The 42,117-nt window shown below is 61.7% G+C and carries 42 protein-coding genes, 1 tRNA gene and 2 pseudogenes; 22 read left to right on the top strand and 23 right to left on the bottom strand.

Annotated features, from left to right (window positions below):
- The 3 genes from cobT to CN311_RS13680 form a co-directional block, all read right to left on the bottom strand.
- The coding region (gene cobT, locus CN311_RS13690; protein WP_097574239.1) for a cobaltochelatase subunit CobT at positions 1-1,330 on the bottom strand (1,330 nt) is incomplete at its 3' end.
- 11 nt (positions 1,331-1,341) lie between these two features.
- Positions 1,342-2,328 (bottom strand): cobaltochelatase subunit CobS, encoded by a 987-nt coding sequence (gene cobS / locus CN311_RS13685; RefSeq protein ID WP_097574237.1) that lies wholly within the window; start codon positions 2,326-2,328, stop codon positions 1,342-1,344.
- Positions 2,329-2,451: 123 nt separating this feature from the next.
- Positions 2,452-3,081 (bottom strand): J domain-containing protein, encoded by a 630-nt coding sequence (locus CN311_RS13680; protein WP_097574236.1) that lies wholly within the window; start codon positions 3,079-3,081, stop codon positions 2,452-2,454.
- 192 nt (positions 3,082-3,273) lie between these two features.
- Here CN311_RS13680 and CN311_RS13675 point away from each other — a divergent pair, with 192 nt between their 5' ends.
- A complete protein-coding gene (locus CN311_RS13675; protein WP_097574235.1) occupies positions 3,274-3,576 on the top strand; it encodes a BolA family protein in 303 nt (100 codons plus the stop codon).
- 3 nt (positions 3,577-3,579) lie between these two features.
- On the opposite strand, the gene CN311_RS13670 is transcribed toward CN311_RS13675, so the two are convergent.
- On the bottom strand, positions 3,580-4,386 hold the full coding sequence (locus CN311_RS13670) for an alpha/beta hydrolase (RefSeq protein ID WP_097574248.1): 807 nt from the start codon (positions 4,384-4,386) through the stop codon (positions 3,580-3,582).
- 349 nt (positions 4,387-4,735) lie between these two features.
- Here CN311_RS13670 and CN311_RS13665 point away from each other — a divergent pair, with 349 nt between their 5' ends.
- From CN311_RS13665 to CN311_RS13655, 3 genes are read left to right on the top strand one after another with little or no spacing between them, the layout of a single operon-like run.
- Complete coding sequence (locus tag CN311_RS13665; protein ID WP_097574234.1) at positions 4,736-6,685, top strand: PrkA family serine protein kinase; 1,950 nt, start codon at positions 4,736-4,738, stop codon at positions 6,683-6,685.
- Between the two features lie 18 nt (positions 6,686-6,703).
- A complete protein-coding gene (locus CN311_RS13660; protein ID WP_097574233.1) occupies positions 6,704-8,011 on the top strand; it encodes a YeaH/YhbH family protein in 1,308 nt (435 codons plus the stop codon).
- A gap of 11 nt (positions 8,012-8,022) precedes the next feature.
- Positions 8,023-9,573, top strand: a complete 1,551-nt coding sequence (locus CN311_RS13655) for a SpoVR family protein (RefSeq protein ID WP_097574232.1) — start codon at positions 8,023-8,025, stop codon at positions 9,571-9,573.
- Between the two features lie 35 nt (positions 9,574-9,608).
- Here CN311_RS13655 and CN311_RS13650 read toward each other — a convergent pair whose 3' ends face one another.
- The 3 genes from CN311_RS13650 to CN311_RS13640 are packed head-to-tail and all read right to left on the bottom strand — an operon-like array spanning position 9,609 to position 12,219.
- Complete coding sequence (locus tag CN311_RS13650) at positions 9,609-10,505, bottom strand: HlyC/CorC family transporter (protein WP_097574231.1); 897 nt, start codon at positions 10,503-10,505, stop codon at positions 9,609-9,611.
- Positions 10,502-11,617 (bottom strand): 3-dehydroquinate synthase, encoded by a 1,116-nt coding sequence (aroB, locus tag CN311_RS13645; RefSeq protein WP_097574230.1) that lies wholly within the window; start codon positions 11,615-11,617, stop codon positions 10,502-10,504. Before aroB ends, CN311_RS13650 begins: the two co-directional genes overlap by 4 nt.
- Positions 11,614-12,219, bottom strand: a complete 606-nt coding sequence (locus CN311_RS13640; protein ID WP_097574229.1) for a shikimate kinase — start codon at positions 12,217-12,219, stop codon at positions 11,614-11,616. The genes aroB and CN311_RS13640 overlap by 4 nt, the downstream gene beginning before the upstream one ends.
- Before the next feature lie 172 nt (positions 12,220-12,391).
- On the opposite strand from CN311_RS13640, the gene CN311_RS13635 reads away from it, so the two are divergent.
- The 5 genes from CN311_RS13635 to CN311_RS13615 all read left to right on the top strand — a co-directional run bounded on the left by CN311_RS13635 (position 12,392) and on the right by CN311_RS13615 (position 16,325).
- Positions 12,392-12,544, top strand: a complete 153-nt coding sequence (locus CN311_RS13635; RefSeq protein WP_008874014.1) for a hypothetical protein — start codon at positions 12,392-12,394, stop codon at positions 12,542-12,544.
- Positions 12,545-12,553: 9 nt separating this feature from the next.
- Entirely contained in the window at positions 12,554-13,471 is a 918-nt protein-coding gene (locus tag CN311_RS13630) for a site-specific tyrosine recombinase XerD (protein WP_097574228.1), read from the top strand.
- 99 nt (positions 13,472-13,570) lie between these two features.
- Positions 13,571-14,521: an acetyl-CoA carboxylase carboxyltransferase subunit alpha gene (locus CN311_RS13625; RefSeq protein WP_097574227.1), complete on the top strand. Its 951-nt coding sequence runs from the start codon at positions 13,571-13,573 to the stop codon at positions 14,519-14,521.
- 221 nt (positions 14,522-14,742) lie between these two features.
- A complete protein-coding gene (locus tag CN311_RS13620; RefSeq protein WP_097574246.1) occupies positions 14,743-16,071 on the top strand; it encodes a L,D-transpeptidase family protein in 1,329 nt (442 codons plus the stop codon).
- An 11-nt stretch (positions 16,072-16,082) separates the two neighbouring features.
- The gene (locus tag CN311_RS13615) at positions 16,083-16,325 is read left to right on the top strand and encodes a sulfurtransferase TusA family protein (RefSeq protein WP_165779696.1); all 243 of its coding nucleotides are present in this window, start codon (positions 16,083-16,085) and stop codon (positions 16,323-16,325) included.
- Between the two features lie 3 nt (positions 16,326-16,328).
- On the opposite strand, the gene CN311_RS13610 is transcribed toward CN311_RS13615, so the two are convergent.
- Together CN311_RS13610 and CN311_RS13605 are read right to left on the bottom strand one after the other, a co-directional pair.
- Entirely contained in the window at positions 16,329-17,423 is a 1,095-nt protein-coding gene (locus CN311_RS13610) for a CobW family GTP-binding protein (RefSeq protein ID WP_097574225.1), read from the bottom strand.
- A 4-nt stretch (positions 17,424-17,427) separates the two neighbouring features.
- A complete protein-coding gene (locus CN311_RS13605) occupies positions 17,428-18,600 on the bottom strand; it encodes a D-alanyl-D-alanine carboxypeptidase family protein (protein ID WP_097574224.1) in 1,173 nt (390 codons plus the stop codon).
- 234 nt (positions 18,601-18,834) lie between these two features.
- Between CN311_RS13605 and CN311_RS13600 the strand changes: the two genes are divergently transcribed.
- From CN311_RS13600 to CN311_RS13585, 4 genes are all read left to right on the top strand, one after another.
- Entirely contained in the window at positions 18,835-19,998 is a 1,164-nt protein-coding gene (locus CN311_RS13600) for a M20 aminoacylase family protein (protein ID WP_097574223.1), read from the top strand.
- Between the two features lie 84 nt (positions 19,999-20,082).
- Positions 20,083-20,159, top strand: a tRNA-Arg gene (locus CN311_RS13595).
- Between the two features lie 222 nt (positions 20,160-20,381).
- The gene (locus CN311_RS13590) at positions 20,382-20,591 is read left to right on the top strand and encodes a ChaB family protein (protein WP_097574222.1); all 210 of its coding nucleotides are present in this window, start codon (positions 20,382-20,384) and stop codon (positions 20,589-20,591) included.
- Positions 20,592-20,680: 89 nt separating this feature from the next.
- Complete coding sequence (locus tag CN311_RS13585) at positions 20,681-20,896, top strand: hypothetical protein (RefSeq protein WP_097574221.1); 216 nt, start codon at positions 20,681-20,683, stop codon at positions 20,894-20,896.
- A gap of 275 nt (positions 20,897-21,171) precedes the next feature.
- Here CN311_RS13585 and CN311_RS13580 read toward each other — a convergent pair whose 3' ends face one another.
- The 4 genes from CN311_RS13580 to CN311_RS32565 all read right to left on the bottom strand — a co-directional run bounded on the left by CN311_RS13580 (position 21,172) and on the right by CN311_RS32565 (position 23,688).
- A complete protein-coding gene (locus tag CN311_RS13580) occupies positions 21,172-21,576 on the bottom strand; it encodes a baeRF12 domain-containing protein (protein WP_097574220.1) in 405 nt (134 codons plus the stop codon).
- A 105-nt stretch (positions 21,577-21,681) separates the two neighbouring features.
- Entirely contained in the window at positions 21,682-22,329 is a 648-nt protein-coding gene (locus tag CN311_RS13575; RefSeq protein ID WP_097574219.1) for a BON domain-containing protein, read from the bottom strand.
- 131 nt (positions 22,330-22,460) lie between these two features.
- Complete coding sequence (locus CN311_RS32955) at positions 22,461-22,733, bottom strand: hypothetical protein (RefSeq protein WP_208866489.1); 273 nt, start codon at positions 22,731-22,733, stop codon at positions 22,461-22,463.
- 787 nt (positions 22,734-23,520) lie between these two features.
- A complete protein-coding gene (locus CN311_RS32565) occupies positions 23,521-23,688 on the bottom strand; it encodes a hypothetical protein (protein ID WP_165779695.1) in 168 nt (55 codons plus the stop codon).
- Between the two features lie 339 nt (positions 23,689-24,027).
- Here CN311_RS32565 and CN311_RS13560 point away from each other — a divergent pair, with 339 nt between their 5' ends.
- Together CN311_RS13560 and CN311_RS13555 are read left to right on the top strand one after the other, a co-directional pair.
- Positions 24,028-24,579 (top strand): Spy/CpxP family protein refolding chaperone, encoded by a 552-nt coding sequence (locus CN311_RS13560; RefSeq protein ID WP_245440826.1) that lies wholly within the window; start codon positions 24,028-24,030, stop codon positions 24,577-24,579.
- A gap of 38 nt (positions 24,580-24,617) precedes the next feature.
- Positions 24,618-25,313 carry a phosphoribosyltransferase gene (locus CN311_RS13555; RefSeq protein WP_097574217.1) on the top strand — a complete coding sequence of 232 codons (696 nt, stop codon included), beginning with the start codon at positions 24,618-24,620 and terminating at the stop codon, positions 25,311-25,313.
- Positions 25,314-25,445: 132 nt separating this feature from the next.
- Here the strand turns inward: CN311_RS13555 and CN311_RS13550 are convergent, their stop codons facing one another.
- Positions 25,446-26,792, bottom strand: a complete 1,347-nt coding sequence (locus CN311_RS13550; RefSeq protein WP_245440825.1) for a ferredoxin reductase family protein — start codon at positions 26,790-26,792, stop codon at positions 25,446-25,448.
- Positions 26,793-27,172: 380 nt separating this feature from the next.
- Between CN311_RS13550 and CN311_RS13545 the strand changes: the two are divergent.
- The 3 genes and pseudogenes from CN311_RS13545 to CN311_RS13535 form a co-directional block, all read left to right on the top strand.
- Positions 27,173-27,741: pseudogene (locus CN311_RS13545) on the top strand (ABC transporter ATP-binding protein); the annotation flags it as partial.
- A 340-nt stretch (positions 27,742-28,081) separates the two neighbouring features.
- Positions 28,082-28,486, top strand: coding sequence for an OsmC family protein (locus tag CN311_RS13540; RefSeq protein ID WP_097574216.1), 405 nt, complete (start codon positions 28,082-28,084; stop codon positions 28,484-28,486).
- Positions 28,483-29,178, top strand: a pseudogene (locus CN311_RS13535) (VIT1/CCC1 transporter family protein). The gene CN311_RS13540 and the pseudogene CN311_RS13535 overlap by 4 nt, the downstream one beginning before the upstream one ends.
- A gap of 78 nt (positions 29,179-29,256) precedes the next feature.
- Here the strand turns inward: CN311_RS13535 and CN311_RS13530 are convergent.
- The 6 genes from CN311_RS13530 to CN311_RS13510 all read right to left on the bottom strand — a co-directional run bounded on the left by CN311_RS13530 (position 29,257) and on the right by CN311_RS13510 (position 36,551).
- Complete coding sequence (locus CN311_RS13530; protein WP_097574215.1) at positions 29,257-30,318, bottom strand: AI-2E family transporter; 1,062 nt, start codon at positions 30,316-30,318, stop codon at positions 29,257-29,259.
- Between the two features lie 147 nt (positions 30,319-30,465).
- Positions 30,466-30,618, bottom strand: a complete 153-nt coding sequence (locus CN311_RS32560) for a hypothetical protein (RefSeq protein WP_165779694.1) — start codon at positions 30,616-30,618, stop codon at positions 30,466-30,468.
- 44 nt (positions 30,619-30,662) lie between these two features.
- A complete protein-coding gene (locus CN311_RS13525; protein ID WP_097574214.1) occupies positions 30,663-33,929 on the bottom strand; it encodes an efflux RND transporter permease subunit in 3,267 nt (1,088 codons plus the stop codon).
- Positions 33,926-34,936 carry an efflux RND transporter periplasmic adaptor subunit gene (locus CN311_RS13520; protein ID WP_097574213.1) on the bottom strand — a complete coding sequence of 337 codons (1,011 nt, stop codon included), beginning with the start codon at positions 34,934-34,936 and terminating at the stop codon, positions 33,926-33,928. Before CN311_RS13520 ends, CN311_RS13525 begins: the two co-directional genes overlap by 4 nt.
- A gap of 89 nt (positions 34,937-35,025) precedes the next feature.
- Positions 35,026-35,229 (bottom strand): YgaP family membrane protein, encoded by a 204-nt coding sequence (locus tag CN311_RS13515; protein WP_097574212.1) that lies wholly within the window; start codon positions 35,227-35,229, stop codon positions 35,026-35,028.
- Between the two features lie 29 nt (positions 35,230-35,258).
- Positions 35,259-36,551, bottom strand: a complete 1,293-nt coding sequence (locus CN311_RS13510) for an NAD(P)/FAD-dependent oxidoreductase (protein WP_097574211.1) — start codon at positions 36,549-36,551, stop codon at positions 35,259-35,261.
- 58 nt (positions 36,552-36,609) lie between these two features.
- Between CN311_RS13510 and CN311_RS13505 the strand changes: the two genes are divergently transcribed.
- A complete protein-coding gene (locus tag CN311_RS13505; RefSeq protein WP_245440824.1) occupies positions 36,610-37,011 on the top strand; it encodes an ArsR/SmtB family transcription factor in 402 nt (133 codons plus the stop codon).
- 74 nt (positions 37,012-37,085) lie between these two features.
- On the top strand, positions 37,086-37,415 hold the full coding sequence (locus CN311_RS13500) for a rhodanese-like domain-containing protein (protein ID WP_097574210.1): 330 nt from the start codon (positions 37,086-37,088) through the stop codon (positions 37,413-37,415).
- A gap of 41 nt (positions 37,416-37,456) precedes the next feature.
- Here the strand turns inward: CN311_RS13500 and cydX are convergent, their stop codons facing one another.
- Positions 37,457-37,579, bottom strand: a complete 123-nt coding sequence (gene cydX / locus CN311_RS13495; RefSeq protein ID WP_115504250.1) for a cytochrome bd-I oxidase subunit CydX — start codon at positions 37,577-37,579, stop codon at positions 37,457-37,459.
- A gap of 92 nt (positions 37,580-37,671) precedes the next feature.
- Here cydX and CN311_RS13490 point away from each other — a divergent pair, with 92 nt between their 5' ends.
- Together CN311_RS13490 and CN311_RS13485 are read left to right on the top strand one after the other, a co-directional pair.
- The gene (locus CN311_RS13490) at positions 37,672-38,667 is read left to right on the top strand and encodes a glycosyltransferase family 10 domain-containing protein (RefSeq protein ID WP_097574208.1); all 996 of its coding nucleotides are present in this window, start codon (positions 37,672-37,674) and stop codon (positions 38,665-38,667) included.
- 174 nt (positions 38,668-38,841) lie between these two features.
- Complete coding sequence (locus tag CN311_RS13485; RefSeq protein WP_097574207.1) at positions 38,842-39,864, top strand: LacI family DNA-binding transcriptional regulator; 1,023 nt, start codon at positions 38,842-38,844, stop codon at positions 39,862-39,864.
- Here the strand turns inward: CN311_RS13485 and CN311_RS13480 are convergent.
- Together CN311_RS13480 and CN311_RS13475 are read right to left on the bottom strand one after the other, a co-directional pair.
- Positions 39,852-40,832, bottom strand: a complete 981-nt coding sequence (locus CN311_RS13480; RefSeq protein WP_097574206.1) for an alpha/beta hydrolase — start codon at positions 40,830-40,832, stop codon at positions 39,852-39,854. The genes CN311_RS13485 and CN311_RS13480 overlap by 13 nt on opposite strands.
- A 10-nt stretch (positions 40,833-40,842) precedes the next feature.
- The gene (locus tag CN311_RS13475; protein ID WP_097574205.1) at positions 40,843-41,991 is read right to left on the bottom strand and encodes a Gfo/Idh/MocA family protein; all 1,149 of its coding nucleotides are present in this window, start codon (positions 41,989-41,991) and stop codon (positions 40,843-40,845) included.
- Positions 41,992-42,117: the final 126 nt, after the last annotated feature.

Below are 42,117 nucleotides of genomic sequence, written 5' to 3'. Positions count from 1 at the left end.
GTTCCAGCGTGCGCGCCAATATGTCGGCGCAGGTGGCCGCGACCGTGATCGGCCGGCCGCGCATCGAGCCCGAATTGTCGAGCACCAGCGTCACCACGGTGTCGCGGAACTTGGTGTCGCGCTCCTGCTTGAAGGACAGCGGCTGCATCGGGTCGATGACGATACGCACCAGCCGCGCCGGATCGAGATAGCCCTCTTCGAGGTCGAAATCCCAGGAACGGTTCTGCTGCGCCATCAGCCGGCGCTGCAGCCGGTTTGCCAGCCGGCCGACGACACCGGAGAGATTGGCGAGCTGCTTGTCGAGGAAGGCGCGCAGGCGATCCAGCTCTTCTTCCTCGCACAGTTCCTCCGCGCCGACGGTCTCGTCGAAGGTCGTGGTGAAGATCTTGTAGTCGATCTCCTTCGACAGATTGGTGAAGGGATTGTCGTTGCGGCGGGCCTCGCCGGGCGTCTCGGCGTCCGCATCGTCCTCGTCGGACAAATCGTCGGATGTGGCGTCCGAGGCTTCCGTCTCCGCCGACTGCTCGTCGTCCGCGGATGCCTCGGTATCGTCGGACTGCGACTGCTCGGAGCCGGAATCGTCCTCGCCGCCCTCCTCGCTCTGCTCCTCGCCTTGCGGCTGGTTGTCGTCATTGTCTTCCGAGTCTTCGGTCTCCTGGTCGTCGCCGAGTTCCTCGGCCATTTCCATGGAGGCGAGCATCTCGCGCACGACACGGGCGAAAGCCTGCTGATCGTCGAGCTTCGCCGAGAGACCGTCGAGATCGGCGCTGGCCTTCTCCTCGACCCAGGGACGCCAGAGGTCGACCAGCCGCTCGCCGCTCTTCGGGACAGTGCGGCCGGTCAGCTTTTCGCGCACCATCAGCGCCAGTGCCTCCTCGATCGGCGCGTCGGCCTTGTCCTTGACGTCGACGAGGTTGGCCCTGGCGTATTTGTCCTCGAGCATCGAGCCGATATTGTCGCCCACGCCCTGCATGGCGCGGCTGCCGATCGCCTCGACGCGGGCCTGCTCGACCGCATCGTAGATGGCGCGGGCCTGTTTACCCTCGGGCGCCAGCTTGTTGTGGATGCGCGCATCATGGCAGGCGCGCTTCAGCGCCATGGAATCGCCGAGACCGCGGGTGATGGCGATGTCGGCCTTCGACGCCTTCTTCGGCAGTTCGGGCAGACGGGCGCGGCTGCCGGCCAGCGCCGGCCGGTCCTTGGCGAAACCGACTTCGAGGTCCTTGTCGCCGGCAATCGCACGCATGCAGACGGTGACGGCGCGCTTGAAGCTGTCGGCTTCAGCCCCCGTCTTCGACTTGTTGCGCGTATTGTCGCCCGGACCCGCCATCGAGACCCTGCTTAGCCCAGCACCACATTGGCTGCTGATTCCGGCAGATCCTCTCCAAACGCGCGCTGGTAGAACTCGGCGACCACCGAGCGTTCCAGTTCGTCGCATTTGTTGAGGAAGGTCAGCCGGAACGCCATACCGATGTCGCCGAAGATCTCGGCATTCTCGGCCCAGGTGATGACCGTGCGCGGGCTCATGACGGTCGACAGGTCGCCATTGATGAAGGCCGAGCGCGTCATGTCGGCGACGCGCACCATCTTGTTGACGATCTCCCTGCCCTTGCCGTCGCGGTAGTGCTTGGCCTTGGCCAGCACGATGTTCACCTCATTGTCGTGCGGCAGATAGTTCAACGTGGTGACGATCGACCAGCGGTCCATCTGCGCCTGGTTGATCTGCTGGGTGCCGTGATAGAGGCCGGTGGTGTCGCCAAGCCCGACCGTGTTGGCGGTCGAAAACAGCCGGAACGCCGGATGCGGACGGATGACCCGGCTCTGGTCGAGCAACGTCAGCCGGCCCGACGATTCCAGCACGCGCTGAATGACGAACATCACATCCGGGCGGCCGGCATCGTATTCGTCGAAGCACAGCGCGACATTGTGCTGGTAGGCCCAGGGCAGGATGCCGTCGCGGAATTCGGTGATCTGCAGCCCGTCCTTGACGACGATCGCATCCTTGCCGACGAGATCGATGCGGCTGACATGGCTGTCGAGATTGACGCGCACGCAGGGCCAGTTGAGGCGGGCGGCGACCTGCTCGATATGGGTCGACTTGCCGGTGCCGTGATAGCCCGACACCATGACGCGGCGATTGTAGGCGAAACCGGCGAGGATAGCCATCGTCGTGTTCTTGTCGAACAGATAGTCCGGATCGATGTCGGGCACATGCTCTGATGTCACCGAATAGGCCGGCACCACCATCTTGGACTCGAAGCCGAATTTCTCCTTCACCGACACCGTTGTGTCGGGCAGGTTGGCGATGTCGCGATCGACCTTGTTCATCTCTATCAACGTCTCCACGGGCGAAACGCCTGATTTCGCCGGCAATCTATTTTGTCCGGGGGCGGTCTTAGAGCCTTTTCCAACCTTATGAAAGTTGGAAAACGACACAAACCGTAAGGCTGCTCAGCACAATCCTGCCTGCTTGAGCACGCGATAGGCCTGGAGCACATCGCGGAACCGGTCTTCCGAACCTCTGTCGCCGCCATTCGCATCCGGATGGTGACGCTTCACCAGTTCCTTATAGCGCGCCTTGATATCCTTGCCAGTCGCCTTTGTATCAAGGCCAAGCGTTTCCAGCGCCTTGGCCTCAAGCGGCTTGGCCTTGCGCTCGCGCGCCTCGCGTGGATCCCTCGGGCCTTTGAACAGGTCGAACGGATCGCGCATGCGGTTGTAGTAGCCGGCGCGGCCGGAACGTTGCTGGGCAAAGTCGGGCGAAGAGCGCGTCGAGGCGCCGGCGACGCCCATCTTCCAGGTCGGCCGATGGCCGGTCATCGCTTCCTTCTGAAAACGGGCGACCTCGCTGTCCGGCACACCGGAGAAATAATTGAAGCCCTTGTTGTACTCGCGCACATGATCGAAGCAGAACTGGAAATACTCGCCCTCCTTCATGCGTCCGACCGGCGCGCGATGGGTGCCTGCCTCCTTGCAGCCATCCCACTGGCAGATCGGCGAGCGCGACTTCAGCTCCGCGTCCTTCTCCGGCCGGATGCGAAGCTTCTCGAAATATTTGGGGTACGGTTTCATCTCACCCATTTATGGGCTGTTCGCTAGTGCGAAACAAGAATTGACATTTTCGCGTTGATCGCCCTAACCGCTGAATCGCGGCATAAAGCGGGCGATTGGTGTATTTTGTCGCGGCGACAGCATTGGCGCGTCTTCAAACGCGAAAAAAGGCACCGATTTCCGGGAGCAACTGCCCGCTACATGTGGTGAAGGAAAGTGCGAATGTCCATACAGGCAACAATGGAAGACAAGCTGAAAAAGGCATTCTCGCCGGAGCGGCTCGTCATCATAAACGAAAGCCATCTCCATGCCGGTCATCACCAGCATGGCTCCGACCATCATGGCGCCTATGACGGCACCGGCGAGACGCATTTCCGCGTTCGCATCGTCTCCCCGGTCTTTGCCGGCATGAGCCGCATCAACCGCCACCGCGCAGTCAACGAATTGCTGGCGGAAGAATTGAAAGCTGGCGTGCACGCGCTGGCGATCGAACCGGCAGCACCCGATGAAAAGACCAGGTGGTAAGCCTCAGGCGACCATCGCCTTCAGGAAAATCATCACCGCTGCGGTCAAGGCGTCGCCCTCCTCGCCGAAATCGCGATTGATCGACATGTGCGAATAGGCGCTGCCGTCGAACAGCGTGACCTCGGTCCCGGAGGCGCGCAAACGCGCGGCAAAGGCCTTGGAATCCTGCTCCCGCCCCGTTGCACGCGAATAGGCGACAAAGGTCGGCGGATGTTTACGGCCCTCGATATGCGCCGCCGGCGACAGCGCGCGCCACTGCGCCGGATCGGGAAAGGCCCGGGCGTAGGTCCGCGTCATGCCGCCGCTCCTGGCCAGCGCCTCAAGATCATAGGCCCTGGTATCGTCGAGTACGAGCGCCGCGACGCCGGGCAGGCCGCCACGCAAGCCGGTCAGCGCGGCAAGATGGCAGCCGGCGGAATGGCCCATCACGGCGATGCGCTCGGGGTCGCCGCCATATTTGGCGATGTTGGCACGCACGTAGGCATAGGCTTTCTCGACATCGCCGGCCTGGGTGGCGACATCGGCCTCAGGCAGCATGCGGTAGTCGATCGAGACGAACACGAAACCGTTGGCGAGCAGGAAGCCCGGCTTGGCGTTGACGTTATTGCGGTTGCCGATCCGCCAGGCGCCGCCATGGATGAAGAGCACGACGGGCCTGCTCTTGAAGCCATCGCGCGCATAGATGTCGAGCCTGGCCGGTCCGTAGTCGAAGGTCTGCGGCTCCGGCTGGCGCGGACGCCACGCAGCGGACGCCCCTGCCGGCAGCAGCGCCGCCATCGATGCCAGGATGAGACTGCGTCGATCGATCATCACCACCTCCGACTGCTTCGAGGCAGAGTGCACATGCGCGCCACGGGCGTCCAGTCAAGGATCGGCAATGGCCCGGCCGGATAAGATCGATCGAGGCGACGTCCGGGCATTCGTCCTGCCTCCGTGTTCCCGACAACGAGATGCGGATTGCGATCCGCCCTTGAAGCTCCGCTTGCAATCACCACGTAATCTCTAAGGTGGGCATTGCGGCCACGTCGGGTGCCTTCCCTGAGGTCGATGCCGAATTGCATGCGTTCTCCTCGATGTGAAAGGGAACCACAATGCTTTTCCGGCAGTTGGATGTATCATGAGCCGACTCACCCAGAAGGGGCGCTGAGGGCGAAATATCATGCGCGAGAACCAGTCTGACGTTTTCGACCTGTTTTCAGAAATTTACACGAGCGCAGCGCAGGAAGAGATCAGCATCCAGCAATATCTGCTTGCCTGCCGCGAAGACAGGTCGATGTATGCCTCGGCACCTGAACGCATGGTGCAGGCAATCGGCGAGCCGAATCTGGTCGACACCAGCAAGGACGAGCGGCTCGGTCGAATTTTCTCGAACAGGACCATCAAGGTGTATCCCTCCTTCGCCGACTTCTACGGCATGGAGGACACGATCGAGCGCATCGCCGGCTATTTCCGCTATGCCTCGCAGGGGCTCGAGGAGCGCAAGCAGATCCTTTATCTCCTCGGCCCAGTCGGCGGCGGCAAATCCTCGCTCGCCGAGCGGCTGAAGAAACTGATGGAACAGCGCCCGATCTACACGCTGAAGGTCGGCAACCAGATCAGCCCGGTTTTCGAATCGCCGCTGGGCCTCTTTCATCCCGATCGCATGGGCGATCTGCTGGAGGACAAATACGGCATAGCGCGGCGGCACCTCAACGGGCTCATCTCGCCCTGGGCGTCCAAGCGCCTCGACGAACTGTCCGGCGACATTTCCAAATTCAGCGTGGTCAAGCTGATGCCGTCTCGGCTGCGCCAGATCGGCATCGCCAAGACCGAACCTGGCGATGAGAACAATCAGGATGTCTCGGCCCTGGTTGGCAAGGTCGACATCCGGCAATTGGAGAACTTCAGCCAGTCAGACCCGGATGCCTATTCCTTTAGCGGCGGACTGAACCGGACCACGCAGGGCCTGCTCGAATTCGTCGAGATGTTCAAGGCGCCCATCAAGGTCCTGCATCCGTTGCTGACCGCGACCCAGGAAGGCAGCTACAACGGCACCGAGAATTTCGGCGCTTTTCCTTACCAAGGGGTCATCGTCGCCCATTCCAACGAATCGGAATGGCAGCAGTTCAAGAACAACAAGAACAATGAGGCCTTCCTCGATCGCATCCTGGTGGTCAAGGTGCCGTACTGCCTGCGGATCACCGAAGAGAGGCAGATCTATGAAAAGCTGCTGCGCGAGAGCGATCTGGCCTCCAGCCCCTGTGCCCCTGAAGTGTTGGACATTCTCAGCCGCTTCACCGTCTCGACCCGCCTTGCCGAGCATGACAATTCCCCACTCTACACCAAGATGCGCGTCTATGACGGCGAGAGCGTCAGGGAAATCGACCCCAAGGCGAAGTCGGTCCAGGAATATCGCGATGCCGCCGGCGTCGATGAAGGCATGACGGGCGTCAGCACGCGCTTTGCCTTCAAGATCCTGTCGCAGACATTCAACTACGACACCAAGGAAGTGGCCGCCGATCCCGTGCATCTGATGTACATCCTGGAGGAAGCGATCAAGCGCGAGCAGTTCCCGAAGGAGACGGAAGCGGCCTATCTCGAATTCATCAAGTCGGAGCTCGCCGCGCGCTACGCCGAGTTCATTGGCCACGAAATCCAGAAGGCCTATCTCGAATCCTATAGCGAATATGGCCAGAACCTTTTCGACCGCTACATCGCCTATGCCGACGCCTGGATCGAGGATCAGGATTACAAGGACCCGGACACCGGCCAGATCCTCAACCGGGAGGTCCTGGACAACGAGTTGTCCCAGGTCGAAAAGCCGGCAGGCATCGCCAATCCCAAGGACTTCCGCAACGAGGTGGTGAAGTTCACGCTGCGCGCAAGGGCAAAGAACCACGACCGCAACCCGTCATGGACCAGTTATGAAAAACTGCGCGAGGTCATCGAGAAGCGGATGTTCGGACAGGTCGAGGACCTCCTGCCGGTGATCAGCTTCGGCTCCAAGCAGGACAGCGTTACGGAAAAGCGCCACAACGAATTCGTCCAGCGCATGGTTGAACACGGCTACACCGAACGTCAGGTGCGCCGGCTGGTGGACTGGTACATGCGAGTGAACAAGGCGGGTTGATAGAGCCCGGATGGTTCCATGCCGATCTTCATCGACCGTCGCCTCAACCCGAAAGACAAGAGCCTCGGCAATCGACAGCGCTTCCTCAGGCGTGCGCGCGAGGAATTGAAGCGAAGCATCCGCGATCAGATACGCAGCGGCAGGATCGCCGACGTGGATGCCGAGCACGCCGTGCCCATGCCCGAAAGGGGAACGACCGAGCCGAGCTTCAACGATAACAAGGCCAGCGGCAACCGGCAGCACATCCTTCCCGGCAACAGGCATTTCGCCCCTGGAGACCTGATCCCCAAGCCCGGTCAGGGCAGCGGCGCAAGGGGTCCGGGAAACAAGGTGTCGGAAGACGATTTTCGTTTCGTGCTGTCGCGCGAGGAGGTGCTCGAGCTTTTTTTCGAGGATCTGGAGCTGCCTGACCTGGTCAAGCTCAATCTCAAGGAGATCCATGCCTTCAAGCCGCGCAGGGCCGGCTTCGCGGCGACCGGTTCACCGACCAACATCAGTGTCGGGCGCACCATGCGCAACAGCCACGGCCGGCGCATCGCGCTGAGGCGCCCGAAGCAGCAGGAACTGGATGCGATCATCCAAGAAATCGCCACGCTTGAGTCGGAGCCAGCCGGCGCGGCGACGCGGCAGCGCATTGCAACACTGCGCGAGGAGCTTGAGCGGCTGGAGCGTCGGCGCAGACGAATTGCCTTCGTCGATCCGGTCGATATCCGGTTCAACCGTTTCGACGCTCGGCCCATACCAAATGCCAATGCCGTCATGTTCTGCCTGATGGACGTTTCCGGATCGATGGGCGAGCGCGAGAAGGACCTGGCCAAACGCTTTTTCGTGCTGCTGCACCTGTTCTTGAAGCGGCGCTACGAACGCACCGAGATCGTCTTCATCCGCCATACCCACGAGGCGCACGAAGTGGATGAGGACACGTTCTTCTACAATACGCAGAGCGGCGGAACGATCGTCTCCACCGCGCTCGACGAAATGCACCGCATCATCGGAGAGCGCTATCCCGCCGCCGAATGGAACATCTACGCAGCGCAGGCATCGGACGGCGACAATTTCGCCACCGATTCCGAGCGATGCATAAAGTTCCTGGACGGCAAGCTCATGCGCCTGTGCCAGTATTTCGCCTATGTCGAGATCATCGACGAACGCGAAGCCCATATATTCCGAGCTACCGAAAACGGGACGTCGCTTTGGCGCGCTTACAGTACGGTCGAGGCGAAATGGCCTAACTTCCAGATGAGCCGCATTGCCGCTCCGGCGGATATATACCCGGTTTTTCGCCGGCTCTTCGCCAGGCAGCCGGCTGTCCGCAAGAGCGCTTGAGGAGAGGGTCGATGGCCAGGCAAGCCAACAAACCGGGTTTGCTCTTTTCGGGGTCTGACTGGGACTTCGGGAAGTTGTCGCGGGCTTATGAAGCGATCGAGGCTCTCGCGATAGAAGAGCTGCACCTCGATATATATCCGGTGCAGATGGAGATCATATCCTCTCAGCAGATGCTCGACGCCTATTCGTCAGTCGGCATGCCGCTGATGTATCGTCACTGGTCGTTCGGCAAACATTTCCTCTACCAGGACCTGCTATATCGCAAGGGCGGACGCGGCCTGGCCTATGAACTGGTTATCAACTCCAACCCCTGCATCGTTTACCTGATGGAGGAAAACACCATGGCGTTGCAGGCCCTGGTGACGGCGCACGCGGCGCTCGGACATAACCATTTCTTCAAGAACAATCATTTGTTCAGGCAATGGACGGATGCCGGGGCGATCCTGAGCTATCTGGACTTCGCCAAGAGCTACATAACCCGCTGCGAGGAGCGGCATGGCCTTGCCGCGGTGGAGGCGGTTCTGGACGCGGCGCATGCACTCATGGAACAGGGCGTATTTCGCTATCGTCGCCCGCCGAAATTGTCCTCGGAACGGCAGCGCGAGGGATTGCGTGAGCGCCTGGAATACGAAGAGCGTTCCTACAATGATTTATGGCGCACGCTGCCATCTGCGCAGGAAAGCAAGAAGGCTGACGGGGTGGATGCACGCATGGCGGAGCGCAAGAAATCGCTCAACCTGCCAGAGGAAAACCTGCTCTACTTCCTGGAGAAAAACAGCCTCATCCTTGAGCCTTGGCAGCGTGAGATCGTCAGGATCGTGCGTATCATTGCGCAGTATTTCTATCCTCAGCGCCAAACCCAGGTGATGAACGAAGGCTGCGCCACTTTTGTTCACTACACGCTCATGAACATGCTGTTCGATCGTGACCGGATCAGCGAAGGCGCCATGCTCGAAATCCTGCGCAACCATTCGAACGTGATCTTCCAGCCGGCCTACGACGACCCACGGTTTTCAGGCATCAATCCCTATGCCCTCGGCCTCGACATGATGCAGGACATACAGCGCATGTCGATCGAGCCGACCGCGGAAGACCGCGACTGGTTCCCGGACATTGCCGGACATGGCAACTGGCGCGAAGTCCTGCTTGAAGCCTGGGCCAACCACCGCGACGAATCCTTCATCCGCCAGTATCTCAGCCCAAGCCTGATCCGGAAATGGCGGCTATTCGTGCTCGCCGACGGAGCCGACGAACCGCATTTCGAAGTCGCCTCGATCCACAACGAGCGTGGTTATGACAAGATTCGTGCTGCGCTGGCCAACAGTTACGACATTGGAGCGAACCGGCCGGACATCCAGGTGATTGATGTCGACCTGCTCGGCGATCGGCAGTTGCGACTGCAACACCGGGTGAAGGACGGCATTGTCCTCGATGAAGGCAGCCGCGACCAGACGCTGCGCCATGTCCGCAACCTCTGGGGCTACGAGGTCAGCCTGGTGGCGGTCGACGCTCAGACCGGGACGGTGATCCACGAACGCTCCACGAGCCAGATCGCGGAATGAGGCTCGGCAAGGAGCGCCCTTACCCTGCCGGCTGATCAGTTCTCGCCAGCCGGCCGTATCCTCAGCCTGGCGATGCGGTTCTTGTCGCGCTTCATCACGACGAAGCGCTTGCCGTGGAAGGTAAACGCCTGTTTCTCCTCCGGAATCGACTGCGTCTCGTGGATGACGAGACCGGCAATGGTGGTGGCTTCCTCGTCCGGCAGGTTCCAGTCGAGCGCCCGGTTCAGGTCGCGGATCGGCACCGTGCCGTCGACGACGACCGAACCGTCCGCTTCCTGCTTGACACCCTGGATTTCGATATCATGCTCGTCGGCGATTTCGCCGACGATCTCCTCGATGATGTCCTCCAGCGTCACCAGCCCCTCGACCTCGCCATATTCGTCGACGACGACCGCGAAATGCGCCTTGCGGCGCAGGAAGGCGTTGAGCTGTTCTTGCAGCGTCGTGGTGTCGGGCACGAACCACGGCTTGGACGCGATCTTCATCACGTCGATCCTGGAAAAGTCGTTGCCGACATCGTTCAGCGCGCGCAGCAGGTCCTTGGCGTGCAGCACGCCCACGATATTGTCGAGCGAGCCTTTCCACAACGGCATGCGGGTATGCGGACTCTGCAGGATCTCGCGCACCACCGCTTCCGGCGGATTGTCGGCATTGACCGAGCGCATGTTGGTGCGGTGGACCATGACATCGGACACTTCGAGTTCGGCAAGGTCGAACAGGCCGCCGATACGGTCGCGATCCTCGCGCACCACCTGTCCGTCGCGACGAAAATCGTCGATGGCGCCACGCAATTCATCATGGCTCGAACGCTGCGGCTCGATGCGCTGCAGTTCATAGCCAAAGGCCGCGAGCAGCCGCTCACGAAGGACAAAGGCCAGCAGAACAAGCCCGGCAAGCGCGGCGGCAACGATCCAGCCGGTCTCCGCCTTCAAGCCCGGTTCTCCCTTAGGAAAGACAGCACTTCCGACGCCGGAACATCCTTGGCGATGAAGGCCTGGCCGATGCCGTGCGTCAGGATGAAGGTCAGCGCGCCACGCGACACCTTCTTGTCCTGGGTGATGAAGGCGAGCAGCGCCTCGGCATCCGGCAATTCGCCAGATATGTCGCCCATGCGCCAAGGCAGGCCGACGGCGCGAAGATGCGCCTCGACGCGCGCCGCATCGTCGGGGCTGGCCAGATTGAGGCGTGACGAAAAACGGTGCGCCAGCGCCATGCCGATGGCGACGCCCTCGCCATGCACGAGCCGGGCGCCGTCATAGTGCGTGGCGGCTTCGAGCGCATGGCCGAAAGTGTGGCCGAGATTGAGCAACGCGCGGTCGCCGGTCTCGAATTCGTCGCGAGCGACGACATCGGCCTTGGCACGGCAGGCCTCGGCGATGGCCTTGGCCCGCGCCGGGCCACCGGCAAACACCTCGCGCCAGTTCTCCTCCAGCCAGGCGAAGAAATCCGGGCGGTCGATAAGCCCGTATTTGGCGAGCTCGGCATAACCGGCACGGAATTCGCGGATCGGCAGCGTGTCGAGCACCTCGGTGTCGGCCAGCACCAGCTTCGGCTGGTGGAAAACGCCGACGAGGTTCTTGCCGCGCGTGCTGTTGATGCCGGTCTTGCCGCCGACCGAGGAATCGACCTGGGCGAGCAGCGAGGTCGGGACCTGCACGAAATTCATGCCGCGCCGCACGATGCCGGCCGCAAAGCCGGCAAGGTCGCCGATGACGCCGCCGCCGAGCGCGATGACGACATCGCCGCGCTCAAGTCTGGCGGCCAGCACTCCATCCACCACGTCCTCGAGATGCGCAAAGCTCTTGGTCTTCTCGCCCGCCGGCAGCGTGATGACGGCGTTCTGGATGCCGCCCTTTTCGAGGCCGGCCTTCAGCGTTTCGAGATGTGCCGCGGCGACATTGTCGTCGGTGACCACCGCGGCGCGCGTGCCCGGCAAACGCCGTGCAATCTCCATGCCGGAGCGCTCAAGCAGGCCCGGTCCGATCAATATGTCGTAGGCGCGCTCGCCAAGCCCGACCTCGACAGTGACCGTATCCGCGCTCACGACCGCACCTCGCCTGTCGCGGCTGCAATGCCGAAATGGCCGCAGAGCGCGTCCACCACCTCGGCCGCGATGATCTCCTTGCGGTCGTCGCGGGTCGGCACCGTGACATTGGCCGCGGCGTAGACCGGATAGCGCTCGGCCATCAACCGTTCGAGCACGGCGCGCGGATCGGCGCTTTTCAGGAGCGGCCGGTTCTGCTTCTTGGAAACGCGCTCCATCAACAGGTCGATCTCCGCCTTCAGCCATACCGATACGCCATGGCCGGCAATGGCCTCCCGCGTCTGCGCATTCATGAAGGCGCCGCCGCCGGTCGACAGCACCTGCGGGCCATGTTCCAGCACGCGCAGGATGACGCGCTGCTCCAGCGCCCGGAACTCGGTTTCGCCATAGCGCTCGAACAGTTCGGGCACGGTCATGCGCGACACGCTTTCGATCTCCTGGTCGCTGTCGATGAAAGGCAATCCCAGCATCGCCGCCACCTTGCGGCCGATCGCGGTCTTGCCGGCGCCCATCAGGCCGACAAAGACGATGGAACGGTTGCCCAACAGGCCAAGCAGCGCGGCATGGCTCTCATCGGGAGGATTTGCTGGCAGCGCGTTCATGACACAGCGATATTTCCAAGCCTCTTTGCCGGGTATCGACATCAAAAGCCTGTTTGCGTCAAGCGCGGCGGTCGTCCGGCGTCGTGCAAGTTCCGTCCTTGAATTGGCCGGATTGGCGTCTCATAAGGGCACAGGGTTTGGAAACACAGAACAAAAAGACGGGCAAAGATTGATGCCGACACTGTTCCGCTTTGTCGTGACGCTCACGATTCTGGCCGGCATTGTCTATGGTGCAATGTTCGCATTGGCGATGTTCGTCGAGCCGAGAAAGACCGAGATGAGCGTGCGCATCCCCCCGGAAAAGCTGAACCCCAAGAAAAACTGACCAAAAGCAATGAACAGTGCGGCCCGCATCGAAGCCTTTCTCGAAATGATGAGCGTCGAACGGGGTGCGGCCGAAAACACGCTTTCCTCCTACCGCCGCGACCTCGAAGACGCTTCGGCCGGGATCGGTGGCGGGCTGGCGGCCGCTGGCGCCGCCGATATCCGTGCCTATCTCGATGACATCGCCGCACGTGGCTTTGCCGCCACCTCGCAGGCGCGCAAACTGTCGGCGATCCGCCAGTTCTTCAAGTTCCTCTATGCCGAGGGCTTGCGCGGCGACGACCCGACCGGAACGCTGGACAGCCCGAAGAAGGGCCGGCCGCTGCCCAAGACGATGAGCGAGGCCGATACCGGCCGGCTGATCGACCGGGCGGCCGAGGAGGCAAGGGATGCCTCGCCCGGCGATGGCGACGACCTGGCGGCACTGCGCCTGCATGCGCTGGTCGAGGTGCTCTATGCCACGGGCCTGCGCGTTTCCGAACTGGTCGGCCTGCCGGTGACGGTGGCGCAGCGCGACGACCGCTTCTTCATGGTGCGCGGCAAGGGCGACAAGGAACGCATGGTGCCGCTGTCGGCCAAGGCGCGCAGCGCGATGCAGGCCTGGCTCGCAGCCCGGGCAGCGGTGCCGGCTTTCGCCGATAGCCCGTTCCTGTTTCCGGCGGCGAGCGACAGCGGCTATCTCTCCAGGCAGGTCTTTGCCCGCGACCTGAAAGGCCTCGCCGCCAGGGCCGGCATTTCAGCGGCAAAAATATCGCCGCACGTGCTGCGCCATGCTTTCGCCAGCCATCTCCTGCAGAATGGCGCCGATCTCAGGGCCGTGCAGCAGTTGCTCGGCCATGCCGATATTTCAACGACGCAGATTTACACGCATGTACTGGAGGAGCGCCTGGTCCGGCTGGTCAACGACCATCATCCGCTTGCCGACTAGGCGCCATATCGCTATGTGAGGACGACGTTTCGCCGCTCGGAGCCTTGATCTCAAGGGTTCCGCCAGTCATTGCCTTCCGGTCTATCGGTCCGCTCAAGAATGTATAATTACCTCGATTTCGAAAAGCCGGTCCAGGATCTCGAAGGCAAGATCCTCGAGCTGAAGAAGCTTGCCGAGAATGGCGAGGCGGTCGATGTCGGCGACGAGATCAGCCGCCTCGAGAAGCGTTCGCGCGACGCGCTCCGCGACGCCTACAAGGCCCTGACCCCGTGGCAGAAGGTGCAGGTGGCGCGCCATCCCGACAGGCCGCATTGCGTCGACTACATCAAGGGTCTGTTCAGCGATTTCACGCCGCTGGCTGGTGACCGCAATTTCGGCGAGGACCAGGCGATCGTCGGCGGCTTCGCCCGTTTTCGCGGCGAGCCGGTGGCAATCATCGGCCAGGAAAAAGGCTCCGACACCACGAGCCGGCTCAAGCATAATTTCGGCTCGGTGCGGCCGGAGGGCTATCGCAAGGCGGTGCGGCTGATGGAGCTCGCTGACCGCTTCAAGATCCCGCTGCTGACGCTGGTCGACACGGCAGGCGCCTATCCTGGCGTCGGCGCCGAGGAACGCGGCCAGGCGGAGGCCATCGCCCGCTCGACCTCGGCCTGCCTCGGCCTGAAAGTGCCGTCGATCTCGGTGGTCATCGGTGAAGGCGGGTCGGGCGGCGCCATTGCGATTGCCACCGCAAACCGCGTCTACATGCTCGAACACGCCATCTATTCGGTGATCTCGCCGGAAGGTGCGGCCTCGATCCTGTGGCGTGACACCACCCGCTCGAAGGATGCGGCGACCAACATGAAGATCACCGCCCAGGATCTTCTGGAGCTGAAGATCATCGACGCCATCATTCCCGAGCCGCTCGGCGGCGCCCATCGGGCCCCCGAAACGGTGATTGCCTCGACCGGCGATCTCATCGCCAGGACGATGAAGGAGTTTTCCGGCGCCAACACCGATTTTCGCGAGCAGCGCCGCGAAAAATACCTGTCGATGGGCCGCAACCTTTAATCCGAACTGGATTCAGAGCCGCAATGTGGCGAGATTGGGCGCTTTCGCCACAAAATTGCCTTTGCATTCGGTTCAATCAGATTGCCGTGGGGGAATGGGCCCAGCGCTTGCGGTAAGGAATTTATTAGGGTTACCGGGCTTAGGCTCCGTCAATGTTCAGCGTGCGGACCCTTGCAGCGCCTGAGGCTGCGGTCCAAAAAGATGAAGACATAGCGACATCCATGTTTGCCAAGCTCGCCCGCACCGGACTTCTGATCGCCGCCCTAGGCGTTACCGGCTGCAATGATTCTTCAATGAAGGATTTTGCCCCCTCGGCCAACAAGCCGTTGCCGGACAAGATACTGGCCGACATGAGGGCCAAGGGCATGGCCCGCACCTCGCCGGTGCTGGCCCGCATCTTCAAGGAAGAGGGCAAGCTCGAGATCTGGAAGGCCAAGACCAACGGCCGCTACGACATGGTCGCCAGCTACGATATCTGCAAATGGTCTGGCAAGCTCGGGCCGAAATATACCGAGGGCGACCGCCAGGCGCCGGAGGGCTTCTACACGGTCCGCCCGGCGCAGATGAATCCGAGGTCGAGCTACCATCTTTCCTTCAACATCGGCTATCCCAACGCCTACGACCGCGCCAATGGCCGCACCGGTTCCAATCTGATGGTCCACGGCGCCTGCTCGTCGTCGGGCTGTTATTCGATGACCGACGCGCAGATCGAGCAGATCTACGCCTTTGGTCGGGACGCCTTCCAGGGCGGCCAGACCGAGTTCCAGATCCAGGCTTTTCCGTTCCGCATGACCGCCGCCAACATGGCGCGCTATCGCAAGGACCCGAACTACGACTTCTGGAAGATGCTGAAGGTCGGCTACGACAATTTCGAGATCACCAAGGTGCCGCCCAAGGTCGATGTCTGCGAGAAGCGTTATGTCTTCAACCAGGTGGCCGCCGATGGCGCGACATTCAATCCGACCGGCGCCTGCCCCGCGACGACGCAGCCTGATTCGCTGAAAACCGCCTACAACGCCTATCAGAGCACCTATGAGGCGGCCTTCAATGGCGCGGTCAAGGCCTCGGTGCCGGCGCCGAGGCCGACGATCGCCGGCATCAAGGAAGCCAGCATCGTTTCCGATTGGTCGAAACGCCGCGCCCGCGGCGAGCGCGTGCCGATCGAGCCGCCGTCGCTCAATGCCGACGGCTCGCTGACCGAGACGGCGCGCATGGGCCGCATCGATTCGCCGGCCGGCCGCAAGATGGCCGCGATCGACGCGGAAAAAGCCGCCAAGCAGAAGGCCGAGCAACAGAGGCTTGCCGCCATGGAAGCCGCGAAGGCCGAGAAAGAGGCGGCCAAGGCGCAGGCTCTGGCCGCAAAGGAAACGGCCAGGATTAACTCGCTGGCCGAAGAGGAGGAGGCCAGGACCGCCGCCGAAGCGCCCGTCGCCACCGCAACTATTGCGCCGCCGCCCGAGGCCGCCGCGGCCGAGACGCAGGCGGCGAATGCCGAAGAAGGCAGGGTAACTAAGCTGAAGAACAAGCTGCTCGGCATGTTCGGCGGCTGAGCTCTCCAGCCTTGGCCAAGCGCACGTCCGTCTATGATCTCAAGGGGCTGAACTGCCCCCTGCCCGTGCTCAAGGCAAAAAAGCGGCTGGCGACCATGAGCCCGGGCAGCCGGCTCTGGCTGGAGACCACCGACCCACTGGCGGTTATCGACATCCCGGCATTCTGCTCCGACGACGGCCACCAGCTGATTGAGACGACTGCGATCTCCGGCGGCCACCGCTTTCTGGTCGAGCGCGGCGGATTGCGATCGTAAGGCTCAACGCCCGGCAATCGCCAGCGGGTTGTCTTCCAGCGCCGCACGGTCCGGAGTGTCGATCGACGGCTGGTTGGTGAAAGCCGCGAACAGCCGCCGCACATAGTCTTCCGGCATGTCGAGCGTGATCAGCACCAGCCGCGTGCCGCGCTGGCGGTCCGGCCAGGACGGCAGTTGCACAGGCGGATGCAGGATCTTCTGCACGCCGTGGACGACCAGCGGTCGCAATGGGTCTTCCCTGAGTTCGATGACGCCCTTCATGCGCAGCAGGCGCTCGCCATGCGCCGAGCGCAGCAGGTCGAGGAACATCTCGATCGCCGAAAACGGCACCGGTCCATCATGGACGAGCGAATAGGAGCGCACGCGGGAATCGTGCCGATGGTCATGCTCGTCATGATGGTGGTCGCCATGATCATGATCGTGATGCGCCTCTTCTCCCAGCCAGCGCTGAACATCGGCGGATTTGGTGGCCGGATTGTAGAGGCCGCAATCAAACAGCGCCGCCACGCCTGTGCTTGTGTCGCCAACATCGAGCACTTGCGCACCCGGATTGATCTGCCGCAGCCGGGCTTTCAGCGCTTCGACTTCGCGCGAATCGGCGGCCAGATCAGCCTTGGTCAGCACGATGCGGTCGGCGACGGCCACCTGCTTGACCGCTTCGACATGATTGTCGAGCGTCGCATTGCCGTTGACCGCGTCGACCAGCGTAATGACGCCGTCAAGCCGGAAGGCCTGGACCAGCGCCGGATGCGCCATGATCGACTGCAGCACCGGCGCCGGATCGGCCAGCCCAGTGGTTTCGATGACGACGCGGGCAAGCCGGGCGATGCGGCCGGTCTGCAGCCGGTCGACGAGGTCGGCCAGTGTATCGACCAGTTCGCCACGCACCGTGCAGCAGAGGCAGCCGTCGGAAAGCTGGATGATGCCGTCGGAGGCCTGTTCGACCAGGAGATGGTCGATCGCCACCTCGCCAAACTCGTTGATGATGACCGCCGTGTCGGCGAGCGCGGGATCCCTGAGCAGCCGGTTGAGCAGCGTCGTCTTGCCGGCGCCGAGAAAACCGGTCAGCACCGAGACGGGGATGGGAAAGCCGGCCATTGGCCTAGTTCAAGACCTTGGCTGGCTCGTCGCCCTGGGCAGCGGTGGCGGAGCCGACCACCGTCGGTTCGGCACCGGGCGGCGGCGGCACATCGGGCCGCCAGGTCGGCAGCGGCACATCGGCATATTCCTGGCCGGTCTCATCGAGCATGGCCTTCGGCTTCGGCCCGGTGGCGCCGCCAAGGCCGACGGCGACCAGCGTCGGCACATGGTCGAGCTTTTCCTGGTAGGGCGACTTCGGCACTTCCTTGTCGCCGACGGGCGGCGCGGCCTCCGACTGTTCCACCGCCGGCTTCTTCCTGCACAGCTCGTCGCGCAGGTCATTGACCGACGTCGTGTCGCCATAGGCGGGCAGCGCTGCAATCGTGATCCAGTTCGGCTGGGGCGTCGCAAAACCCTGGTCGAGCAGTCTCGCCGCCGTCTCGGCGCGGCTGACGGCCGATTGTTCGCCAAGCACCACGGCGACCAGCGTGCGGCCATTGCGCGTTGCCGAGCCGATCATGTTGAAGCCCGAGGAGCAGACGAAGCCCGTCTTCATGCCGTCGGCGCCCGGATAGCGGCCGATCAGGAGATTGTAGTTCGCAATCTGCTTCTTGCCGATGGCCAGCCCCTCGATCGAGAACCACGGAACATATTGCGGAAAGTCCTTGCGGATCGCTGTCACGAGCAGGGCAAGGTCGCGCGCCGTGGTATACTGGTCCGGCGAATAGAGCCCGTTCGGATTGACGAAATGCGATCCGGTCATGCCGAGCCGGCGCGCCTCGGCGTTCATGCGTTCGGCGAAAGCGGCTTGCGAACCGCCGACATTCTCGCCGACAGCCATGGCAATATCGTTGGCCGATTTCACCAGCATCATCTTGAGTGCATTGTCGAGCCGCATGACCGAACCTGGCTTGAAGCCCATCTTGCTCGGCGGTTCACCGGCGGAATGCTTCGTCACCTTGATCGGCGAATCGAGCTGGACCTCACCGGCCGCGATCGCGCGAAACGTCACATAGGCGGTCATCAGCTTGGTCAACGAAGCTGGATACCAGCGCTTGAAAGCATCCTGGTGCTGGAGAATCCTGCCGCTCTTCAGGTCGAACACGATTGTCGGATTGGCCAGAGCCGGTCCGGCCAACATCGCAAGCGCCACGGCGCCCGCCAACAAAATTCCAGAGAAATGCCTGTAGCGCATGGTGTAATCCGAAATCGCCCCTTGCCGTAGTCGCCCCTGGCTCCGTAAGATTTCGTTACGCGATCGCCAGCATGATGGTCCGATCCCTCAACCCGGACAATAGTGTTGCGGTGCTATTTACCCTATGTGACGTCAAGATGGCAAAGCGCCTGAATGACAATTGTAAACGAACAGGCATAATAGCAAAACAGCAGGCGCAACCTGCCTGCTCCAACAAGCCAAGATGGAACCGTCATGCCAATCCTGAACCGCGCCGCCGAAATGCAGGACGAGGTCGCCGGCTGGCGCCGCCATTTGCACCAGACGCCGGAGCTGAATTTCGACGTCTTCAAGACCGCAGCTTTCGTCACCGACAAGCTCAAGGCATTCGGCTGTGACGAAGTGGTGACCGGGCTCGGCAAGACCGGCGTCGTCGGCATCATCCGCGGCCGCCAGGGCGACGGCGCGACCATCGGGCTGCGCGCCGATATGGATGCATTGCCGATCAACGAGATCACCGGCAAACCCTACGCCTCGGCCACTCCGGGCAGGATGCACGCCTGCGGCCATGATGGCCACACCGCGATGCTGCTGGGCGCCGCCAAATATCTTGCCGAGACCCGTAATTTCACCGGCTCCGTCGCGGTGATCTTCCAGCCCGCCGAAGAGGGCGGCGGCGGCGGCAACGAGATGGTCAAGGACGGCATGATGGACCGCTTCGACATCTCCAAAGTGTTCGGCATGCACAACATGCCGGGCCTGCCGGTCGGACAGTTCGCCATCAGGCCGGGCCCGATCATGGCGGCGACCGCCGAATTCACCATTACCGTCAAGGGTCGAGGCGGCCATGCGGCGATGCCGCACGGCACGATCGACCCGATTGTCGTCACCAGCCAGCTGGTCGGCGCGCTGCAGACGATCGCCTCGCGCAGCACCGATCCGGTCGAGGCGGTCGTGGTGTCGGTGACGAAATTCCACGCCGGCGACGCCTATAACGTCATTCCCGAGAGCGCCGAGATCGCCGGCACCGTGCGCACGCTGAAGAAGGAAATCGCCAAGAAGTCCGAGGAGCGCATCCGCACCATCTGCGATGGGCTGGCCACGGCCTTCGGCGCGACGATCGAGGTCGATTACAACGCCAACTATCCCGTCACCTTCAACCATGCGGAAGAAACGGTCTTTGCCAGTGATGTCGCGGCAGGAGTCGCTGGCGACGCCCAGGTGCACCGGGCCATCCAGCCGGTGATGGGCGGCGAGGATTTCTCCTATATGCTGGAAGCCCGGCCAGGCGCCTTCATCTTCATCGGCAATGGCGAGACCGCTGGCCTTCACCATCCGGCCTACGACTTCAACGACGAAGTCATCCCGCACGGCATGAGTTACTGGGTGAAGCTCGCGGAGACTGCGCTGGCGGCGTAGCAGCGTCGGCACAGGGCGCTGCACAATTGCGTTCAGTCCGCCTCTTGGCGAACCGCCTCGAAGCGGTTATGTGTCTGGCCGCGTGGTCCCGTAGCTCAGTAGGATAGAGCGGCAGATTCCTAATCTGTAGGTCACAGGTTCGATTCCTGTCGGGATCACCAACATTTTCAAAGACTTAGGGAAACTCTCGGCGTACTCTTTTTTGTGAAATTAGTACGGAGGGTTTCGTGGACCTGCAGTAAGGGCGGGCTCAGCGCTGAGAATTATCCGCGTTTTGGATTCTTCTGGATAGATAGCCATGGCGCTCGGAGCCACCTCCGATGGTGTGTTCATCAGCCACATCCCAGCCATGAGCGTCGGCTTGGCTGCCAGTGAGAATAGCAATGCCCTATGCGACCGAGAAAGATCTTCCACCATCTGTCGGGGCGCATCTGCCCCTGGATGCTCGGGAAATCTTTCGCGCTGCCTTCAACAGCGCTTGGAACGAATATGCCGACCGAGACGAGACCCGTGAAGAAATAGCTCACCGTGTCGCCTGGGCAGCCGTAAAGCGCCTTTATCGAAAGGAAGGCAGGGATTGGGTGCCGTTGTGAGGAGCCGGTCAATTTGATCGAAATCAAAACCATCCCTGCCGTGTTCATTCATATGATTTCAAATCAGGCGCTTAATTAATGCGGGTTCAATGACGGACGTCGTCGCGAGGCTTCTCAATGCGTGCAATGCCGAAAAGAACAAGGGAGCAGATTTTCCCACGATTTGGAAAACCATCCTGAAGGTGCACCCTTACGTCGCGGGGTCGCCGATTCAGGACAGCGGCGAGGAGGGGCCTATGTTGAGAATTCCCCTGATCACCGGTCAGTTTCTCGTCTTCCTCGGCTCCAACTTCTCTCTTCTCTAAAGCGGGATGCGTTCAACTTGAACCGTGCATCCCGGTCAAGAGCATGATGCCTAAAAGTGCGAAGCGGTTTTCGGACGACATCATGCGCTATCTCTTTGATTTAGAGCCGGATTCAGATTTCAGGTCGACTTGACCTGAAATCATCCGGCTCTAGGTGCCGCCGGCATCCACCCACCCCGCCCTCTTGGTGACGGCCAAGCCACCCAAAGTCGCCATGCAAAAGCCTCTCGACGATCGTCGAGATCAGCAGTTTGGTCGATGATCTGAACGGAGACTCAAGCCGCCGCTAATGTACCCGCAATGGCCTCGGCGGAATGTTTCGCGAGATCCTTGGCCAGCTCGCCCATCAGCTTTGCTCTCAACGGAGCCTGGAAGTGCCTGCGCAGTTCACCCAGCGTGCGCGGATCGGCGATCACCACGACATGCTCGAACGCGTCCGTCAGTGCCTCGCGATTGAGATAGGCAGCCACGGCCGCGGCCAAGTCGTCTTCCCGCAGGCGGGAGTCGTCAGGATTGGCGGTGGAGCTGCGATGCCTGCCGCCCGAGCCAGTGTTCGCCAGGTGCAGCTCCGGCTCGGGCATTTCGACCAGGTCGATCCGAGGTTCGTGACCTTTGTTGCGGAACAGACGCAGCTTGTCCCCATCGGCTACCGCGACGAGGGTACCATTGGTCAAAATCATGTTGTTCTCTCCTTTGACGTGCGGATCAAGATCCAATGCAGTCTCTGGCCATCGTTGGCGACGCGGCGGCCACCGATGAAGTCGCCGCATCGAACTCGTGAGCCATCAGATTATGGAAATACGATCGTCCACGGTTCGGACGCCCGGCGACGACCAGGCGGCACGTTCCGCTGCCTGGCGCTCTGACCACGCCCGGACCTTGCCTTCAAGGGTAACCTTGCCATCCAGAACGTTGACGCGGATCGACTGTGCTTCGGTTTCGGCATCGCGCTTCAGGGCATTCTCGATGCGCTTCTTGATGTCGGATACCGAGGCTCGTGGAATGATGTCGATCTGGTTGGCAACGCCGACGACACCCGCCAGGCCGCGTACGGCCTCGGCCGCGGCATTCTTCTGGTACTGCCATTCGAGTTTCCCCGTTAGCGTGATCCATCCGTCCTGTACCTTGACCTGCACCTTGTCCCTCGGGATGGAGACATTCCAGGTGATCGCATCGACCGCGCGCTTGGCGATCTCGTCGTCGGCGGTTCCTTTCAAGCCAACCAGCCGAACTTCGATTTCCTCGGCGAGGCCCTTCACGCCTTTGACCCGCTTGACCACATTTTCGGCGGTTGTCTTTTCCCAATAGGAAGAAACATGCCCGGTCAGTGTGACGATGCCGTCTTCGACGGCGACGCCGATGTGGGCAGCGTCGATGCTCGGTTCGAATTCCAACTCATCGAGTATGTTCTGACGCAACGTTAGATCCGTCATGGTCTGTCTCCTGTTTGTTGATCGGACTTCTCTCCCGCAACGACAACAAAAGCATCCTTTGCGCCCCTGCTCATTGATCCGGCTCAAAGCCGGCTCGGATAGTCAGCTGGTTGGACGATTGGTCGCGATCGTCAGGAGGTGGCGGAAGTGCCCACAAGCCAATGGTGTCGCATTCTGTCCAAGGTTTCGGCGATATCATCGGCCCCGATCTTGACGAGATCGGTGTGACCAAAACCCAAGGAATAGTCGAGTACAGAGATGATCGTTGGGCGTGCCCTGAACAACTTCACTGGCGCGGCCTCACTGGGCTGGATAGCCGAAATCTGCGGGAAGCGCTGCACCATCAGGCGGCCAATTTCTGTGAGTTCGGAAGGCAAAACGACTTCCGCCGCAGTCGCCGCCATCGACAACCCCTTGATCTCGCCGTGACGCGTCGGGCCGTTTCACCCTCGGCGACAGCGGCAATACCTCCGCAACCCTTTCGACCGCCTGTCCTGTGCATCCGACTAGGTGGATTCCCATAAGGATCAAACCGGATTTCACAATTTTAGGTATTGCGCCATTGATCTCATAAGCACGGGCAGATGGTCATATCGATCTTGGTGACAATCAGCGTCACAATCGGGACCGACTTCCCGGGTCTCTCCGCCCCCAAGCAGAAGGCATAAGCAACTTGCCGGGCCTGCGCACCAGTGAGATCGTGAGATGGCAGACCCTGCAGCACGTAACGGCCCAACGGCGGTAGACTCGGCCGCCGATCGCCATCCGCAACACATTCCCGTGCCCTGCACACAGGGCGAAAACCAATCGTCGGATTTGACTTGCGTCAAGGATGCCTTTGCCATTCCATCCAAAGATGAATCCATGTGGCAACCAATATCGACCGCCCCTTTCGATCGGGATTTGGAATTGGCCGTTATGGACGGGGACGGCCCTCACGCGCTCGTTTTTCCCTGCAAGCGTGTACTGACAGGCTGGATTAAGTCAGCCACGAAGGAGCGGGTCGGTATCTCACCTAGCCACTGGCGAATATGGGAACCTGCCAATAAAGAGTCCTAGAGCATGATGCCGAAAAGTGTGAAGCGGTTTTCGGACGACATCATGCTCTATCTCTTTGATTTAGAGCCGGATTCAGATTTCAGCTCGACTTGACCGGAAATCATCCGGCTCTAGCGGCGTTGGCGCGCTTTTCTATTTGTTTTGCCTGTTTTTTCCCTCATCAGCCTGCTCGGCTTGTCTGAGTTTTTCTTTCTCTTTCGCGAGCAGATCGAGCAGGATCCCCCGCTTGGCCTCATCCTGTTCCTCGGTCAAGCGTTGTCGAAAATGCTCGATATTTAACTGGGCGATCCGCTTATCCACTCGTCACATAGCAGCCGCAGCGGCTTCCCTGTTTGTACGTTTGCAACATAGCATAGCCGGATTTACAGGCATCGCGACAAAAATCAGGTGCATCGAGTAGCCGCAGTTCGATCTCTTTCAAAGCGCCCGCGCCTGATCCCGCCAGTATGCGTCAGTTCCACCAAAGGCGTGCTTCAGGTGCGCGGAACCTCGGTAGCTTTGGAACCATTCCCGATACGAATGTCCCCCCCTGAGCAATCCGCACCTACGACGATGCCGTCTCGTTGATACAGGTCAATGCCGCCAACATCCCCGTATGATTTCCTTGGTTTAGGCAGTTTGCTGTGAAGGAGGCGATCAATGCCCAATATGCGCGATATTTTAGCAGCGGGGCTGATGCTGAGCGTAGTCGCAATGCCTGTTGTGGCCGGGGCGGAAGATAATGATTCCGATTGGTCGCCTCGGTGGGGCATGGGCCGCATGATGATGGGTCAATGGGGCGGCCCCATGGGTGGCTATGACTCGGACGAGATACTCGATCGAATTGACGGACGCCTCGCTTTCCTCAAGACGGAACTGAAGATCACCGACGAGCAGACTCCTTCCTGGGACGAGCTTGCGGGTGTGATCCGCAGTACAGCCGAAGCGCACAACGCGCTGATGCAGGCCATGATGAAGGAATTCCAGGACGGTGAGTTTCTGAAGAAGCCCCTGCCCGAGCGCCTGGCCTACCAACAGACCCATCTCGAAGCGCGCCTTGAGCAGGTGAAATCCATCAGGGCGTCGGTCGAAAAGCTATACGCAACGCTGAGCGACGAGCAGAAGAAGGTAGCCGACGACATCGTCCTGCCGATGATGGGCATGGGCATGGGGCGCTCCGGCGGCTTCGGGCCTGGAATGATGTTCCGATGAAGAAATCGCTTCGTCAGCTCTGGCCGATGGATTGACCGATGTTTCGCGATCGTCAGGAGGCCGGACAAAAGCTTGCTATCGAGTTGGAGAAACTCGGCTTGCATCAGCCGGTCGTTCTCGCCTTGCCGCGAGGTGGTGTCCCTGTCGCCGTGGAAGTGGCCAAAGCCCTGAAGGCGCCACTCGATCTGGTTATCGTGCGCAAAGTTGGTGCGCCGGGAAATCCTGAACTGGCTGTCGCGGCGATCGTGGATGGCACCCCCCCGGACATTGTGCTGAACCGCGACATCGTCGAGGCCTATGCGCTCGACGATGACGAGCTTCGCGTCTTGATCGCCAAGGAGCGCCCAGAACTGGAACGGCGCCGGCTCGCCTATCGCGGCAAGCGCCCACCTCTATCGGTCACCGGAAAGACGGCGATCATCGTCGACGACGGTGTCGCGACCGGCACGACCATGAAGGTTGCGATCCGGGCGCTGAAGCGACGGTCGCCGCGCGAGATCGTCGTGGCAATCCCTGTTGCGCCGCCCGACACGTTGGTCGAGCTCGCACAGGAGGCGGATTGGACCGTATGCCTCAGTCAACCGGCGCGTTTCCATGCCCTTGGTTACCACTACCGCAACTTCCCCCAGCTTACCGATGAAGAAGTGACGGAAGCACTGGCCAAAGCCGGGCAGGAACGCAATGCGGATCAACGAATAACCCGACGCAAAACCGCGAAGCTTCGAGTGGTTTGAAAGTAACGAACTGGCTTGTCCCCCGACGGATTGGTCGTGTCAGGCAAATCGAGACCGTTCATGTGAACGACGAAGCCGCCGAAGTCCAGGAGCGCCTGCGCCCATGCCGCTACGCGGCTCCCGTCCCCTGCTTCAACGCAGTTCGAAGAGCTCCCGGTGGAATCGATCCTTAATCGGCATTCCATGTGCGGCGAAGTCTGCCTGTAGCGCGGTGCCGAACCTGCTTGGGCCACAGAACCAAACGCTTGCCTCGCGCCAGTCGGGAACTGTCTCACGGATGCGTTCACCGGTGAGCGTGCCGTGACAGGAGTCGATCAGCAGGTGCAGGCGGACATTGGCGGCGCGGGCGTCCCCGGCCAGGCGCTCCAGTGCCCTCTCGTCCACTTCTCGCGTGGTGTGGAAGAGGTCGATCTCGGGACGTCCGCCCTTGGGTTGAAGGCTGGCCATCTGCTTCAGGCGCGCAACGAAGGGGGTGATGCCGATACCAGCGCCAATCCAAATTTGACGCGGCAAGCCGTCATCAAAGGTAAAGCAACCATATGGGCCTTCGACCGTCACCTTCTGACCCACCTTGAGCCTGTCCACGAGGCCGGTTGTGTGATCACCAAGCTCCTTGGAAATGAAAGTGACCTTGGGATCGGAAGGATTCCAAGCCGAAGCGATGGTATAGGGATGCGCCCCCTCGAACGGGTTGGTAGTGGCAAAGGCGAACTGCCCGGCCTCGTGGCCCGCCCAGCCGGGACCCAGCTTCACCACCGTCTCGAGCGAGTGGACGCCCGGGTAGTGGCGCATTTCGGCAATCTCGCCGGCCACGCGTCGCCCGACGCCGATCCGCCCAAAAAGCGAGACGAGCGCCGAATAGCTGCCGCCGATCATCAGGGCCGCCAGGACTGGCCCGAGCGGTGTGATCCACATGCCGTAGTCCAACAGGATGACAGCGTGGAATACCAGCACGAGATAGGCAATGGGCATGAGCCGGTGGCTGTAGCGGAAGATATGGTACGGAATCAGCTTGATCAGTGCGACCAGCAACAGGATGACCATACCGTAGAAGGCCCATTGCCCCAATCCCTCCGCCGCGCCGCGGAAGCCGAGCAGGAACTGCTGGATCGAATCGGTGATTTCCGGGCGCGCCCCGCGCTCAGGGCGCCCGAGAAGCCCTAGGCCGATTGCCCATTTGGGGGCCTCGGACCAGAGCCAATGAAGTACCGCGAGCCCGAGCGCCCCGATGCCCAGCCATTTGTGCAGCCGGTACATCTTGTCGAGGCCGCCCAATCTGATCTCTGGCCAGCGCGGTCTCAGCGACAGGATCATGGCCACGCTCATGGCGGCAATCGCCAGCACGCCGCTGAACTGCATCATGGACTGGCGCAGGGCAAAGACGTTCTGAACGAAGAAGATGTCGCGGTTCAACGCGAGCCAGAGAAGGGTGAAAAGGCCCCAGAAGCCCCAGAAGCACCGAAGGTTGGCGAGTGACATCTGTCGTCCTTTCTCGGAAATCTGAAAGCTCCTTGCGACGCGGAGGTCTTCGCCGCCATGACCTGAGTCAATTGCACTCGACCATTGGCGCGAACCGCCAGCCTCGTCGCGGCGGCCACAACGGCGTCCGGAGGCAGCGCGGTGTTGATGGCCGGCACGATTTTCGGCGTGACGGCGCGGTCTCCCCATTCGGTCAAACGTTGACACTGGAAAAACCGGATGTCGGGCTTTTGGTCGGAGGGTGCTGCGGTTTGCTCACCACCATCCCGAACTTGATAAGAGTCAAGGTGATCAAGCCGCCCAGGCTGTAAGACCTTCCGGCGGGGGCCGAAACCGGAGCCCGCATGCCAGTCCAGGGACGAGACGTGGAGAGTTCAGCAATGCTGCCTCAGGCCCCGGTGTTCGTGGCCCGGGGATTGACCAAGGTCTATGGCTCGGGCGATTCACGTGTCGTGGCGCTGAAGGATGTCGACCTCGATATCCGACAAGGCGAATTCATCGTACTTCTTGGTCCCTCCGGTTCGGGTAAATCGACCCTGCTCAATATCCTCGGCGGGTTGGACGCTCCAACGTCAGGCACGGCGAGGTGGCGAGATCACGAGCTGACCGGAGCCAGCGACGAGCAGCTCACGACATACCGGCGCGAGCATGTCGGCTTCGTGTTTCAATTCTACAACCTGATACCGAGCCTCACTGTCGAGGAGAACGTGCGGCTGGTCGCGCAAATCGCCAGCAATCCGATGACACCGGCCGAAGCGCTCGAGCTCGTTGGACTGTCACACCGCGCCGGTCACTTTCCTTCACAACTGTCCGGTGGAGAACAATCGTGAAACGGCCGGATATCTTGCTCTGCGACGAGCCGACCGGCGCGCTCGACGTCGACACCGGCAGGCTGGTTCTGGCGGCAATCGCCAAGGTCAATGCGGAGCTGAACACGACGACCGCCGTGACGCGGCGACGCTTGGAGCGTCTTCGTTGTCGAGGCAGGTCGCGTTCATCTGCGAGAGATCAAAGTAGCGCGGCTCTCGGCTCGCACTGCCGCCGTCGCGCAGGGCCTGCGCTCTGGCGAGATCGTCGTCTATCCACCTGCCAGCCTTGCCGAGGGGAGCAAGGTCAAGCTCCAGTAAACGCGGCCTCGCTAGATATTCTGGATCGCCGCTATGCTTCCGGCGAAATCACAATCGAGATGCCGATCGGGTTCTGACCTGGATCAACACCTGGGGTCCCGAAAAAGGTTAGAAACGCCGAAACGTCGCCTACCACGTAAGCGTCGGGGGAACAGGTGCATCATGTTCGAATACAGCGTTGAAGCCCGACGGACCGATGCGCGAGGCAGCGTCGCCACGACCAAGAATGCTGCGCTTGTTCTCGACACCTGCCTTGAAGGCCGGTCCGATGCCTTCAATCCAGCCGAACTGCTTCTGGCGGCCATCGCCGCCTGCATGATCAAGGGCATCGAGCGCGTCACGCCGATGCTCGGTTTCAAGCTGCGCGGCGTCAAGGTCGCGCTGCACGCGGTTCGGCGCGACAGCCCGCCAGGGATTGCCTCCATCGACTACGAACTTGTCGTCGACACAGATGAAACCGACCAGCGGCTCGAGTTGCTGCACAAGAACGTGCGCAAGTACGGCACGATTTCCAACACCGTGGCGGCCGCCACGAAACTCGAAGGCACGATCAGGAGAAAAGCATGAGCCGCCTGCATGTCGAAAGCCATCTCGTGTCGCGCATCGGCTGGCTGCGCGCCGCCGTGCTGGGGGCCAATGACGGGATCGTCTCGACCGCTAGCCTGATCGTCGGCGTGGCGTCGGCCGCCGCCCCGACTTCGCAGGTTCTGGTTGCCGGCATAGCCGGGCTGGTGGCTGGCGCCATGTCGATGGCGGCCGGCGAATATGTCTCGGTCGGTCCCAGTCGGACACCGAGAATGCCGACCTCACCCGCGAACGCGAGGAGCTCAGGATCCAGCCGGAGTTCGAGCGCGAGGAACTCGCGCAGATCTACGTCAAGCGCGGGCTGGAAGTTGGCCTGGCGCGCCAGGTCGCCGATCAGCTGATGGCCAGGGACGCGCTGGCCGCGCACGCCCATGACGAACTCGGCATCTCCGAAATGACCACGGCGCGGCCGATCCAGGCGGGCGCTGACCTCGGCGGTGACCTTCAGCGTGGGCGCGGCGATGCCGCTGCTCATGGTGCTGGTGTCGCCGGCCTCCATGCTTGTGCTGGCGGTCTCGCAGGCGTCCCTGCTTTTCCTCGCCTTGCTGGGCGGCATCGGCGCTCACGCGGGCGGCGCCAACCTCTTTCGCGCGACGCTGCGCGTCACCTTCTGGGGCGCTTCCGCCATGGCGCTCACCGCCGGCATCGGCGCGCTCGTCGGCACCGCAGTGTAAGCTGCGGGCAAGCCCAACGCTCTGATCCGACCGCGCGTTTACCCCGTGCCGTCGTCCGCGGGACATTTCGGCAAGAGGTCAGTCCGGTCGCTTGCGGCCGCTGATTTTATCGCGTGCAGCCCATATCTCGACGAGCAGCATCGTCACCGTGACAGCCAAGGGTCCCAGTATGAATCCTGGAGCCCCGAACAGGGCGAGCCCGCCTATCATCGATATGAAAGCGGGAATCGTGTGAAGCCTCAGCTGGTTTCCGACCAACATCGGACGAAGGACGTTGTCGATCCCGCCTACGACGATGCCGCCCCAGGCCGCGAGGATAAGAGCCTTGCCCCAATCGCCATCAAGCAAGAGGAGGATTGCTGCCGGTATCCACACGACGAACGAACCCAACACCGGCACGACGGAAAGCAGGCTCATCACCACGCCCCAAAGGAGGGGAGTCGGCAAGCCGAGGATCCAGAACATCAGCCCGCCTAGAGATCCCTGAACTGCTGCCACGGCGAGCGTCCCGTATACCGTGGCATGGACGGTATTGAACACTCGCTGAAACAGCCGCTCGGCGTCTGCGCTGCCCAACGGCATCCAGTCGCGGAACAGGCGCGCGACTGCGTTCCGGTCACGCAGGAAATAGAACAGCATGTAGAAGGTCAGCAGGACTTCTGCCACCTGCAACATAGAGCCCTTGACGAACGTCGCACCGGCGTTGCTCAGCCATGTTGCGAGGTTAGCCATCATCGAGGGCAGATCGATCTGTTGGTTTATCCACTTTCCAATAGGTGCGATGCCGGGATGGGCGTCCAGGAGCCGCTGGAGCTCTCCATCAGCCACCCGGGCCCGGACGGAGGCTGCTCCAGAAGCAGCTTCCTCAACCAGGCGCCCTACCAGCAAAGCCGCCGGGACAACAACGAGGAGCACTATGGCGAAGACCGAAATCATCGCGGCAAGGTTGGGATGCTTGAACTTCCTCTCGATCCAGGCATGGAAAGGAGCAGAGAGGATTGCCAGGGCCAGCGCCCATGTGATCGCCCCCAAAAACGGCTCGGCCAGAAGCACGCAGACGACAATCCCAACGATCGTGACGGCGGCTAGCACAAGCGGGCCCAAGTGGCTTCCACGAACTGGTGGATTGTCAGTGTTCATTGTGCCAACACCGAAACGGTTCGTTCGGGAGTATCCTTCACGTTTCCAACCTTTGTTGACAACCAACTGTTTCCAACCGACGACCGGTCGTGGACCGGCTTATTGAATTTGCGGGCTAGGCCTTCAGCCGTTCCCGCCAGAATGGCTTCAGCAACGCCAGGCATGCCAGCACGGCAGATCCGCGGTCAGCGCTACTGCCAGATCGTTGAGATGCAGCGGTCCGAAGCGGAAAAGACTGGTGGCAAACGGCCACAGAAGCGTCCCGCCCAGCATCGAAGCGACGGCCACGACAACAATCATCAGCGACCGTTTCGGCCTGATGAGCTGTAATGTCCTTGCTTGGTTCACGCGGGAGTTGGGGCTGGTTCGTCGGCCGCTTTGAACTCTGCCGGCGCATCGCTGTCGGTGTCCTGCTTCGAGCCGCCGCGCAGCGCCACGTAGATAGCGGGAATGACGAGCACCGTCAGCAGCGTCGACGAGGCAAGGCCGAACAGCAGCGAAATCGCCAACCCCTGGAAAATCGGGTCGGTCAGGATGACTGCCGCCCCGATCATCGCTGCGATCGCAGTGAGTAGGATCGGCTTGAAGCGGATGGCGCCGGCCTCGAGCAACACGTCGACCAGCGGCCTGTCGACGCCCTTGGAATGGCGAATGAAATCCACCAGCAGGATCGAGTTGCGCACGATGATGCCGGCGAGCGCGATGAAGCCGATCATCGAGGTGGCTGAGAACGGCGCGTCGAAGGCCCAATGGCCGAGCATGATACCGATCAGGGTCAGCGGGATCGGCGTCAGGATAACCAGCGGCAGCCTGAACGAACCGAACTGCGCCACAACGAGAATGTAGATGCCCAGGATCGCCACCATGAAGGCCGCGCCCATGTCGCGGAAGGTGACCCACGTCACTTCCCACTCCCCGTCCCACAGAAGTGTAGGTTTGGATTCGTCGTCCGGTTGCCCGTGCAGTGCGATCGTTGGTTTCGGCAGGTTACCCCAATCGGCCTTGGCGATGGCATCGTCGACGGCGAGCATCCCATAAACCGGCGCCTCGAACGCGCCCGCGAGTTCCCCCATCACCATCTCGGCGGGTCGGCCGTTGTGACGGAAGATGGGATAGGATGCAGGCTCGCGCGTCACCCGCACGACGTCACCGAGTTCCACCACGTCGCGCGCGCCGGGCAGCGCGTTCGCCGGGACCGGCGTCGTAAGGGCGCGCTGGTCGACGACGCCGGCGCTCTTCGAGAGCGCCACGCGGATCGGGATCGGTTGGCGGCCGCCGCCGCGGTGGGAATAGCCGACCGTCGTGCCGCCATAGAGGTAGTTCAGCGTGTCGTACACGTCGGACTGCTCGACCTTGTAATATTCGAGGTTGTCCTGGTCGATCGACAGCCGCACGCGCTGCGGCTGGTTGTGGAAGCTGTCGTCGACGTCAACGATGAACGGGATGGAGGAGAACGTCTCGCGCACCTTTGCCGCCACCGCGCGGCGCGTCTCGGCGTCAGGCCCATAGATCTCCGCCAGCAGGGTCCCGAGCACCGGCGGACCAGGCGGTGGCTCGACTACCTTGAGCACGGTGCCTTCCGGCATGGCAATGCCCTTCAGCCGTTCGCGGATGTCGAGGGCGATGGCATGGCTTGGACGACTGCGCTCTCCCTTCCCCACCAGGTTGACCGTGACGTCGCCCTGCTCGGGTCCAGAGCGAAGATAGTAATGGCGCACCAGGCCGTTGAAATTGAAAGGCGTTGCCGTACCGGCATAGCTCTGGAACGAGACCACCTCGGCCACGTCGGCGAGACGATTCACCACAGCCTGCAACAGCCGGTTGGTGTCCTCGACCGAGGAGCCTTTGGGCAAGTCGGCAACCACCTGCAATTCGGTCTTGTTATCGAACGGCAAGAGCTTCACCGTGACGTGCTTGGTGTAGATAAGCACCATCGAAGCCATGGTCGCGGCGCCGACGACAAGCAGGAAGGTCCACGACCGAAGCCGCGACTTCAAGATGGGCCTTGCGACCGCGATATAGGCGCGACCGAGCGCGCCACCGCGGCTGCCGGCATCATGGGCATGCGCCGAGGCGTGGCCCTTCTTGCCGAATTTCATCATCAGCCATGGCGTCAGCGTCACCGCGACGAAGAAGGAGAACAGCATTGCCGCCGAGGCGTTGGCCGGGATCGGGCTCATATACGGGCCCATCAGACCAGACACGAACAGCATTGGCAGGAGCGCCGCGACCACGGTGAGCGTCGCCACGATGGTCGGATTGCCGACCTCGGCTACGGCGTCGATCGCCGCCTGCTTGCGGGACCGCCCATCATCCATGGCCCAATGCCGGGCAATGTTCTCGATCACCACGATCGCATCGTCGACCAGGATGCCTATCGAGAAGATAAGCGCGAACAGGCTGACGCGGTTCAGCGTGTAACCCATGATTCGTGAGGCAAACAACGTGAGCAGGATCGTCGTCGGGATGACAACGGCCACCACCAGCGCCTCGCGCCAGCCGATGGCGACCGCCACGAGCACGACGATCGATATGGTTGCGAGGCCGAGGTGGAAGAGCAGCTCGTTTGCCTTCTCGTTCGCGGTCTCGCCGTAGTCGCGCGTCACGACCATCTCGACGTCCTTCGGGAAAATTTCGCCCCGCACTTGGTCAAGGCGCTTGACGATCGTGTCCGCGATGACAACGGCATTGGTGCCCGGACGCTTGGCCACCGCCAGCGACACGGCCGGCGCCCGTTGAAGCCCCTTGTCGGACTTGACAATGTTGGTGACCAGGTTCTCTGCCGGCGACGTCGCCAACACAATCCCAGCCACGTCACGCACATAAACCGGCCGCCCATCCCGCGCGGTCAGAAGCAGGTTACCGATATCGCCGAGCGTCTGCAGGGTCTGGCCGGCGACAACCACGCGCTGTTTGCCCTCGTCGCGCAGCGTGCCAATCTGGAAGGACGTATTGGCCCCGGCGATCTTGGCCGTCAACTGCTGCAGCGTGATGCCGTAAAGAGAGAGTTTTTCCGGGTCCGGCTCGACCTGGATCGCTTCCGGCTGTTCGCCGACGATGTAGGTCAGGCCAATATCCGGCAGTTTGGCGACCTCGACTTGCAGTTCGTGCGCCAGCCGCGTCAGATCGGCCGAAGAATAGCGATTGGCCGCCTCGGGCGTCGGCGTCAACGTCACCACCACAATCGCGACGTCGTCGATGCCGCGCCCGACGATCAGTGGCTCGGGTATGCCAACCGGGATGCGGTCCATATTGGCGCGCACCTTGTCATGAACGCGCAAGACGGCGGCGTCGGAACTGGTGCCGACCTTGAAGCGCGCAGTCACCAGCGCACCGTCGTCCGCGGTTTGCGAGTAGACGTGCTCAACACCGTCGATGCCCTTGATGATGGTTTCCAGCGGCTCCGTCACGAGCTTGACGGCATCCTCCGCCTTCAGCCCATTGGCCACGACATGAATGTCCACCATGGGCACGGAAATCTGCGGCTCCTCTTCGCGTGGCAGCGTGACAAGGGCGACAAGCCCAAGCGCCAGCGCCGCTAACAGGAAGAGCGGGGTCAGCGGCGAAGCGATGAACGAGCGGGTGAGTCCGCCGGCGATGCCAAGTTTCATGGCAGGACGACCTTGTCGCCTTCGGCGAGCCCGGTCAGAACCTCGACCCGAGGCTGCCCGCCATCCTGGTATCGCTCGCCGAGCACGACTGCCACGCCGAGTGGTCCGTCCGCCGCATTGACTGTGACGTAGTCGATCCCATGTACCGTGCTGACCGCCTGCGGCGGCACGCCGAGCATGGTCCGCTTCGCGACGGGGATCGACACCAAAGTACGCTCATTTACGAAAAAGCTGCCGATGTCGGCAACCTCGACATCGGCGATGACGCGGCCGTTCTCGATCTCCGGATAGACCTTGGCGATGCGCCCTTGGCGGGCCTTGATGAAACCGCTTTCCATGCCGATGCCGCGTTCGGCGATATCGACCTGAGCTCCCTCCGTGATCTCCGTCGCATGCCGCTCCGGCAGTGACAGTCGCAGATAGTACTGTCCCGACGCGATCCGGGCGACCGGTTCACCCGCCATGATCACCGAGCCGGCCGTCACTGGAACCGTCAGCACCCGGCCGTCGGCCGGAGCCAAGGTGTCGCCTTCCTTGGCGCTCTGCTGGGTAACGGCCTTTTCGGCAATCGCTGCCGCCAGCTGGCTCGTGATGACGTCGAACTGGGTCTGAGCTGCATCGACCCGGCTCTGGGTCGCGGCGCCTTTGGCCAGCAAGTCCTGCGCGCGCTGCAGATCGATCTTGGCATTCTCCATCTGGGAATTGAGGGCGCCGATCTTGGCATCGGCTGCGCGAAGCTGCAGCGCTATTTTGTCGTCGACTACGGTAGCGACCACGTCACCCTTCTTGACGACCTGGCCTTCCGTCACCCGCACCTCGGTGATGGTACCGGAAATGCGCGCGCGTGCCGGCACGATCGTGCGGCTCTCGACCTGACCGTAAACGGCCTTCATCTCGATGACGGTGGCTGCCTTGACTGTGAAGTCCCCCGCAAACGCGCTGCCGTTGACGAGCAGCGTGATGCCGAGCAGAAACCCGTTGGCCGGGAGGAATCGTACGTATCTCATCGCACTGTGCCGTTCTCGGAAACGAATTGAAAGGACGGGAGGCGCGAAGGCACCTCCCGTATGGGACGCCAGTCCTCGAAAGTCGGGTGTTACTTGAAGGCGACGCCGCTCTTGCAGCCAACTTTCTTGAAGACAATAGCTGCCGGGCACCAGCCGGTAAGCGAAGCCTGGACCATATTAAGCCCGGCAAAGACGGTCAGCAGGAACCAGTAGGGCGAATAGTAATAGCCGAGCGCAACGGAGATCAGCACCATGAACCCCGCGAACATCAGAACTGCCTTGTCGATAGTCATAATCTTGTCTCCTGAAATCTGCGCCGTGCCTATTCGGCCGGCTCCATGTGAATGGCCTTGAGCTTCTTGATACCGAGCAAGTCGAGTGCCAGTCCCTCGTAGAAGGTCTCGCTCTTGCCCTGACGGACCTTGTGCAGGAAGTATTTCTCGAACCCCACTTTGGCCGTGTGCACCCACTTACCCTGCGATGACCAGTTGACGTTGCGTGGCGGGATCTGCGGCTGCGCCACGAAGGCGATGCCCTCGTCGCCGAAATCGGCCAGGCAGACCGCGTTCCAGGTCGCGACAGCCCGCGGTTCCTCGCCGCGCAACAGTGCGCCGATGTTTTCCGCCGTCGCCGTAACCATGGATTCGATCATGAAGCCGGTCTTTGGAACACCAACCGGCAGCGGCGTCTTGCCGACTGGGGGAATGGCGACGCAGACACCGATCGAAAAGATGTTCGGATAAGTCTGGTTTCGCTGATGCTTGTCGATCGTGACGAAGCCGCGCGGATTGACCAGGCCCTCTATGTCCTTCACTGCCGCCACGCCACGGAAGGCCGGAAGCATCATCGAGAAGGTGAAGGGCAGGTCGTGCCTGGCCTTCACCGAACCGTCCTCGTTTACTTCCTCCACATGCATGGTTCCTGCGTCGACCGACGACACCTTGGCGTTCGTGATCCATTTGATGTGCCGATCGCGCATGGCACTCTCAAGCAGGCCCTTGGTGTCACCGACGCCATCCAGGCCGAGATGACCGATATAGGGCTCGGGCGTCACGAAGATCATCGGCACCTGGTCGCGCACCTTGGCCCTGCGCAGCGCTGTGTCGAGGATGAAAGCGAATTCATAGGCGGGTCCGTAGCAGGATGCCCCCTGCACGGCACCGATGATGACCGGGCCTGGCTTGAGAACGAGTTCATCGACCCTCGCCTTCGTGGCAGTCGCATGGTCGATGTGGCAGATCGACTGCGTGTATCCGGCAGGTCCGAGGCCGGGCACCTCGTCGAACGCGAGGTCCGGCCCGGTCGCGATGATCAGGTAGTCGTACTCGACGAACGTACCGTCATTGAGCTCGATCCGGTTTTCCTTCGGATGCACTTTCTTGGCGCCCTCGGGTTTGAGCGCGATGTTGCGCCGCTTGAAAGTTGCGGCGAGGTCGACGGTGATGTCGTCGCGCTTGCGCCAGCCGACGGCCACCCAGGGATTGGAAGGCACGAAGGAATAGGATGTGCCGAGATTGACGACCGTCAGGCTGTCCTCGCGGCGCAGCTTCTCTCGCATCTCATAGGCCATGATGGTTCCACCAAGACCGGCACCGAGGACGACGACATGTGACATAGGGTTCCTCCCAGTGTTTCTTGTTCGAGTAACCTGACGGCAAGGCCGCAGCCTTGCGTTGATCTGGCTCAATTCCCAAGCCGGGGAGCGCGACGATAAGGCTGCGCCGCTTGCGGGCTTGCCGATGGGCTTGCAATTAACATTCAAAGATTATAAATTCAAGAGTATGAATGTAAAAGAGATGATCCCGGCTTCGGGAAAGGCGGCGGACCTGCTCAGGAGCCTGTCCCATCCGCAACGGCTCCTGGTCCTTTGCGCGTTGGGGAAGGATGAGCGCTCTGTCGCGGAACTGCGCGAGTTGCTTGGCATCGACCAAGTGCCGATGTCGCAGCAACTGATGCGGTTGCGTGCTGACGGCCTGGTCGAGTCGCGGCGCGATGGCACGACTGTCTACTACCGCATCACACGACCGGAAGTGCTCACGGTCGTGGAAGCGCTTCACACGGCTTTCTGCCCCTGACGAGAAGCTCTTGCATCGACAATCTCAAAGGCGATGCGCTGCATGCCGCATCCCGAAGAAACAGGAGAAGTGCAATGTTTGGATTTGGAGCGCAGTCGTCGGTCAAAACGCTGACGCCGACGCAACTGCGTCAGATGGGCGATACTGTCACGCTTGTCGATGTCAGGGAGAACGCCGAGTGGGCGTCCGGGCATATAGCCGGGGCCATTCATATTCCTTTGGGCAGGCTTCGTGAGAAGATGGAGCTCATCCCATCCGGCAAACCCGTTGTGTTTTATTGCCAGGCCGGCGGCCGTTCATCGCAAGCAATTGCCATCGCCAAGGCTGGTGGACAATCGCACGACACCCATTTGGGCGGCGGTATCGGCGCCTGGCGTGCGCATGGCTTTCCTCTGGCAAGCTGATACGGACACCGTTCTCATAACAGAGGTTCAGCTGCGGCGTCTCACGGCGCTTCCAGGTGCTCAATTCGTTCGGAGGGCTGCGCGCGAACCGCGCGCAGTTCGTACCAGAGGGCATTCAGGATGCCGACCGTGGTGGCCAGTCCGAGGCCAAGGATCTTTGCCACGCCTCGGTACCATCGACACGGCCAGAGGCCTGATTGCAGGCATTTGCTTTCAGAGCAGGCAGGTATAGGACTTTACCGTGCTGAGGTGCCCCTTGCTTTCTACGCCTTCAAAAGACCCTCTCATCCTTTTTTATACGGCATTCTTCAGCAAGCCCGTCGACATCGCATCCATTCATTGTGATCTTTCGGGTCAGTGGACCCTGGACAAGCGTCGGCTTCCCGAGGCGGCGGCGGTCGTCTTCCACATCCCAAATTTCCGCGAGATCGGCGACGCCTGGAAATATCCAGGCCAGTTTTGGGTAGCCTGGTCGATGGAAAGCCGGTCAAACTACAAGCGGATTGCGGATCCGAAGATCATGCGGCACTTCGACTTCACGGTGACGCATGAACGCAGCTCCGATATCTGGGCGCCTTATCTGCCACGCGCATCCTGGTGGGAGGAGGTTCGAGCAACACCGATCGCGGCCAAGACGGAAGCGGCCCCGGCCGTGCTCTTCCAATCGGCCATTTTGAACCATAGCGGACGCGTTGATTTCGTGCGGGAGCTTTCCCACCACATCAGAATCGATTCCTATGGCCGGCATTTTCGCAACCGAACGATAGAAGGGCCCGATCTCGGCAGGAAAACTAAGATCGACACCGTCGCGCGCTACAAGTTCTGCCTCGCTCTGGAGAACTCCAGCGAGACGGACTATGTCACGGAAAAGCTCTTCGATGCCTTCAATGCCGGTTCGGTGCCCGTCTATCTCGGTGCCCCGAATGTTGACGAATTCGCGCCGGCAGGCTCCTACATCAACGCGGCGGATTTCAGCAGCCCCGCCGATCTGGCGGCGTATCTGCGGCATCTGATCGATACGCCGGATGCCTATGAGGCGTATTTCGCCTGGCGATCGAAGCCGCTGCCGGAGGCTCTCGCTCAGCGCCTGCAAGAACTGGAATCGCCCGTCTTTTGCCGGCTGATGAAGTTCGTGCAACAGCAGAAGGAAGATCATCCGGTCCGACCTGCCGGGCGGCCTCGGCTTCCCTTTGGTCCCAGATCCTATGTCAGCACACGGCTGCGCAAGTGGACGAAGAAGGTTCCGAACTGAGAATACGGCTTGCGCTTTTCACGTCAATTAATAAATTTACGCATGGAATAGTTTACTGATACGCGTTGAAACTAGGGAACTTGTCTGTAAAATTTCGCCTTGCAGTTGCACGCTGGCTGACCGTATCTAGAGCCGGGCAGCGCATGGAACCAGGTCCATGACGCGAGGGTTTGAATGTCGATGACGCACAAGACGATGGAGGATTTCGCCCGTTCCTGCGGCGTCTCCAGGCCGACACTGTCGAAATTTTTCGACGATCCGACCAGCGTCAAGCCGGCAACGCGAAAGCGCATCGAAGAGGCGCTGCGCTCGTCCGACTACCAGCCCAATCTGTTCGCGCGCAACCTCAACCGCAAGCGCACCCGCAGCATCGGCATCATGGTGCCGACGGTCGCCGATCCCTTCTATTCGGAGATGGTCAGTCGCATCGAGCTTCGGCTGCGCGACGAAGGCTACTGGCCGATCGTCATCTCCTCGCACGGCTCGCGCGACCTCGAAGTGGAGGCGACGCGAACCATCCTGTCGCTGAAAGTTTCCGGCGCGCTCATCGCGCCGCTCGGCCTGCGCTCGGACCGCCTCACGCTGGAAAAACTGACACAAGCCATACCAGTCGTATATTTCGACACCTATCTTGAGGGCGGAACGCCCTTCGTCGGCAACAACAACGCGCAGAGTGTCTCGACCATCGTCGACTATCTGTGCCGGTCCGGCGACGCCCCGGTCTATTTCGATATCCCGCACGTCAACCATAACTCGCCGGAACGGCTGAGCAGCTATGTCGGCGCCATGCAGCGGCTCGGGTATGAGCCTGTCGTCATCGGCAACACCGACGACTACACATGGGATTTCGAACGGATCGGCTACGAGCAAACCGAAAAGATGCTCGACAACGGCGGCCTGCCGGGAAAGACCATCCTGTGCAACAACGACCGTCTGGCCTTCGGCGTGATGGCGGCAGCGTATGCGCGCGGCCTCAAGGTCGGTCGCAAGGGCGATTGCGACCTGCGTGTCGCGGCCCACGACGATCATCCGCTGAGCCGCTACACTTGTCCCGGCCTCACCACCATGGCGCAGGATTTCGCCGCCATGGCTGGGCGCAGCGTCGAGACGCTGCTGGCCCTGATGGACGAGGATGAGGCGACGGTTACCGCCAAGGTCAACCTCGACGCGACGCTGGTGATGCGTCAGTCGGCCTGAGCCTTGCCAAAAGCCGGATCGAAGCCGCGCCATGCGGCGACCGCGGCACCGACAGCTTGCCGCGCCGCCGGACCATGGCGGCCCATCGACACGAAGCCATGGATCTGTCCCGGCCAGCGCCGCAACACGACCGTTACGCCGTCATCTTGCAGACGTTTCGCATAAGCCTCGCCTTCGTCGGCCAGGATATCGTGACCGGCGATTGCGAGGAAGGCCGGCGGCGCTCCGGCTAGGCTTGCCGCCTTCAGCGGCGAGACGCGCCAGTCGTCGATGTCGCTGGCCCTGCTTATGTAGTGATCCCGGAACCAGGCCATGGTGGCCGCGGTGAGGCCAAAACCGTCGGCAAAGCGGCGATAACTGTCCGCCGTCTGAGAGGCATCCGTGTTCGGATAGAACAGCAGTTGCGTCGTCACTTTGATTCCGTCGTCACGTGCGAGCAGGCTGAGCACCGTAGCGAGATTGCCGCCTGCGCTATCGCCGGCGACGGCAACGCGCCTTGCGTCGATGCCGAGGTCGCCGGCCGCCTGTTGCATGGAGGAGAGCACGGCGCGGCAATCCTCGACCGCGGCCGGGAATTTATGCTCCGGCGCCAGCCGGTAGGCGGGCGAGACGACGACGCAGGCCGCCATGTTGGCGAACCAGCGGCAGATCTCATCATGGGACTCCAGGTTGCCGATCACCCAGCCGCCGCCATGCAGATAGAGCAGCGCGGGAGCATCTGTTCCTGGCGCGTCGTGCCCGCGATAGATCCTGAGCGTCAGCGGGCCGCCCGGCCCGGCGATGGTCCGCTCGCTCAGCGAAGCGACCGGCTCGCGCTCGCCCTGGAGTGCGGGAAATCCCTCTTCATAGGCGCGGCGCGCCTCTTCGGGCGTCCCGGCCTCGAATGGCCGGACGGCGGCCTGCCGGCCGAGGTCGAGCACGTGCCGAGCCTCAGGATCGAGTAAAGGCACGGAGGGCGATGTCGTCATGGGGCGGATCTCAGGCAAGCAGGCTTGCCGCCTCGTCTTCGCCAAGCAGCGGCGGTTGATCGACCGTTCCATTGACGGCGACCGATTCGCGGCTTTCGCCCGAAGCCAGGATCGCCTCCATGATCTCCAGCACATGCAGTGCGAGGTCGCCGGAGGCGCGCGGCTTCCTGCCCGTTGCCAGCGCCCGCGAAAGGTCGGCAACGCCGAGCATGCGGTAGTTGGCGCGGTCCGGCGCGGCGAACGGCCAGTTGCGCGCGCCGTAGAGCCCGCTTTCGCTGTGGAAATCGGCCCAGTCGGCGCCTCGTTCCGATAGCGAGACCGTACCGCCGAACGTATCGGGGTCGGGCAGCCGCAGCGAGCCCTCCGTCCCGTGCAACTCGATCGGGTGGTTGGAGTGCTTGAAGACATCCCAGGAGGTGCCAAAGGTGACGGTGGCGCCGGAATGGAATTCCAATAGCGAGAGGATGTTGGTCGGCGTGCCGACCTTGAAGCTGCTGTTCTTGAAGGGGCCTTCGGCGGTGATCAGTCGCTCTTCCTGGCCGCGCGTCGCCATCGCCATCACGCGCTGGACCGGCCCGAGCAGATTGACGAGCATGGTCAGGTAGTAAGGCCCCATGTCGAAAACCGGGCCGCCGCCGGGCTGGTAGTAGAATTGCGGATTGGGATGCCAGTGCTCCATACCGCGCCCCATCATGAAGGCGGTGCCGGTCACCGGCCGACCGATCGCGCCCTCATTCATCAGGCGGCGTGCGCGCCGCCCGGCGGCGCCGAGGAAGGTATCCGGAGCCGAACCAAGCAGCAGCCCGCGCTTTGCCGCCTCCGTGACGAGGCGCCTGCCATCGGCGGCCGAGGTTGCCAGCGGCTTTTCGGTGAAGACATGCTTGCCCGCCGAAAGTGCCGAAAACGAAATGTCGAAATGCGCCGCCGGGATGGTCAGGTTGAGGACAAGGTCGATCTCCGGATCGGCCAGAAGCGCGTCGACGCTGAGAGCCCGGATGCCGTACTCACTGGCGCGAAGGGCCGCCATGTCGGGCGATATATCGGCGCAGGCGCGCAGTTCCACCTCGCCGAACAAAGCCGCATTGCGCAAATAGGTCATCGAGATGTTGCCGCATCCGACAACGCCAATGCCGAGCTTTGCCTTTGATTTTGGCTGCATTTCGGTCTCACCTCCCAACGCGATATAGCCTGTTTGAACCGCTGAAACGCCAACGGATCACATTCGAAAGCCGCTATAAAGCATTTTAAATATTGACGCGCGTAAAATTTTTATGGAACATGCGGA

The sequence above is a fragment of the Mesorhizobium sanjuanii genome (assembly GCF_002529485.1).
Taxonomy (GTDB): domain Bacteria; phylum Pseudomonadota; class Alphaproteobacteria; order Rhizobiales; family Rhizobiaceae; genus Mesorhizobium; species Mesorhizobium sanjuanii.
The sequence above is the reverse complement of the archived record's forward strand: the minus strand, read 5'-3'. Positions and strand labels throughout refer to the sequence as shown.

Excerpts from the sequence above, each read along its gene's own strand:
- cobS (WP_097574237.1), bottom strand. The coding sequence starts at position 2,328 with ATGAACAAGGTCGATCGCGACATCGCCAACCTGCCCGACACAACGGTG.
- CN311_RS13680 (WP_097574236.1), bottom strand. The coding sequence starts at position 3,081 with ATGGGTGAGATGAAACCGTACCCCAAATATTTCGAGAAGCTTCGCATC.
- CN311_RS13675 (WP_097574235.1), top strand. The coding sequence starts at position 3,274 with ATGTCCATACAGGCAACAATGGAAGACAAGCTGAAAAAGGCATTCTCG.
- CN311_RS13670 (WP_097574248.1), bottom strand. The coding sequence starts at position 4,386 with ATGATCGATCGACGCAGTCTCATCCTGGCATCGATGGCGGCGCTGCTG.
- CN311_RS13665 (WP_097574234.1), top strand. The coding sequence starts at position 4,736 with ATGCGCGAGAACCAGTCTGACGTTTTCGACCTGTTTTCAGAAATTTAC.
- CN311_RS13660 (WP_097574233.1), top strand. The coding sequence starts at position 6,704 with ATGCCGATCTTCATCGACCGTCGCCTCAACCCGAAAGACAAGAGCCTC.
- CN311_RS13655 (WP_097574232.1), top strand. The coding sequence starts at position 8,023 with ATGGCCAGGCAAGCCAACAAACCGGGTTTGCTCTTTTCGGGGTCTGAC.
- CN311_RS13640 (WP_097574229.1), bottom strand. The coding sequence starts at position 12,219 with ATGAACGCGCTGCCAGCAAATCCTCCCGATGAGAGCCATGCCGCGCTG.
- CN311_RS13635 (WP_008874014.1), top strand. The coding sequence starts at position 12,392 with ATGCCGACACTGTTCCGCTTTGTCGTGACGCTCACGATTCTGGCCGGC.
- CN311_RS13630 (WP_097574228.1), top strand. The coding sequence starts at position 12,554 with ATGAACAGTGCGGCCCGCATCGAAGCCTTTCTCGAAATGATGAGCGTC.
- CN311_RS13625 (WP_097574227.1), top strand. The coding sequence starts at position 13,571 with ATGTATAATTACCTCGATTTCGAAAAGCCGGTCCAGGATCTCGAAGGC.
- CN311_RS13620 (WP_097574246.1), top strand. The coding sequence starts at position 14,743 with ATGTTTGCCAAGCTCGCCCGCACCGGACTTCTGATCGCCGCCCTAGGC.
- CN311_RS13610 (WP_097574225.1), bottom strand. The coding sequence starts at position 17,423 with ATGGCCGGCTTTCCCATCCCCGTCTCGGTGCTGACCGGTTTTCTCGGC.
- CN311_RS13605 (WP_097574224.1), bottom strand. The coding sequence starts at position 18,600 with ATGCGCTACAGGCATTTCTCTGGAATTTTGTTGGCGGGCGCCGTGGCG.
- CN311_RS13600 (WP_097574223.1), top strand. The coding sequence starts at position 18,835 with ATGCCAATCCTGAACCGCGCCGCCGAAATGCAGGACGAGGTCGCCGGC.
- CN311_RS13590 (WP_097574222.1), top strand. The coding sequence starts at position 20,382 with ATGCCCTATGCGACCGAGAAAGATCTTCCACCATCTGTCGGGGCGCAT.
- CN311_RS13585 (WP_097574221.1), top strand. The coding sequence starts at position 20,681 with ATGACGGACGTCGTCGCGAGGCTTCTCAATGCGTGCAATGCCGAAAAG.
- CN311_RS13580 (WP_097574220.1), bottom strand. The coding sequence starts at position 21,576 with ATGATTTTGACCAATGGTACCCTCGTCGCGGTAGCCGATGGGGACAAG.
- CN311_RS13575 (WP_097574219.1), bottom strand. The coding sequence starts at position 22,329 with ATGACGGATCTAACGTTGCGTCAGAACATACTCGATGAGTTGGAATTC.
- CN311_RS32955 (WP_208866489.1), bottom strand. The coding sequence starts at position 22,733 with ATGGCGGCGACTGCGGCGGAAGTCGTTTTGCCTTCCGAACTCACAGAA.
- CN311_RS13560 (WP_245440826.1), top strand. The coding sequence starts at position 24,028 with ATGCCCAATATGCGCGATATTTTAGCAGCGGGGCTGATGCTGAGCGTA.
- CN311_RS13555 (WP_097574217.1), top strand. The coding sequence starts at position 24,618 with ATGTTTCGCGATCGTCAGGAGGCCGGACAAAAGCTTGCTATCGAGTTG.
- CN311_RS13550 (WP_245440825.1), bottom strand. The coding sequence starts at position 26,792 with ATGTCACTCGCCAACCTTCGGTGCTTCTGGGGCTTCTGGGGCCTTTTC.
- CN311_RS13540 (WP_097574216.1), top strand. The coding sequence starts at position 28,082 with ATGTTCGAATACAGCGTTGAAGCCCGACGGACCGATGCGCGAGGCAGC.
- CN311_RS13530 (WP_097574215.1), bottom strand. The coding sequence starts at position 30,318 with ATGAACACTGACAATCCACCAGTTCGTGGAAGCCACTTGGGCCCGCTT.
- CN311_RS32560 (WP_165779694.1), bottom strand. The coding sequence starts at position 30,618 with ATGATTGTTGTCGTGGCCGTCGCTTCGATGCTGGGCGGGACGCTTCTG.
- CN311_RS13525 (WP_097574214.1), bottom strand. The coding sequence starts at position 33,929 with ATGAAACTTGGCATCGCCGGCGGACTCACCCGCTCGTTCATCGCTTCG.
- CN311_RS13520 (WP_097574213.1), bottom strand. The coding sequence starts at position 34,936 with ATGAGATACGTACGATTCCTCCCGGCCAACGGGTTTCTGCTCGGCATC.
- CN311_RS13515 (WP_097574212.1), bottom strand. The coding sequence starts at position 35,229 with ATGACTATCGACAAGGCAGTTCTGATGTTCGCGGGGTTCATGGTGCTG.
- CN311_RS13510 (WP_097574211.1), bottom strand. The coding sequence starts at position 36,551 with ATGTCACATGTCGTCGTCCTCGGTGCCGGTCTTGGTGGAACCATCATG.
- CN311_RS13500 (WP_097574210.1), top strand. The coding sequence starts at position 37,086 with ATGTTTGGATTTGGAGCGCAGTCGTCGGTCAAAACGCTGACGCCGACG.
- CN311_RS13485 (WP_097574207.1), top strand. The coding sequence starts at position 38,842 with ATGTCGATGACGCACAAGACGATGGAGGATTTCGCCCGTTCCTGCGGC.
- CN311_RS13480 (WP_097574206.1), bottom strand. The coding sequence starts at position 40,832 with ATGACGACATCGCCCTCCGTGCCTTTACTCGATCCTGAGGCTCGGCAC.
- CN311_RS13475 (WP_097574205.1), bottom strand. The coding sequence starts at position 41,991 with ATGCAGCCAAAATCAAAGGCAAAGCTCGGCATTGGCGTTGTCGGATGC.